We start from the raw sequence: 56,192 nt of genomic DNA on the forward strand, positions 1-56,192 counted from the left end.
GGCAACGGCCCGGCCGGCGTGCGCATCGACTCCGGCGTGCGCGAGGGCGACACCATCAGCCCGTACTACGACCCCATGATCGCCAAGCTCATCGTGTGGGGCCGCGACCGCGAGGAAGCGCTGGCGCGCATGGCGCAGGCGCTGGCCGAATACCGTGTGGTGGGCCTGTCCACCAATGTGGCTTTCCTGCGGCGGCTGGTGACGTCGCAGGCGTTCCGCACGGCGGACCTCGACACCGGCCTGATCGAGCGCAACCAGGCGGCACTGTTCCCGCCGCCCGCGCCCGTGGGCATGGAAGTGATCGCGCTGGCCGTAGCGGCGCTGCTGGATGCGCAAGCCCGCGTGCGCCGCGTGGACCCGGCCGACGCGCATTCGCCCTGGCAGCATGCAGGCGCATGGCGGTTGAATGGCGGGGAGCGGCGCGCCCTGCGCTTCTCGGTGGGTGGCCTGGCGGGCAGCCACATCGCCGACGTGACGCTCGCCACCGATGCGCGCGGCAGTACGCTGTTCTTCGCCGACCAGGCCGCGCCCTTCCGGGCGCAGTGTGCGGCGGACGATATTCGTGTCGATCTCGGCACGCGGCGCGCCCGTGGGCAGGTCCACGCGGAAGGTGATACCTTCCATGTATTCAGCGGCCACCGCCATGTGGCCCTCACCTGGATCGACCCGCTCGCGCATGCTGCCGAGGGCGAAGGCGAGGGCGGCAAGCTCACCGCGCCCATGCCCGGCAAGGTCATCGCGGTCATGGTCCAGGCCGGCAGCCGGGTTGCGCGCGGCGCGCCGCTGCTGGTGATGGAGGCCATGAAGATGGAGCACACCATCAGTGCGCCGGCCGACGGCGTGGTGGGCGAGGTGCTGTATGGCGTGGGCGAGCAGGTCGGCGAAGGCGCGCAATTGCTGTCCTTCGAAGCCGGCAACGGCTGAGCCGCCCCTTCAGGCGGCGCCCGCTGCAAGAAAACCGCAGGCCACGCCTATCCTCTGCGAAAATAGAAGAGAAAGAAGACCAGAGTGGAGATGAGATGAAGTTGCAGTTGTATGTACCGGACGGCCGTTACCAGCCCTGGATCGACGGCTTTGCCGAAGCCCTGCCCGAAGCGCAATGCCTGACCTGGGAAGACAGCAGGAACGAGCAGGTTGACTACGCCGTAGTGTGGCGCCCGCCGCTCGAGATGCTGCGCGGGCGTACCGACCTGAAAGCCGTGTTCAACCTGGGCGCCGGCGTGGACGGCATCCTGAGCCTGCGCGACACCGACCCGGACGCGCTGCCGGCCGGCGTGCCCATCGTGCGCCTGGACGATGCCGGCATGGCCGCGCAGATGATCGATTACGTGACACACGCGGTACTGCGCTATTTCCGCCGCCTGGACGAGTACGCGCTGGCCCAGCAGGCCGGCACCTGGCGCTTTCTCAAGCCGCATCGCCGCGCCGATTTCACCGTGGGCGTGATGGGCGTGGGCACGCTCGGCGCGCAGATCGCGCAGGCGCTGGCCGGCTTCGGCTTCCCGGTGCGTGGCTGGAGCCGCACGGCGCGCGATATCGAAGGGGTGCAGGGCTTCGCCGGCGAGGCTGGCCAGGCGCCGTTCCTGGATGGCCTGCGCGTGCTGGTCAACGTGCTGCCGCTCACGCCGGAAACCGAGAACATCCTGGACGCCGGCCTGCTGGGCAAGCTCGCCAAGGGGGCCTACCTGGTCAACGTGGCGCGCGGCCCGCACCTGGTCGAGCAAGACCTGCTGGCCGCCGTGCAGTCGGGCCAGGTCGCCGGCGCCACGCTCGACGTGTTCCGCACCGAGCCGCTGCCCGCCGAGCATCCGTTCTGGGCCGAGCCGCGCATCACCATCACGCCGCATATCGCGGCACTGACGCTGCGCGAAGACAGCGTCGCCCAGATCGCGGCCAAGATCCGCGCGCTGGGCGCGGGCCAGCCGATCGCCGGCGTGGTCGACCTGCAACGCGGCTATTGAGCAAGCCGGGCGCCGGGGCGGAGCGTTTGCGCCGGGAGCCCGAACCCAATGTCCGCACATTAGTTGAATGGCGCGCGCGGCAAGACGTGCGCGCCGCTACCAGACAGCGAGGAGACATCATGACCCTGCCCCACTATGTAAAAGTCGTAGAAGTCGGCCCGCGCGATGGCCTGCAAAATGAGAAGGCCATGGTGCCGACCGAGGTCAAGGTCGAGCTGATCAACCGCCTCAGCGACGCCGGCTTCGTCAATATCGAAGCCGCTTCCTTCGTCTCGCCCAAATGGGTGCCGCAGATGGCCGATGGCGCCGACGTGATGGCGCGCATCCAGCGCCGGCCRGGCACGCTGTACTCCGTGCTCACGCCCAATATGAAGGGCTTCGAAGGCGCGGTGGCCGCGTCCGCGGACGAGGTCGTGATCTTCGGCGCCGCCAGCGAGGCGTTCTCGCAAAAGAACATCAACTGCTCCATCGCCGAATCCATCGAGCGCTTCGCGCCTGTCGCCGCCGCCGCCAAGGAAAAAGGCCTGCGCCTGCGCGCCAGCATCTCCTGCGCGCTGGGCTGCCCCTACCAGGGCGAGGTGCCGGTGCACGCGGTGGTGGACGTGGTGCGCCGCATGCGCGATCTCGGCTGCGACGAGATCGACATCGCCGACACCATCGGCGTGGGTACGCCGGGCCGGGTGCAGGAGGTGATGCACGCGGTGGCCGCCGAATTCCCCATCGACCGGCTCTCCGGCCATTTCCACGATACCTACGGCCAGGCGCTGTCCAATATCCTGGCCAGCCTGCAGGTCGGCATCTCGATCTTCCACGCCTCGGTGGCAGGCCTCGGCGGCTGTCCTTACGCCAAGGGCGCCACCGGCAACGTGGCCACCGAAGACGTGCTGTACATGCTGCACGGCATGGGCATCCACACCGGGGTGGACCTGGAGCAGGTGGTACGCGCGGGTGACTTCATCTCGCAGTCGATCGGCCGCGCCAACAGCTCACGCGTGGGACGCGCGCTGCTGACCAAGTGGGGCGCCGCCGCGGACGCTGCGCCTGCCTGCGTATAAGGCCTTTCATCCCAACGCTATCGACATGAACGCTCACTCTCCCGCCAACGCCAACGACACCGCCGCGCTGCCCGAAGCGGCGCTGCGCGTGGCCGGCCTGCTGGCCGGCCTTGGCCACGACAAGCCCGTGGTCATGCTGCCCGCCACCGGCAAGACCTCGGCCGAGGCAGCGGCCGGCCTAGGCTGTTCGGTGGCCGAGATCGCCAAGTCCATCATCTTTCGCCGCGTCGCCGACGACGCGCCGGTGCTGGTGATCGCCAGCGGCAGCAACCGCGTCGACGAAGCCAAGGTCGCCGCCGTGGTGGGCCCGCTCGGCAAGGCCGACGCCAGGTTCGTGCGCGAGAAAACCGGCTACGCCATCGGCGGCGTCTGCCCGATCGGCCACGCGGTGGCACCCGTCATGCTGCTCGACAGCGACCTGTTCCGCTACGACAGCCTGTGGGCCGCCGCCGGCCAYCCGCACGCCGTGTTCAACCTCACGCCCCAGGAGCTGCAGCGCATGACCGGAGCCGAGGTGGCAGACGTGGCGCAGCGCCAGTCCGCATGAAGCCGCTGCTTGTCCGCGTCATGTGCGGCATCCCGGGCGAGGGCTGAGGCGATGTCGCAAGCCACCCGCCTCGCCGCCGAGCTCACGCGCGGCGCGCAAGCCGCCCAGCGCGCGCAGCCCGTGCCGTCGCCGTGCCGCAACGTGTGCCGCATGGACGCCGCGAGCGGCTATTGCGAAGGCTGCCTGCGCACCATCGACGAGATCGCCGCATGGTCCGGCAGCGACGAGGCCGGGCGGCGCAGGATCTGGCTGCTGCTGCCGCAGCGCGCCGCGGCGTTGGCCGCAAGGTCGGCGCCATGATGCATCCCACCCACAACACAGCGTGACCCGGCCATGACAACCGACATCGACTGGTATTTCGACCCGATCTCGCCGTTCGCCTACCTGGCGTTCGAGCGCTTGCCCCGGGCCTTGCCAGCCGATGTCTCGGTGCGCTACGTGCCGCTGCTGTTTGCCGGGCTGCTGCGCCATTGGGGCAACGTCGGCCCGGCCGAGATCGCGCCCAAGCGCCGCTTTACCTTCGAGCACGTTGCCTGGATCGCGCACCGCGACGGCACGCCGCTCGCCATGCCCGCCGTGCACCCGTTCAATCCGCTGCCCTTGCTGCGCCTGGCGGTCGCGCTGGAGCTCGAAGGCCGGCTCTCGCACGCCACGCTGGCGCCGGTTTTCCGCTTCGTCTGGCAGCAAGGCCACGTGCCCCAGCAGCAGGCCGAGTTCGACGCGCTATGCGGTGCGCTGGGCGTACCCACCGCTGCGCTGGCGCAAGATGCGGTCAAGACGCGCCTGCGGGAAAACGGGGACGAAGCGCTGGCGCGCGGCGTGTTCGGCGTACCTACCGCTGCGCTGCAAGGGGATGCCGAGGGGCAGTTGTTCTGGGGCCTGGATGCGCTCGACATGCTATGCGCGCGGCTTGCCCAGGATCCTTTCTTTGCCTCGGACGCATTCCGTGCCGCCGCCGCATTGCCGGTTGGCGCGGGGCGAGCCGATGCACCGCCACCTCCCACGCCGCGCGCTGACTAGCTGATTTGCCGACACCCCAATGCCAACCACTTTCACGCCTCCCACCCTGCCCGGCACCATGCGCGTTTTCGAGCGCGGCTGGCTATCCGCCAACAACATCCTGTTTGTCGATGGCGATGACACCGCGCTGGTCGATTCCGGCTACGTCACGCATGCGCCACAGACGCTGGCGCTGGTCGAGGCCGGCCTTGGCGGGCGGGCGCTGCGGCGCCTGGTGAACACGCACCTGCACTCCGACCACTGCGGCGGCAACGCCACGCTGCAGCGCCGCTGGCAGCCACGCACGCTGATCCCCGCCGCGGAGGCCGAGGCGGTGCGCGCGTGGGACGTGGACGCCCTCAGCTACCGCGCCACCGGCCAGCAGTGCGACCGCTTCACTTTCGATGACGTGGTGCAGGACGGCGACACCCTGCGCCTGGGCGGGCTCGACTGGCAGGTGGTAGGCGCGCCCGGCCACGATCCCCATGCCGTGATGCTGTTCGCGCCTCAGGAGGGCATCCTGATATCGGGCGATGCCCTGTGGGAAAACGGCTTTGGCGTGATCTTCCCGGAACTCGACGGTGAGAGCGGCTTCGCCGAGCAGGCGGCCGTGCTGGCGCGCATCGCCACGCTGGATGTGCGCGTGGTGATTCCCGGCCACGGGCGGCCCTTCACCAACGTGGCGGCCGCGCTTGACGTTGCTGTTGGGCGGCTGGCTTACCTCAGCGCCGATGCCGGGCGCAACGCCACGCATGCCATCAAGGTGCTGGTGAAGTTCAAGCTGCTGGAGCAGCAGCACATGCGGCGCGATGCGCTGCTGGCGTGGATGGCGCAGGCGCCGCTGATGCAGCGCATCCATGCGCGCTTCATGCCCGCGCAGGACTTGTCGGCCCTCCTTGACCGGATCCTGGCGTCGCTGGCCGCCGCCGGCGCGCTGGCGCTGGAAGGCGGCGAGGTGTACAACCGGGATTGAGCGGTAACACCGGTAACGCGGGCGCCACCATGCCCTGGCGCCAGTCCCTGACCCTTTGCGAGGAAACCGTCGATGCCTGCCTTTCCCGTCGCACTGCTTCACCCCCTGGTCGCGCATCTCTCTCCTTCCACGATCCACGCGCATGGCGCAGACCTCGAGATCGAGCTGGCGCCGTTCGTGCTCGGTGGCGAGCCGGTGCGCACGGCGATCCGGCTCGACGGCATGAACCTGCCTACCTACAGCCTGGAACAACTGGCCGGCAGGCGCCTCGTGTTCCCGCTCAACCCGGAGCCCGGCTACATCGACGGCTCGCTCTACTTCGACGGCCGCCACCACGCGGTCGACATCCGCGAGTTGTGCTTCGGCAAGCTCGACCCGCACGGCTTGCCGGTGAGGATCGAGGGCCGCATTCATTTCGACGACGGCGCCCGCTTCGACGACACGGCACTGAGCCTGGCCGCCCGCATCGCCCGACCCCTATCCGACGCGGAGATCGACGCGCTGATCGACCGCGCCGCCGCCGAGGCCGGCGCTGGCTCGATCCAGCAGTCCGGCAAGGTGATGGCCGCGCTGAGCCGCCACCCGAGCCTGCGCCATGCCGACATGGCGCTGCTGCATGCGCGCGTGCAGGCCAGGCTGCTGATCGGCGAAGCCATGAGGCCGAGATGAGGCTGAGAGATGAGGCTGAGAGAGGAGGCCGACAGATGAAGCGGGCGTGCGCGCCTGCGGCCGACAAGCGGGTCATTTGCCGCGATCTCCCGGACCGCTACACATAGATGCAGACTGAGCTGGTTACGTTGCTAGAAGGCCGCGCCGGCAAGTTCCCGCGCTGACCGAGTCCCAAGGATGCACCATGCAAGCCCTTCACGGCCAAGGCTTCCTCCTTCGCCCCTTCCGCTATCCCGACGTGCCCCAGTTCGTGGCGGCCGTGCACGAATCGCTCGAGACCGTGGGCAAATGGCTGCCGTGGTGCCACGCGGGCTATAGCGTGCGCGATGCCGAGAACTGGGTCGACCTGTGCACGGAGAGCATGGCCATCGGCGAGGCCTACGACATCGGCGTATTCGCCCCGGACGGCAGGGAGTTGTATGGCGGCGTCTCCATCAACCAGATCAACCGCGATTACAACTTCGGCAACCTCGGCTACTGGATCCGCCAGAGCCGGCAGCGGCAGGGACTGGGCGCGCGCGCGGCAGAGCTGATGGCATGCTATGCCTTTCACCGCCTCGGGCTGACGCGCCTGGAAGTGGTCGCCGCCGAGCACAATATGGTCAGCCGCGCCGTCGCGCAGAAGATCGGCGCGCAGTTCGAATGCATCGCCCGCAACCGGCTGGTGCTGCACGGCGTGCCGTGCTCGGCGGCGATGTACTCGCTGGTGCCGCCGTGGTACGGCAATGCCGGCCCGTCCAGGGACAAGGATAAGGACAAGGGCAAGGATCAAGACAAGGGGGAGGCGAGATGAATGGAGCCACTCACGCCGGCACCCGCACGCCCCCCGCGCTATTGAGCGCGAACTCATACCGCTCCGACCGTATGGAAAACAGCGTGTGCTCGCAAACCGCGCCATCCGCTGTGAACGACGTGCGTTCCAGTTCCAGCAGTGGATGCGTGCGCGAGGTCTGCAGCACGGCCGCCAGGTGCTGGCCCGCCGAGCGGGCGCGGATGACGAGGTCGGCCCGGTCGACCGGCATGCCCAGCAACTGGCCGATCAAGGTGTAGGACGGATTGCGCTCGGCATCTTCCCAGCCGGGCGTGGCATCGCAGGCAATGTGGGTCTCGGCGAGCGCAATCGGCTCGCCATCGAGACGATGCAGCCGCTGCAAGGCGATGCAGTGGCCGAGCGCGGCGGGAAAGATACCGCGCAGCCGGGCCGGCACCACGATCCGCTCCAGCGCGACCAGTTGCATCTCTGGCGCGTGTCCCTGCAGCACCAGCGAATCGTAGAAGCCGCGCAGCGTATCCAGGCCATGGCGCAGCCGCTTGTCGACCACGAAGGTGCCTTTGCCTTGCTTGCGCTCGACCAGGCCAGCATCAACCAGCCGCGTGATCGCGAGGCGCACCGTGACCCGGCTCACCCCGAAACGCTCGCCCAGCTCGGCCTCGGAAGGTAGCTTTCCGGACGGGTCGAAGCGCCGCTTCTGGATTTCTTCGCGCAACAAATCTGCGATCTGCTCGTACAGTGAAATGGCGTTCTCACGCGCAACACTCATGTAAAACCCTGTTGTATCAAAGGCTTGCGAAAAACAGCATAACAATATGCCAATGCCTTCGTTGGACATCTTGTATTAAAACGTATTATTGCCTTCCAAGGCCGGACTGACCAGTGCGGCGTCTGACGTGCGTATCGGGAAACCGCCAAGGAGCCGCAGTGAACTCTCCCCTCAACCCGCCATCGGCGCATTCGCGCGCCGGTTGGCAAGCATACCTGCACAAGCCGCCGGCCTGGTTCCGGCCGGGTCCCTTGCGCAAGGCGCAGCTGGGCTTCGTGGCCGCGTGGATCGCCTTCTTCGCCATCCTGTTCGTGCTCCCGCAGCCGGAGGGCTTGCCGCCCGCGGGCCGCGCCACGCTGGCGGTGGTGGCCTGGGCGAGCCTGGTCTGGATGAGCGAGGCCGTGCCGGTCGGCGTAAGCGGCATGCTGATCCCCGCCTTGCTGGTGCTGGCGCATGCGGTGACGCCGTTCTCCAAGGCGGCCAGCGGCTTTGCCACGCCCGTGGTGTTCCTGTGCCTGGCGGCGTTCATCTTCTCGGCCATCATGCAGGCGGCCGGGCTGGACCGGCGGATCGCCTTGTTCCTGCTCGACAAGCTGAAGACGCGTACCGCCAATGGCGTGATCTGGGTGATGTTCGTGGTCAACTTCGTGCTGGGCTTTCTCGTGCCGGCGGCCAACGCCCGCGCGGCTACGTTGCTGCCGGTCGTCAACGGCATCGTGGGCCTGTTCGGCGACTCGCCGCGTGAGCGCAGCGCGAAGAAGGCCATCGTGATTCAGTCGCTGGTGTATGGCTCGATGATCAGCGGCATGTGCATACTCACCGCGCACCTGCCCAATATGGTGATCGTCGGCCTGCTGCAGAAGAACCTCGGCCTGCACATCTCCTATCTCGACTGGTTCAAGCTGCAATGGCCGTACCTGGGCATGTTCGTGCTGACCCAGCTGTGGGTGCAGTCCTACTTCAAGTCGCGCGCGGTCCGGCTGCCTGGCGGCCAGGCGGCGATTGCCACCGAGCGTGCCGCGTTGCCGCCGGCAGGTGTGCAATCCAAAACGATCCTGGCTGTGTTTGCCGTGGTGGCCGTGCTGTGGGCGACCGAGTCGTGGCATGGCCTGCCTTCCGAGATCGTGGCCTTGCTCGGGCTGGCGGCGCTGTTTGTGCCCGGGGTGACGGGACTGGGCTGGAGGGACATCCAGGCTCGCACGATCTGGGGCACGTTCTTCCTGCTGGCCGGCGCGCTGAGCCTGTCCTCCGCGATTGGCGAGACCGGCCTGGCGCCGTGGGTGGCCGACTGGCTGTACCGCTTCGCGGCGGGCCATCCGTGGTGGCTGGCGTTGCTGATCGTCATGCTTGGCACGCACGTGGCGCGCCTGGCCATGCTGTCCAACGTGGCCGCCGTGACGATGATCGCGCCGATCATGCTGGCGCTGGCACCCAAGCTCGGGCTGCATCCCGCCGCGTTCACCTTGCTGGTGTGCGACAGCGACAGCTTCGCCTACATCTTGCCCACGCAGATCACCGCGGCCGTGGTGGCCTATAGCAGCGGCACCTTCACCACGGCGGACTATGCCCGCGTGGGCGTGGTGTCGGTGCTGATCGGCATTGCCTACGGCCTGCTGGTCATGGCGCCCTGGTACGCCTACCTGGGCATCCCGGTGTGGGATGCCAGCGCGCCGTGGCCATTTCATTGACATCGGAGTTCCCCCCAATGACCGACAAGACAACACTGGCCGCGCGTTACGCCGCGCTGCGCGAGCGCCTGGGCACGCATCACGCGCCCGCCGGCCTGTACGAGCAGAACAAGGCGCTGCCGTTCGCCGGCCGGGTGAGYTGCTCCGTGAGCCGGCTGGAAGCGGGCGAATGGGCCGAGATCATCCTCGACTACGAGGTCGGTGCCTCTGGCGTGGCGGATGGCGCGTGGCTCAAGGCGACATTCAAGTTCTACTCCGACTGGGCGCTGTTCCAGACCACCAACCCGGGCGGCGCCAATTACATCAGCGCCGAATACCAGGCCGCGCCGCTTGTGCCTGGCCAGAGCCCCGCGAGCGTGCAATCGCTCAACGTGCGCTTCGAGCAGAAGGGGCATGAGCGCCCGTTCCAGAAAGCGATCATCGTCGATGTGGTCGATGGTTACCTGAATGCCGGCGATCACATCCTGATCCGCCTTGGCGACCGGCGCCGCGGCGGGCCCGGCACGCGCGTGCAGACCTTTATCGAAGACAGCTTTCGCTTCCGGCTCTATGTGGATCCGCTAGGCACTTCGCGCTTCGTGGCGGTGCCGGGCGATGCGGTGATCGATATCCACGCCGGGCAGCCGGCACAGGTCCTGCTGCAGGCGCCGCGCTTTGCCCGGCCGGGCACGCCGTTGCCGCTCAGGGCTTCGCTGATGGACAGGTGGGGCAATATCTGCGCTGCGGCAGGCGGCTCGATACGCCTTGCCGCGTGGCAAGGCTTTGAGCTTGTCCACCAGCGCGATTATCCCGTGCCCCAGGCGGGCTGGGCATCGGTGGGCATCGACGACCTGCCCGCCAGCGCTGGCACGCTGCGCCTGGAAGCTTCCCTGACGGATGTGCCCCGCGTTGCCAAGGGCTCGGCGTGGCTGACGGTCTTCGACGCAGCCGATGCGCCGCGCGCCTTTTACGCCGACTTGCATGTGCATGCGCACGACACGGTCGGCACCAATAGCCCGGCCTACAACGTGGCCTATGCGCGCGACGTGGGCGGCATCGATGTGTTCGGCTACACCGTCAACGATTTCCAGATCACCGATGCCAACTGGCAGCTTGGGCTGGAAGCCGTGGAAACCTTCAACGAGCCCGGCCGCTTTGTCGCTTACCCGGTGCAGGAGTGGTGCGGCAGCTCCACGGCCGGCGGGGATCACAACGTCGTGTTCCTCGGCGACGACGCGCCGGATTTTCCCTACAACGCCCGCGGCGAGCACAATCGCACGCTGGTCTGGAACGAGGACATGAAGGGCACGGCGGCCGAGCTGGGGCGCTGGCCGGTCGAGGAGCTATGGGACGCCTACGTCGGCGCGCCCGAGCAGCACCTGATCATGCCGCACGTGGGCGGGCGGCGCTACATCCCGGACTGGCATCATCCCGAGCTGGAGCGGCTGGTGGAGATCGCTTCCAGCTGGGGGCATTTCGACTGGCTGTACCGCGATGTGATGGCACGCGGCTACCAGCTGGGCGTGGCAGCCAGCGGCGACGAGCACCGTGGCCGCCCCGGCGGCGGGCCGCCCGGCGTGCAGGTGTTCGGCGTGCGCGGCGGGCTGACCGGCGTGCTGGCCGAGCGGCTGGACCGGCAGGCGATTGGCCGTGCCCTGCGCGCGCGCCACACCTGGGCCAGCACCGGCGAGCACACGGCGCTGCTGGTGCGCTGCGGCGACTTCGTGCAGGGCGATGCGTTCTCGCTGCCGGCCTCGCATCGCGGCCCGGCCCGGCTCGACTATCGCTTCCTAGGCCAGACCGGCTGGGAGTACCTGGCGGCCTATGATCACAATGGCTTGATCTGGGAGCGCAACCTGCATCGGGAGGCGGGCTTCTCCGAGCGCCTGATCCGCGTGCGCTGGGGCGGCGCGCGGATCCGCGACCGCTATCGCTGGGCCGCCTGGCAAGGCCGCATCCGCATTCTCAATGGCACGATCAACCGCTTCGGCGGGCACGGCTTCGAGCATCAGGAAGAAGCCTGCTGGCGCGAAGACGCGACCGACATCGGTTTTCGCAGCGATACCTATGGCGATGCGGACAGCGTGGAAATCGACGTGAGCAACCTCGCTGCCGCGCGCATCGTGATCGAAGGGCATATCGACAGCTTCATCAAGGTGGGAGATCCGCTGCAGCGCAACCCCTTCGCCCATGCGCCGGATTTTCGCTGGGAGGTCAGCGGCGCCGAACTGCTCGCCAACGACGGCCTGCGGCTGGAGCTGGGCGGCACGGAACTGTTTATCGCGCTGGAGCGGCTCACCGACAAGGCATTGCCGGTGGACGTGAGCGGCGTGGTCGAAGTCGAGCCGGTGAACGGGCCCCATGGCCACCGCCCGGTGTACTTCCATGGCCGGGAAAGAGACGACGGCAAGGTGTGGTCGTCGGCTCAGTTCATCACCTTCGCGTGAGGCATGGCGCGCGGCGATGGCGTGACCGGCGCGCTGGCGCGCCGGTCATCGGGGTGACGGGCTAACGCTCAGGAGCCTTTGGTGATGGCGAATGCGTAGGTGCGCTCATCCTGGCGCGGCACCACCTTGTACCCCTTCTTCGCCGCCCATACGTTGATCTGGAAATACAGCGGGATCACACCGTAATCCTTGATCCCGATCTCGGTCGCGTCCTGCAGCAGCTTCTCGCGCGCGTGATCGTCGATGGTGGTCAGCGCCGTGGCCAGCTTGGCATCCAGCGCCGGATTGCTATAGCGGCCGCGATTGGATGCGCCCCAGCCCTTGGCCGGATCGTAGGTGGCCAGCAGGGACTTCAGCGACGAGCCAGCCTCGCCCGTGTCCGCGCCCCAGCCGGCGAGCATGAAGGAGAACTCCAGCTTGTTGGCGCGCGTGAAGAAGGTGGCGGACGGCATGGCTTCAACCCGGGTCTGGATGCCGACGCGCGCGAGCATGGAGGCAATCGCCTGCGCGACTTGTTCGTCGTTGACGTAGCGGTTGTTGGGCGCGTGCAGCGTGAGCGCGAAGCCGTCGGGATAGCCCGCGTCCGCCAGCAGCTTCTTGGCGCCTGCGGCGTCGAAGGTGTCAGGCTTGAGGCTCGGCACATGGCCGAACAACGTGGAGTTCACGAGCTGCCCGGTGGGCTCGGCAGCACCTTCCATCACGCGGTCGACGATGGCCTGGCGCGAGATGGCGTGCGAGATGGCGGCGCGCACGCGCGCATCCTTGAGCGGGTTCCTGGCGAGCGGCTTGCCGGCCTTGTCGGTGACGAAGGGCGTGACGTCGCGGTTGCTGTCCAGGTGCAGGTACATCATGCGGAAGGTCGGCACCTTGAACACGCTCACGCCGGGATCGGCGGAGAGCTTGCGGATATCCGAGGTGGGCACGTTCTCGATGACCTGCACGTCGCCGGCGAGCAGCGCGGCCACGCGCGGCGCGTCGTTGGTGAGGATGCGCAGCGATACGGTGTCCCACTCCGGCTTGTTGCCCCAGTAGCTGTCGTTGCGCGTCAGCTCGATGCGGTCGCCCTTGCGGAAGCTGACGAACTTGTACGGGCCCGTGCCGACCATCGCGCGGCCGCTGTTGAAGTCGTCGCCGCTGGCGTTCTCCGCGACCTTCTTCGACAGCATGTAGATGGTGGAGAGGTCATTGGGCACCAGCGGATAAGGGCCGTGGGTGGTGATGCGCACGGTCAGCTTGTCGATCGCGGTGATGTCCTTGAAGCCCTTGGTGTAGATGGTGTACGGCGACGGGCTGTTCTTGACCGTGGCGGGGCGGTTCAGCGAGTAGACCACGTCGGCCGAGGTGAACTCGCTGCCGTCGTGGAACTTCACGCCGGGGCGCAGCTTGATTTCCCAGGTGGTGTCGTCGACCGGCTTCCACGAGAGCGCCAGCGCGGGCTTGAAGCGCATCTTCTCGTCCTTGGCGATCAGGGCCTCGAACATATGCTCGGCCACGTTTGCGTTGGGCGTGACGTTGTGATAGTGCGGGTCCAGCGAGGTGATGTCCCCCGACATGCCGATGGTGAGGCTGGCGGCAACAGCGGCTGGGGAGAGTGCGGCGCAGGCGAGGCTTGTGGCAAGTGCTGCGGCGCCAAGGGCGCGGCGGATGATCGTCATCGATGGGTCCCTGGTAGGCAAGATGCTGTGCAGGCATTGTCAGGAGATGCAGACATCCATGTCAAGGCGGGCAGACCCGCAGCGCCGGATGCACCGGCGCGAGGCGGCCGTGCACAGCGGGCGTGCGGTTTTGCGGAGTGCTTGCCCTGCCGCGTGGCACAAACTTCCGATTGTCCAACTGTCAAATGTCAACTGTCAGGCCGCAAACCGGCGCAACTGTGCCTGTGCGGCCTGACAGCCCGGCTTTATATTGGAAGCCATTCTCTTTGCGCCACGCGCGCCTCCCCGCCCATGCTGAAGATCCTCGGAAAGGCCTCCTCCATCAATGTCCGCAAGGTGCTCTGGTGCTGCGACGAACTCGGCTTGCCGTTCGTGCGCGAGGACTGGGGCTCGGGCTACCGCGCCACCGATACGGCGGAATTCCTCGCGTTGAATCCGAACGCGATGGTGCCGGTGCTCGATGACGACGGCTTTGTGCTTTGGGAATCGAACACCATCATTCGCTATCTGGCGTCGCAGTATGGCAATGGCAATGACGATGGCGCCATCTACCCGGTTGCGGCGCGCGAGCGCGCGCGGGTGGACCAATGGATGGACTGGCAGGCGACGGAGCTGAACAACGCGTGGCGCTACGCGTTCATGGCGCTGGTCAGGCAATCGCCTTTGCATCAGGATGCCGCGGTGCTCGCTGCGTCCATCGGCAACTGGTCTCGGCATATCGGTATCCTGGAGCGGCAACTGTCAGGTACCGGTGGCTATGTGGCTGGCGATCGTTTCACGCTGGCGGATATCCCGATCGGCCTGTCGGTGAACCGCTGGTACGCCACGCCGCTGGCGCATCCGGACTATCCCGCGGTAGCCGCCTATTTTGAGCGGCTCGGCGGCCGGGAGGGTTTCGTGCGCCACGGCCGCAACGGCATTCCCTGATGAGTAGCTACGCGCGTGGCAGCGTGCGCTGCAGCGGCGCAGCCGCCGCGGCGGCAGCCTGCGCGGGATCGTTCTCCAGCGTCGCGACCCGCAATGGCGCGGCGCCTATCGGCAGCGCGCGCTCGATCTCGATGCCTGCGCCACGCTGCGCCACCAGTGCCTGCAAACGGGTGAATTCGCCGCACCAGATGGTCTCGATATCGCGGTCGCGGCTGGTGTCGCGTGCCTCGGAGAAGGCCACGGCGCGCACTTGCAGCCGCGCGCTGTCGCCGGCGCCGCCGAGTTCCACGCCATAGCCCGGCGTGGCAGTCTTGCGCAGCGCCACCTTGCCTTGCTCGGCCCATGCGGTCGCCATGCCTTCGCGCACCTCGTAGCCAAGGCTGGCAAGGCCTCCCAGCACGGCCTCGCGGCGGGCGAGCGCGGCTTGGCGCTGGAGCAGGGTTTCGAGCATCGCTTCGCCGTGCTCGCATTGCACGCCGATGGTGGCTGCGTCCGCCGCCTGGCGCGCAATGTCGATGATTTTGCGCAGGGCGAGAGCGTCCTGATCCGGGGCGCCGGATCCCAACGCGCCAAGGCTGTCCAGGCGCGCCGCCAGCGTGTCCAGGCGCAGCAGGCAGGCGGCACGCGCCTGGCGCTCCCGCGCTGCCGCGGCAAGATCCAGCAACAGGCTGTCCAGCAGCATGCTGCGCCGTGCCGATGCCGTTTCCGCCTGGGCGGTGGCTGCGCGCGCGGCGAAGCTGGCGGCGGCGTCGTGGTCATCCAGCGCTTCCAGCATGCCGACGTGATGATCGATCTGGCGCAGGCGCGCATCGGTGGCGCCAGGCTGGCGCGCCTGCCATTGCGACAGCGTTTCGGTGGGAACGCCAGCCGACAGGGCGCTGGCGAGCGCGCGCTGCGCATCGCTCAGCGCGGCTTGCTCTTCCGGTGGCGCCATCAGGGCGAAGCCGCGTGCAAGCGCAGCCTGCGCTTGCGGGCCATGCAGGGTGCCGTCTTCGATGGCTCGCAGCGCCGTCAGCAAATCCGCTGGCAAAGCGCGTTGGGGATCCCGCTGCTGATTGGCGCGGCGCAATGTGGCGGCGTTCTGCATCCACTGCCGCTGCTGCTGGCGAGCCTGTCCGGCTTGCTCCGCGCAACGCTGCCGGCATGCATCGAGATCGCCCTCGAGGAAGGCAAGCTCAGCCGCGGCGCCGCGCTGCAGCGCCTCGAACCGATCGGCTTCCAGCAGCGCCTGCAGGCCGGCCCGGCGCTCGCGCGTGGCCGCCAGCGTGGCTTGGTCGAGCTGTCCCAGGCGCTGTCCTTCGTGGCTCCAGTTGGCGATGGCGTGGTCGAGTCGCGCGAGCTGGTCGCGCCCGCGTGCGATGCGCTCTTCCCGGGTGACTACCCGGACTACCTTGGGTCCGCTCATGGCGTCGCTCCTGTCGATGCCGCTTCGGCGGCGGCATGCGTGGCGGTTTCGCCCGGCGCTTCGTCCAGCTGCACCGCCGGGCGTGTGGCGGCTTCGATCGCTGCCTTCAGGCGCGCACGCTCGCTCTCGCCATCGTGGTACCAGCCGTGCGAGGAGACGCGGTGCACACGCGCGATGGCGCGCGCCAGGACGGAAGGGCGCCAGATCTCGCGGGCACGGGCGCGGGCCAGCAGCGCGTGGCGCGGCGCATCGCATTCGATGCCCAGCGCATACAGGCCGGTGCGCGCGTCCTCGATGGCATAGTCCAGCCCGAAGGCGTCGCCTTCGCTGGCCGGCGCGAGCTCCCATCCGAGGCTGCGGACATAGCTGGCTACCGCGGCCTTGAAACCGTCCTGGGGTGCATCGTCGACTTCGCTGCCGGCGCTGCGCGGGCTTTCCGCCCGTTCGCCTTGGAGCCTGCCGAGCAGGCCTTCGCAGGCGGGGAATTCGCCGGCGGACAGCGTGCGTGCATACTCAAGATAGCTTTGCAGGAAGTCGCGCGGGATGGCCGGCGCGCGGCGCGTGGACAGCATGTCGGAAATATCGGAGATGGGCATCGAGGTCACCATCACCACCTTGCGGCGCGCCCGCGTGACGGCCACATTCAGGCGGCGCTCGCCGCCCTTCTGGCCGAGCACGCCGAAGTTGCGGCGAAAGCTCCCCTGGCCATTGCGGCCAAAGGTGGTGGAGAACACGATGATGTCGCGCTCGTCGCCCTGCACGTTTTCCACGTTCTTGACGAATACCGCCATGTCTTCGCCGCCTTCGCTGCGTTCGCGTTCCTCGCGGTACGCGGCGCGGAAATCACCGTCGCGCGAGGCGCGTGCTTCCAGCACTTCTTCGATCAGGTCGGCCTGCTTGCGGTTGAAGGTGACCACGCCCACCGAGGGCCGCTCCGCGAACGGCGCCTGCCATAGCGTGGCGAGCAGGTCTGCCACCTTCTCGGCTTCGGCGGGGTTGGTCTGGTTCTGGTAGAGGCCGTCCACGCGGATCAGCTCCACGGGCTTGTCCTGCAGGATGCGCGTGCGCGGATGGCGCACCGGCACGCTGAGCCGGCTGCCATAGAACGCGGCGTTGGAAAAGCCGATGAGTTCGCGGTAGGCCGAGCGGTAGTGGATCTGCAGCGTGGCGCTGGGCAAGGTGGTGCGGGCCAGTTGCAGCAGGTCAGGGCAATCCTTGATCTCGCGCCGGTTCCACTCCTCGTCGAAGGCGTCCTGCACGGCCTCGTCGGCGTTTTCGTCAGGGGCCTCGCCGTCGAACAGCTCGGCCTCGTCGCTCTCGATGCGGCTGGAGAAGAAACTGGTCGGCGGCATCTGCTTCTCATCGCCGCTGACCACCGCGACACGGCCGCGGAACAGGGTTGGCAACGCGTACTCGATGGGCATCTGCGAGGCTTCGTCGTAGATCACGGTGTCGAAGAGCCCGGCCTTGAGCGGCAGCACGCGGCTAGCCACGTCAGGGTTCATCAGCCACACCGGGCGCAGCGCCATGAGCCCCAGCGGCGCACCCAGCTCGATGAACTCGCGTAGCCTGCGCGCGCGCCGTCCGGTGAGGCGGGTGATGTCCTCCCATTCCTTGAGCGGGCGCACGCGGCTGCGCTCGATGCCTTGAACCAGCAGCGCGCGGTTGAGCCGCCGCATCTCGACGTCGGCGGCGGCCAGCGCGCTCACGCGCGCCTCGGTTTCGCCGCGTTCGAGTTGCAGCGCCGGGTGATGCAGCTCAAGTTGCCGCTTCCAGGCGAGGCGCGCCTCCCGGTTGAGCAGGCGCCGGACCTCGGCCTCGAGCGTGTCGGCCGGTATCGCTTCGAGCGCTTGCTGCTTGTCGCGCAGCGTGGCGAACACGGCCAGCTCGTCAGGGCCGAGCTGGCTGGCGCGGCTGCGGAACCGCTGATAGGCCGGCAGCGTGGGCAATGCCGCCGCAAGCGGCGCCGTCAATGGCGCGCTGTCCTTGTTGCCGGCAATGGCTTCGTCACAGGCGGCAATCCAGTCCGGCTCGCACCAGCCGGCCAGGCGTTGCAGCGCAGCGTGGCTGAGGCGGCGTGCTTCGCAGCGCGCGAAAGCCGCGTCGAATCCGGCCAGCAAGGCGACCACCGTCTCGCGCCGTCCGCTGACGAGCGCGGCTTCGACCTGCTCGGCGCGAGGGGCTTGCGCGAGGCGATCGCACATTGCCGCTGCATCGTGCAGGCGGGCCTGCGCGTCGGCGCATAGCGCAGGGAGTGCCGGGCCGGCGTCGGTGGCGGGCGCGGGCAGCGAGAGGTGTTGCAGGATGTCGCGCAGGGCCTGGCGTGGCGCGCGCCATTGCTGTTCCAGCCGCGCAGCCATGGCCAGCGCCGTCAGCCGGCTGGAATCCGTCCCGGCCGCGGCGTTGCCGCTGCAGCGTTGCAGCAAGGCCAGTTGCTTGCGCTGGCGCAGCCAGCGCGCCGGGCTAAGGCGGCCAAGCAGGCCGGCGGGCGTCGCCAGTTGCTCGGCGCGTGCGACCGCTGCGCCGAGTTCGCCTGCGTCGAGTGCGGCCAGCGCGGGCGACAGCACGGCATCATGCGCGTCTTGCGGGCAGTCGGCGAGCTGCTGTTGCACCTGCGCGAGCTGCGCCAGCAGTGCGGCGCCGCGCGTGGTCGCGCCAGAGGCCGTGTTGGCCGGCGCTGCGCCCAGCGCACGGAACAGTGGCAGCCAGCGTGCCAGGTCGGCGCGGCGCCCGTCATCGAGCGCGAGCAACGCGTCGCCGTGGCTGGCGAGCCATGCGCGATGCGGGCCGGGATCTTCGACTTCGAATGCCGCGGGACGGTGCGCGAGCACATCGGCGCGCGCTTGTTCAGTTTGCACCAGGCGCTCGAAGTTCTCGCTGAAATCGGCGAGCGTGGCGCTGTCGGTGGCGAAGGGGCGCAGGCGCGCCAGCGGGCTGCCTTCGAAACGCGCGGGCAGCCAGTACCGGGCCAGCGGCGCGCAGGCTTCTTCCAGCGCAGCAAGGCTGGCGGTGTCGAGCGGCTCCAGCCTGGCACGCAGCGCCGGTACGTCCAGCGGCGGCCCGCCTTGTTCCAGCGCCACCAGTTCGCCCAGCAAGGCGCGGTAGCTCAGCCCGATGCGCGCATCGACCTGGTGCAGTGCTTGCTGGTGGCGGTCCAGTTCTCCCTCCAGCGCTTCGATGCGCGCGGCGACGCGCTCGCGTTGCGCGCGCCATGCGGGCGGACCGGCGTCGGGCGTCTTCAACAGCGCCTCGAGCTGCTCGCGCACGCCACGGATCACCGGCTCGCGGTCGCGGTTCACGTCGCTCAACATGACGATGCGCTGCTCCAGTCCTTCGGCAACCAGCCGCTTTCGCACCACGTCGAGCGCGGCCTGCTTCTGGCACACGATCAGCAGGCTGCGCTGGCGGCCGAGCGCATCGGCCACCATATTGACGATGGTCTGGCTCTTGCCGGTACCGGGCGGGCCTTCGACCAGCAGGCCCGGCGCCCGCCGCGCCTGCAACACTGCCTCTTCCTGCGAGGGATCGCTCGCCACGGTGAAGTAGCGCTCGCGCTCTGGCGGCTGCGTGGCGTCGGTGGCTTCGGTGGCGTCGGCCGCTTCAGTTGCAGCGTCGGCATCCGGCGCGGCAGCATGGCCTGCGCCCAGCCGCAACGCGGTCTCCAGCCCTGTGCCGCCGCCAGGCAGGGTCTTGAGCTGCCGCAGGTCCTCGCCGACCGCCTGGCCCATGAAGGTGACATGGAACAGCACTGCCGCGCACGACAGGGCGTCCTGATAAGGCTGCACCTCCGTGTCGAGTCCGGGCAGGCGACCCAGCACACGCTCGCTCGCGCTGGCCAGCGTGCCGAAGGCGTCCATCACCTCGCCGGCCTTGAGCGCGGAGCGCCCCAGCAGCTCGTCGGCGGCGTCGCGCCAGCGGCGGCTGGCTTCCATGCCCAGCAGCGCTTCCAGCGCCGGGTTCAGGCGCACCTCCTCGCGCTCGCCGTCGAAGGCCAGCGCTGCCTGGCCCCGGCTGCCGACTTCCAGCAGCAGCCGGACCGGCCACAACAGCACTGGCGCGATGCGGGTCTTGGTGTTGCCGCGCGCGTCGCGCGTGAGCAGGAAGGGAAAGCCGAGGTAGAGGCCGTCGATGCCGGTATCGCGACGGTACAGCGTGCTGTGCCGGTACAGGCTCTGCAGGCGCAGCTCCAGCTCGGGGCGCTCGCCGAAGAGGGCGGGGTCCAGCGAGATCGGCTGCGCATTGCGCTGGAGCAAGTGGTCGAGCAACGCGCCGGCGGGACGGCGCGCGCTGTCGAGCTCGCGCAGGTCGATGCGCGCGGTAGTCTTGCCGATGCTCATGCGCACCAGCGGCCCGCGCAGCACGGCGGTGGCCACCTTCTTCTGGAAGAAGTCGAGGATGTCGGCCACGTATTGCTGCTTTTGCGGCGCGAGCCATTGCTCTGGCGGCACCGCCAGCAGCACCAGCGCCTGCGCCAGCGGCAGCCGCCGCTCCAGGCGGAACTGCGCGGCCCAGCCATCGACCGCGGCCACGCTGCTGCGCGCGAAGCCTTCCAGGCGCGCGTCCACCGCCTGCCAGATCACCTGCCGGCCCTGTTCGAGCCAGCCGCGCGCGATGTCGTCGCTGAACGCGAGCACGTCCTCGCGCCGGGCCAGCGCCGCGGCTTGCTCGACGATCGCATCGATCGAGCGGAACTGGCCGGGCGCGGCGGACAGCAGCACGATCAGGTCTTCCTCGCCAATCAGCCGGCGCTCGGCCAGCGACAGCACGCCGGCGTGGCTGCTGTCCGGCAGCCGCCGCCGGCGCGCCTCCCACAGCGCGGCGAGGCGCGCACGCGAGCTCGACAACAAGTGGATGCGCAGGCTGTCTTCGTCAAGCTCGATCTCCAGGCTGCGCGCGCGCTGGCGCACCTGGGCCGCGCGGATCTTGAGGCGGACCAGCCAGTGCTCGTTGTCGAAGCGGGACAGCAGGTCGGGCGCCAGGCCTGCGAGCAGCGCGTAGCCCTGCTGTGGATGCTGCAGCAGCCAGCCCGGCGTGACAATGTCGCCGCGCAGGATCAGCGGCATCTCCGGGTTGAGCAGCTTGAGGGCGAGCATCAGGCGGAAATCGTCTTCCAGGCCCTCGTTGCGCGCCACTTCGCGCAGGCCGGACAGGCGCTGCGCGGGCAGCGCGGCATCCTGCGCCCAGGTCACGATGACGCCGCGCCGCAGGTGGTCGCCGGCCTGGTCCCAATTGCCGGCTTCCGCGGCGGCGAGTGCAAGCTGCGCCGGGCTGCGGTAGCGCCGGCCGCCCAGTTCGATGGCGCTGGCGGCGCTGCTGTCGTGCTCGGTGGCCTGCTCGCTGCTATCGGCGGGGGCATCGACTGCCTCGCCATGCAGCCATGCCTGCACCTGCTGCCATTGCCAGCGCTGATTGCGGTCTCGCGCCAGCAGGCCGCGCAGCAGCAGGCGCAATTCGGGATCGAGGTCATCGGGCAGCGCCACACCGTTGGCCAGCACGTGGATCAGGAAGGCCTGCGGATGGATGTCCGCGAAGCAGGCGCCGCCGGTGACCTGCTCCAGCAGGATCATGCCCAGGCTCCACCAGTCGGAGGCGGCCGCGACGCCGCCGGCGATGGCTTCGGGCGCCATATAGCGCGAGGTCTCCAGCGGCGAGACGATGTCGAGGTCGAAGTCCGACAGCCGCGCCGAGCCGAAGCCGCTGACCACCAGGTCGAGCGGCTCGCGCTGGCGCACCAGCAGCGTGCCGGGGCGCAGGTCACGGTGGCGCAGCCCGGCTTCGGAGAATACATGCAGCGCCTCGCCAAGCTCGCGCACGATATGGCGAATCCGCTCGAGGTCGCCGGCGACGATGCCAAGGTCGGCCAGCGTGCCGCCGCTGAGTTCCTCGGCCACTTCATAGGCACGCTCCTGCCAGCGCCCGGTGGCAAGGATCTCTGGCACGTGGGCACGCGGCAGGCGTTGCAGCAGCGCGTAGACGGCCGGGTCGGGCTCGGCGCCGGCGCGGTAGAGCGTCAGCACGGCGTGGCGTTGCGTATCGACCTGCTGCGCGGCATATCGCTCGCGCACGCCGTCGGTGCTGGCGATGCGGCGCAGCAGGCGCCAGCCGGCGATGACGTTCGCTTCGGCGTTGGCTTCGGCTTCGGCGTTGGCGTTGGCGTTGGCTTCGGCGTTCGGCACATCGCCTGCCGGATCGGCACCACATTGCAGGCAGATCAGGTCGTCGGCGGCCATCGGGTGGCCATTGAGGCAGTGGCCTGGCGCTACGCCGGACGCCTGCTGCGCGGCGGCAGGCGTAGCGGCGGTTGCCGTTGCCGCGGGGCGCCAGCCCGGCGCATGGATCGCTTCGCCAGACAGGTCCCAGCCGCAGGGCGCCTGGCCGAACAAGCCTTCACAGAAGATCTCCGCCAGTGAACGTTCGGTCTGGCAGTTGGGGCAAAAACGCATCATGGCTGGGAGTTTCCGTTGGGTTCGGGCCGCCTGGCGGCGCGGTCCTCGGTGATGGTGATGGTGTGGCCCTGGGCCTGCAGCAGCGCGCGCAGCCGCCCGAGGTCGCCGCGCCGGGGGATGCCGGCCAGCCACACGGTACCGTCGTCGTCGAACATCAGGTCGAGCGCGCGATCGTGCGCGGCCAGCGGGCGCTCGAAGGCGCCGAAGCGCGCGCGGCCAAGCGGGGTGAGCAGGTGCAGGCGCTGGTTGTCGCTGCCGCGCAGCGCCAGCGTCTGCGGCGAGTGCAGCGCGAACGGGTCGGATATCAGCGCGTCGATCAGGCCGTCGGCACGCGTCAGCACGGGTGCCAGCGCTTCGATGGGATGGCCGCTGTAGACCAGGATGTCGAGCGGGCAGGCTGCGCGCAGCGCATGCAGCAGCGCCAGCAGGCCCTCGGGCTGCTCGAACGGCTCGCCGCCCGAGATGGTGACGCCCTCGGCCTGTGCCAGCCAGGGTGCCAGCTTCGCCATCAACGTTGTCACGCTCACGCTGCGCCCGTTGCCGGCCTGCCAGGTGTCTGCCGAGATGCAGCCGGGGCAGCGGATCGAGCAGCCTTGCAGCCAGATGCCGACGCGCTGCCCTGGGCCGAGCGTCGTGACGGGGAAATGCAGGCGCGACAAATCCAGCGCCGCCTCGGCGCCGCTCACAGCCGTTGCAGGCTGAGCTGCGTGAAGGCGCCGGTTGTCAGGCCGGCGATCTCGAAGCGCTCGCCCGGCTGCGCGTCCTGGTCGAACAGCGCGCGCGCCAGCGGGTTCAGCAGGTGGGCTTCGACCTGGTTGCGGATGCCGCGCCCGCCGTTGGTGAGATCGGCCAGGCAGAGCTCGCGCAGCGCTTGCAATGCACCGGCGGCCAGCGTCAGGTGCAGGTCCTGGCGCGCCAGGTCGGCCAGCACGTTATCCACCATCTGCGTGAAGATCTGCGCGGCGATATCGGCGCGGATGAAATCGAACACGATTACGTTCTCGCCGATGCGGTTGAGGATCTCCGGGCGATTCAGCTCCAGCTTGAAGTAGCGCTCGATCTCGCTGCGCACCTTGGCCTGTACCGCCTCGAAGGGCTCGGCCGGGTTGACGTTGGCCACCCGCTGGCCATCTGCGCCGGTGCGGTAGATGCCCAGGTTGGAGGTAAACACGATCAGCGCCTCGGAGAAATACACGCGGTCGCCGCGCCCCGAGGTCAGCACGCCGTCGTCCAGGATCTGCAGGAACTTGTCGAGGATGCGCGGATGGGCCTTCTCGATCTCGTCGAACAGCACCACCGCAAAGGGCTTTTCGCGGATCGCGTTGGTCAGCTCGCCGCCCACGTCATAGCCGACGTAGCCGGGCGGCGCGCCGATCAGGCGCTGGTCGGCGTGCTCGGCGCTGAACTCGGACATGTCGAAGCGGATGTAGGCGCTCTCGTCGCCGAACAGCAGGCTGGTGATGGTCTTGGCCAGCTCGGTCTTGCCCACGCCGGTGGGCCCGGCCAGGAAGGCCACGCCGCGCGGCCGTCCGCCGCGCCGCCCGCCGCCCACGCCGGTCATGGCGCGCTTGACGATATCGAGCATGTGCGTGGCCGCGTGGCCCTGGCCCTTGACCCGGCGGCTAATGAATTCGCTCGCGCCGCGGATGCGGTTGCGATCGATCTTCAGCCAGGGGTCCTCGGTGACGCCCACCTTGTAGCGGCGCACCGCGTCGGCGACCTGGGCCAGCGGCACGCCTTCTACGCGCGCCAGTTGCGCGATGGCGTTCAGATCGAGCAGCAGCATGCCCTCGGTGTCATCGACGAAAGCCTGCTGCGCCTGCTGGATGGCCTGCGCATCGGCGTCCTGCGCGCCTGCCAGGCCGCGCAGCAGCGCCGGCGCCAGCGCGCGGCGGGCATGGTGATCGGGCTTGGCCACCGGGATATGGCGCAGGCGCGGGTTGCCCACCAGCAGCCAGTCGGGCAGGTCGCCTTCCTTGTCGACCACCCACAGGATGCTGTTGAAGAAGGGCTTGCGCGCCGTGCCGGCCGGGCGCGAGCGGACCTGGTGCGACAGCACCAGCGCGCGGGTGAACAACTGGTGTTCGGCGGGGCTGGGGTTGTCTGCGCGCGTGAGCAGCCGCGAAGCGAAATCCACAATCAGCGCCAGCGGCTCGCCGGGGTGCGCGGCGAAGCGCTCCAGCGTGGCGCCGAGCAGGTCGATGCCGGCATTGGCGCGGCCTTCGCTCACGGTCAGGCCGAACTGCTGCAGGATGGCCTCGGCCGGTTTGCTGTCTTCGCCGGGCGCGCACAGCGCCTGGAAGCCTGCTATCGGGTCGTAGAGAAAGACGTGGGCGTAGCCCGCTTCGCGCAGGGCGCCATGCATGGCTAACGCGAAGGACTGCGGCGCGATGACGCCGGGCGCCACCTCGCAGGCCTGCAGGTCGCGTACGCTGCCCGACAGCACGAACTGGCTCTTGAGCGGCAGGAAGCGCAGCAGGTCGCGCAGCCAGCGCGGGCGGGTGAAGGCGGGAGCAGCGGCGGCTGCAGCCGCTGAAGCGTTTGCGGGTTCGGTACCGGACATGGGCGGGCTCGGGAAGATCCAGTAGCGCGCGGCCGTGTGCCGCGCGCGCACCATGCGGATTCTATCCCCCGTGCGCCATCATGCCGGCACCGGTACCAGATTGTTACCACGCGGGGCGGGCAAGACCCGCCGCCGCGGTGCTGCTTAGAACGTCGTGCGCACGCCCAGCTTGACGCTGCGCCCTGCCAGCGGCGCAATGTCGCGCAGGATCGAGGTGGCGCTGCGGGCGTCCTGGTTGGTCAGGTTGTCGCCGCGCAGGTAGACCAGCGTCTGGGTGCCCGCCATCTTGAACTTGTACGTGATGGACACGCCAAGCAAGGTGTATGCATCGGTGGGCGTGTCGTTGGACGGCACGCGCGTCTGGCGGGCGGCGTAGGTCACGTCCGCGCGCGCGCCCCACGGGCCGGCGCCGTATACCACCGCGCCGCCCAGGCGCAGCGGGGACAGGCGCGGCAGCGGCTGGCCGGTGTTGCGGTTCTCGCCGTGCACGTAGTCCGCGCGAGCCTCCAGGTCCACTGTGTCGCTGCCGGTCAGCAGCTTCTGCCACACACGTGCGCGGCCCTCGGCCTCGAAGCCGTACAGCGTGGCAGGCACGCCCATGTATTGCATCACGGGCAATGCGCCGGCGCTGCCGGGCGTGACAAAGTCGCCTTCCGCGTCGCGCGCGGTGCCGGTGTTGGTGAGCGCCAGGTAGTTCGCGAAGCGGCTGTAATAGCCCGACAGGCCGGCGCTGTGCGGGCCCGACTTGAAGCGTACGCCCAGGTCCAGCGAGGTTGCGCGTTCCTTGTTGGCGTTGGGGTCGCCTTGCTCCCACGAACCGGTAGCCACGTGGGGGCCATTGGCGTACAGCTCGTAGAAGGTCGGGGCGCGCTCCGTGTAGGCCAGATTGGTGGTCAGCGACCAGGCCGGCGCCAGCTTGTAGAGCAGACCAGCGGAGGCGCTGCCGGCGTTGAAGCTGCGGCTGGCGTCGGAGAAGCGGTCGTTGCCGTTGGCCTGCGCCTTCACGCTGGTGTGGTCCATGCGGCCGCCCAGGTTGAGCTTGAGGTCGCCGCTGGCGGTCAGCGGCATTTCCTCGAAGATGAACAGCGCGGCGTTGTCGGTGTCGGTGCTCGGCACGAAGGCCTCCTCGCCAAGCGCCGAGAAGCGGGTCGAGCCGAACTGGGTGCCGATCACGCCAGTCATGTTGCCGATGCGCGCGTGCTTGGCCTCGAAGCGTGCGTCCCAGCCGTTGTTCTTGAAGATGGTGCCGGTCTGCCCCGCGTCGATTTCCTTGTGCTCGTAGTCGGTGTAGCTGAACTTGCCTTTGACCGACTCGATGAAGCCGCCGGTGTTGCCGGCCAGGTTGCGCGCCTCGCCTTCGAGCGCGAAGCGTTGCTGGCGCATCTGCAGCCGCACGGTGTCTTCGGCGGGGGTGCCGTATTCGTTGTGGTACTCGCTGTAGTTGGCGCCGACGAAGCCGTCGGCCCAGGTGTAGGCGCCGCCCAGCGAGCCGCCCGACTGCTGCGCGTTGCTGTTGGGCAGGCGGCCGTAGGCCTCGCTTTCGCCCTCCGGCAGCGGCTGGCTGTTGCGCACGCTGGCGCTGCGCGCGTAGCCGGGGATGCGCAGGTTGCTGGTCTTGCGGGCGAAGGCGTCGGCATGGATGGCGATCTGGCCATTGCCGGCCTCGAGCAGGCCGCTGGCGTTGCGCGCGCTGTCGCCGCCGGCGGTGGCGCTGGCGTCCACCGCGCCGCCGATGCCCTGGATTGGCTCCTTCGGGATGCGGTTGTCGATCACGTTGACCACGCCGCCGATGGCGTTACCACCGTACATCAGCGCGGCGGGGCCGCGCACCACTTCAATGCGCTCGGCCACCAGCGGATCGATTGGCACGGCGTGGTCGTTGGACAGGGTGGAGGCGTCGACCGTGGTGCCGCCGTTCTGCAGCACCTTGATGCGGTCGCCGTCCAGGCCTCGGATGATCGGGCGGCTGGCGTTCGGGCCGAAGTAGCTTGAGGACACACCCGGCAGCTTGTCCAGGGTGTCGCCCAGCGTGCTGCCCTGGCGCACGGCAAGGGCATCGCCGCTGAGGGTGGAGACTGGCGCCACCAGGTCGGTGAGCTCGCTGCCCAGCGGGTTGGCCGTGATGACCACCTCGCGCAGCGTGGTCGGGGCGGCGGGTGCTGCCGGAGCCGTCGATGCAGCCGGGGCGCTTTGTGCGAAGACGCCTGTGGAAACGGAGGCAGAGGCGATCAGGGCCGCTACGGCGGCGAGCGGCGTGCGCCGCAGGATATGGGTTTGTTGGAGGCGGAAAGACATGGCTCGCATTGTTCTTGGATGCTTTCGAGCGCGTGGCACCAGCGTCCGGATGCCGGCCGCGCGCCGTCCGGCGCTAAATGTGCGGGACGGCGGCGGGCGGCAACGTTCAGGAGCGCGGCGCGATGCGACAGGCGGCGGGCGGCGGCTTGGCAACCGCGGCCCGGGGTTCAGGCGAGAGCGTGAACGGCCGGAGGGGCGCGCGAGCGGAAAGGCTGGGGATGTTGCAGGTCGGGCCGGCGCCAGCCCACGCTGAACGGCACCGGCGATTGCAGGTGCGTGAGCGCCGGCATGACCGGCGTGCCGCAATGGCTGGCGGCCACCGTGGCGCCGTCGAACAAGACGCAGAAGTGCCCCGCCAGCTTGAGCGAGAGCGGCAGGTCGGGATCGGCCCGGGCGCTATCGGTGACCTGGATTTCGTTGTCGTCGGCGCTGGTAACCGGCAGGGCAGCCTCGCCGTTGCTGGCGGCAGCCTGCAGCGTCGGGCCGAGCAGCCCGCCGTGATGAATACGGTGTGTCAGCCCGGCATGCTGGGCCAGCAGCAGGCACAGCGCCAGCCAGAGCGCCGGCCACAGGCCGAGGCCGCGCTCGCGCCGGCGCTGCAGGCGCTGCCAGGGCCGAACGGCGTCAGTGGCCATGCCCGCCGTGATCGTGGCCGTCGTGGTCATCGCAACCACAGTCGTCGCCATGCTCGTGGCCGTCATCGCCCAGGCCGTCGTCCCAGCTCGGGAACGGGTCGGTGTACTGCGCCCAGGCGTGCGGGCCAGCAGCCATTTCCGCGTCGGTCAGCAGGCAGGCGTCCAGCAGCGCTTCGAGCGCGGGGCGGTCAAGGTCCTGGCCGATCAGCACCAGCTCCTGGCGCCGGTCGCCAAAGGGCGCGGGTTTGCCATCCACCGTCATATCGGCTTCGAGCTCGGCGCGGCCTGCTTCGTCTTCCGGCCATTCGGACGAATCCAGCGCGGCCCACCAGGCGCCGGCGCCGCCGTGGCGGCATACGCCGCCTGCCTGGCCCCAGGTGCCGGCCGCATGCATGCGCGTGGCCAGCCAGAAGAAGCCCTTGGAGCGCAGCACGTTGCCATGCTCGCGCAGCCACTCGGTATGGATCAGGTCGGCGAAGCGCTGCGGATGGAAGGGGCGGCGGCGGCGGTAGACGAAGCTGCCGATGCCGTAGGCTTCGCTCTCCGGCACGTGTTCGCCGCGCAGTTCCGCCAGCCAGCCCGGGGCGGCGGCGGCGGCGTCGAAGTCAAAGCGGCCGGTGTCGAGGATGCTCTCCAGCGGTACCTTGCCAAAGCTGGCCGGCACGATGGCCGCGCGCGGGTTGAGCGAATGCAGGATGCCGGCGAGGCGTTCGCGCTCGGCCTCGCTGACTAGGTCGAGCTTGTTGAGCACGATCACGTCGCAGAACTCGACCTGCTCGATCAGCAAGTCGACCACCGTGCGGTCGTCGTCCTCGTCGCGCGCCTGGCCACGGTCCTGGAGGAAGTCGGCTTCGTTGAAGTCTTGCAGGAAGTGCGCGGCATCGACGACCGTCACCATGGTATCCAGGCGGGCGACGGTGTCCAGCGCCACGCCTTGCTCATCCTCGAAGGTGAAGGTCTCCGCGATGGGCAGCGGCTCGGCGACCCCGGTCGACTCGACCAGCAGGTAATCGAAGCGGCCCTCGCGCGCCAGCTTGCCGATCTCGGTCAGCAGGTCCTCGCGCAGCGTGCAGCAGATGCAGCCATTGGTCAGCTCGATCAGGCGCTCGCCAGCTTGCGCCAGCATGCCGTCGCCAAGCAGGCGGGCGTCGATGTTGACGTCGGCCAGGTCGTTGACGATCACGGCCACCCGCTTGCCTTCGCGATTGGCCAGAACATGATTGAGCAGGGTTGTCTTGCCGGCACCGAGGAATCCGGACAGCACGGTGACGGGCAGGCGATCGGCCATGGCATCGAGTCGCGCCGGGGTTGGGGCGCGCGTTATTGCAACAAAGTTGCGACTGTATCAGAAAGCAGGGGGGAAAGCAGGCAATTCGGGGCGCACGATGGCCGCACGAATCCCGGCGTTCCTAATGATAGGCCCGTGCCTGTGACACCACAAAGGCGAAAGATGCATGGCGGCGATGCCTGGCGGTGTCGTGCCGCTCAAACAAAACGGCCCGGAGAACCGGGCCGTCTGGCGCGCGGGGCGACAAGCCCCGGGCAGTCGCGGAATCAGTCGCCGAACAGCTTCTGGCGCAGTTCGCGGCGTTGCTGGGCTTCCAGCGACAGCGTGGCGGTGGGCCGGGCCAGCAGGCGCGGCACGCCGATCGGCTCGCCGGTTTCCTCGCACCAGCCGTAGTCGCCGGACTCGATGCGGGCCAGCGATTGCTCGACCTTCTTGAGCAGCTTGCGCTCGCGGTCGCGCGTGCGCAGTTCCAGCGCGTGCTCTTCCTCGATGGTGGCGCGGTCGGCGGGATCCGGCACGATGACCGTTTCGCGCAGGTGCTCGGTGGTCTGGTCGGCGTTTTTCAGGATATCGTCGCGCAGCTGCTCAAGGCGATGTTTGAAGAAGCCGAGCTGCGCTTCGTTCATGTAATCCTTGTCGCCCATCTTCAGGATTTCAGCTTCAGTCAGAAGTTTATTGCTGCTCATGGTTGCTGCTGATTCTCTTGTTGGTGCGACCGGCGGCGTCTTGGTCCGCTCGGGTGCAGTGTCCGGCCGCTTGCGCGGCGCGGAGGTTTCGCTCTGGCTGGCTGCAGACTGGCTGCTGTGCGTGCCTCCCTTGGCCTCGCCCGCACCGGCGTGCGCCGTACTGCCGCGGGGAGCAGGCGCAGCCTCCATGGACTGCGCCTTCAGCGTCTCGGCCGCAGCGCTGCTGCTTTTGCTGCGGCTTTGTTTCGTTTTCGTTGCGGCTACCATGGGACACCTCTCTCTCGCGTCGATCGATGACGGCGCGTGACGGGTGCCCCAAGCGGAGGGCGGTCTCCGCATGAAGCACTGCGACCGCACCTGCCGGCAGCCCGCCTCATGCTGACGACGACCGCCGCCCTGCATTGCGGGCGCCATCGCCAATCGCCCATTGCCAAAAGACAAAAGGCTACGTTACCCGCACTAAATCCAGCCTATTGTACTTGAACAAAAAATTTGGAGATATGGGAGAAAAGCGGGGAGTTTTCCCTGATATCCCGGCCCCCCTCCGACGAGGGGGGCGGCAGGGCGGGCGGCGCTGCCCGTCGGCTTCAGGCCAGGCAGGTGGCCAGGCCCTTCAGGATGGCGTCCTTGGGGAGGTCCACGCCAATGAAGACCATCTTGGTGCCGGGGGTTTCATCGCCCCATTTTGCGCCGATATCGCTGCCCATCAGCTGATGCACGCCCTGGAAGACCACTTTCCGGTCCACCGCGTCCATATAGAGTACACCTTTGTAGCGCAGCAGGCTTTCTCCGTAGACCGACAGGATGCCAGACAGGAATTCCTCCAGCTTGGCGTAATTGAAGGGTTTTTCGCTGCGGAAGACGAACGAGCCGATGCGGTCGGTGTGGTGGTGGTGATGGTGGTGGTCGTGCTTGTGATCATGGCCGTGATCATGGTGGTCATGATGGTCATGGCCGCAGTCATCGGCGCAGTGGTCGCCATGAGCGTGCTCGTGCGCATGGTCGTGATCGTGCTCTTCGGCCTCGGCACGCAGGAAATCCGGGTCGATTTCCAGCTTTTCGTTCAGGTTGAAGCCCCGAAGGTCAAAGATTGTGTCGATCGGCGCTTCGCCGAAATGCGCTGTGCGCACGGGCGCGCGCGGGTTCATGTGCAGCAGGCGGTGGCGCAGGTCGGCGATCTCGCCTTCCGGCACCAGGTCGGCCTTGGTGATGAAGATGGCGTCGGCAAAGCCAACCTGGCGCTGCGCTTCTTCCTGCTTGTCGAGCTGCTGGTTGGCGTGCTTTGCGTCCACCAGGGTGATCACGGCGTCCAGCAGGTAGCGCTGGGCGATCTCGTCGTCCATGAAGAAGGTCTGGGCCACCGGACCCGGATTGGCCACGCCCGTGGTTTCGATCACGACGCGGTCAAAATCGATCTCGCCGGCGTCGCGGCGGGTCATCAGCTGGGACAGCGCTGCCACCAGGTCGCCGCGGATGGTGCAGCAGATGCAGCCGTTGCTCATCTGCACGATCTGCTCGCGGCCATCCTGCACCAGGATCTCGTTGTCGATGTTCTCTTCGCCGAACTCGTTTTCGATCACGGCGATCTTCATGCCGTGCTGCTCGSTSAGGATGCGCTTGAGCAGGGTGGTCTTGCCGCTGCCGAGGAAGCCGGTCAGGATCGTGACCGGGATCAGTTTGGACATTGTTTTCTCCGGGAAGGGATGCCGCTTTGGCCTGTCGTGCGCGGGATAAGTCGGGTTTGGGTAACTTGTTCGTTCATCTGGCGAGCGGGCGGTGACGCCGCTCAGCCATGCTTGCCAGGGGTGCGTGCGCCGCATTCGGCGCAAACGCCATTCACGGTCAGCTCCACATGCTCCACGGCAAAGCCGCTCGGCACCTTGGGCGCGGCTTGCGCCGGGGCGCTGACGCCGTCCAGGCAGAAGGTGCGGTCGCAGCGGTTGCAATGGAAGTGGCTGTGCTGCCGGTGCACCTGCGCGCGCGCGGCCTCATGCTCGACCAGGCTGAAGCGGAAGACCCGGTCGTGGCCGGCCCGTTTCTGGGCCAGCCCTTGCTCGACCAGCCAGTCGAGCACGCGGTACACGGTCACGCGGTCGATCGCTTCGCCATCGGCCGGCATGCGGTCGATCACGGCCTGGTGGGTCAGAGGCTCATGGCTTTCCATCAGGCAGGCCAGGATGCCAAGGCGCGGCTGGGTCACACGGGCGCCCAGCTCGCGCAGGCGTTCGTGGGCCGCGTCCAGGATGGCCGGCGTGGGGGGCATGGCGGATCCAGGCATGGCCTGGGTGGGGGAGGGGCTGCTGCTCATGGACCGATTTAACCATAGCGCCCCGGGTGATGCAATTCAGTTGCGTCAACTCGGTGCCCTGGCGGCCATCCTCGGCCCGCGCCCCGTCGCGCCAGCGGTTTGCGTCTATTATCGCCAGCAGGCCCCCGAGACCCGAGGAGACACTACATGCAGAACGACGCCAGCGCCCTGCTGTTCCCCAACTTCGAGCCCTTTCGCCTGCATATCGGCGACGTGGGGATCGCCGGCGTGCGCGGTGGCTCAGGGCCGCCGCTGTTGCTGCTGCATGGCCATCCCCAGAGCCACCTGATCTGGCACAAGGTGGCACCCGCGCTGGCCGACCGCTTCACCGTGATCGCCACCGACCTGCGCGGCTATGGGAGCAGCAGCGCGCCGCCGGGCAAGGCCGGTTTTGAGACCTACAGCAAGCGCGCGATGGCGCAGGACCAGGTGGCGGTGATGGCGCAGCTGGGTTTCGACCGCTTCGCACTATGTGCCCATGACCGCGGCGCGCGCGTGGCGCACCGGCTGATCGCGGAYCATCCAGGCCGGGTCACGCGCGCCATGCTGCTGGACATCGCTCCCACGCTGGCCATGTACGAGCGCATCAGCATGGCATTTGCCGCCGCCTACTGGCACTGGTTCTTCCTGATCCAGCCGGCGCCGTTCCCGGAAACGCTGATCAACGCGGAGCCCGAGTTCTACCTCAACAAGCTGATGGGCTTGCGCCAAGCCGGATTGAGCCCGTTCGCGCCCGAGGCGATGGCCGCCTACACCGCCGCCATGCGCGATCCGGCCCACGTGCACGCCATGTGCGAGGACTACCGCGCGGCAGCCACCATCGACCTGGACCATGACCGGGCGGACCGCGCCGATGGCCGCCGGCTGGACTGCCCGCTGCGCGTGCTGTGGGGCGAGCATGGCGTGGTGGCGCGTTGTTTCGAGCCGTTGTCGCTGTGGCAGGAGGTGGCGAGCGAGGTCAGCGGCCGCGCGGTGCCCTGCGGGCATTACATCCCCGAGGAGGCGCCCGGGGTGCTGCAGGAGGAAATGCTCGGCTTCTTCTGCTGATCTTTCGTTGGTCTTTCGTTGGTCTCCTGGGGTTATCGCGTTGAGCACCGATTCCCGAAGGCTGCGTCGAGTTCGATACATTTAGCGTACCTTTGCGAAGAAATGTCTTAGCGGGTTATTCCGGATATTTGCCACTTTTCGACATTGATAGCATTGCGCTCCGGTCGCGCGGCCGAAGCCGCCGCGGCCGTATGCGCTGTGCCCGCGTCATGGTCGGCGCTGCCGCCCGGATCGGGCCGGCAGCGCAGGAATGGCAGCGTCCGACAGGGCGCGCCGCTCCGGCCGGGGCAGTGTCGGGACGGGAATAGAAGGGTATCCAGGAGATAGCATGAAACGAGTTGCACAGTTTGTGGCTGCCGCGCTGACGGTCGGCGTGATGGGAGTGCATGCGGGCGCGCAAGCAGAGGAATTCCCCGGCAGCAAGCCGGTATCGGTGGTGGTGCCTTTTGCCGCAGGCGGCCCTACCGACAAGGTCTCGCGCGAGCTGGTCATGATCATGTCCAAGCACCTGGGTACCACGATGGTGATCGAGAACCTGGGCGGCGCTGGCGGCACCATCGGCGCCAAGAAGGTTGCGCAGGCCAAGGGTGATGGCTACACCATCCTGGTCCACCATATCGGCATGTCCACCGCGCCGGCGCTGTACCGCAACCTTGGCTTCGATCCGCTCAAGGACTTCGAAACCGTGGGCGAGATCGCCGACGTGCCGATGGTGATGGTCGGCAACAAGAACCTGCCGCCCTCCAGCTTCAAGGAACTGCTGCCCTATATCAAAGCCAATGCCAGCAAGCTGTCGCTGGCCAATGCGGGCATCGGCTCGGCCTCGCACCTGTGCGGCCTGCTCTTCCTGAGCGCGATCCAGACCGACCTGACCACGGTGCCCTACAAGGGCACGGCGCCGGCGCTGACCGATATCCTGGGCGGCCAGGTCAACCTGATGTGCGACCAGACCACCAATATCGCCGGCCAGCTCAAGGCGGGCGCGCTCAAGCCGTACGCCGCCATGCAGAGCCGCCGCGTGGAAGCCTTCAAGGACATCCCGACGGCCGCCGAGCAAGGCCTGCCGGGCGTCGAAGTGAAGATCTGGCACGCCATGTACGCGCCCAAGGGCACGCCCAAGCCGGTGGTGGACAAGCTCTCGGCAGCGCTGCAAAAGGCTGTGACGGACCCCAACTTCCGCGCCAAGATGGCTGAGCTGGGCGCCGAAGCCGTGCCCGCGCAGCGCGCCACGCCGGAATCGCTGAAGGTCTTCCTGGCCGGGGAAATCGGCAAGTGGACCCCGGTGATCAAGAAGGCTGGCGTCTACGCAGACTGACCGGACGCAAACTCCGGCTCGTCCGCTGGCACCCGCCTGCGGACGGTGAAAAGGCCACGCGCAATGCGTGGCCTTTTGTCTTTTAGCGGCGTTGGCCGCGCGCAGCCAACGCCGCCTCGTCTATATTGTTCTGGTTGCCTTCGGTGCGGCAACGGATGCGCACGCAGAGCCGCTTGCGGCGGCCCTTGAATTCACAGCAGCCGTCGCCACCTACCTCCCTGACATATTCTCGCGAAGCCATCATGGAACAGTATCACGGCACTACCATCGTCAGCGTCCGGCGCGGCAACCAGGTTGCGGTTGGCGGTGACGGCCAGGTCACACTCGGCAATATTGTGATGAAGGGCACTGCCCGCAAGGTCCGCCGCATCTACAACGGCAAGGTACTGGTTGGCTTCGCCGGCAGCACCGCCGATGCCTTCTCGCTGCTCGACCGCTTCGAGGCCAAGCTGGAGAAGTACCAGGGCAACCTGACCCGCGCCGCCGTCGACCTCGCCAAGGACTGGCGCTCGGACCGCGCGCTGCGCCGGCTCGAGGCCATGCTGATTACCGCCGACCGCGACACCACGCTGGTGATCACCGGCAACGGCGATGTGCTCGACCCCGAAGGCGGCGTGGCCGCGATCGGCTCGGGCGGCGCTTATGCCCAGTCGGCCGCCAAGGCGCTGGTGGAGAACACCGAGCTCTCGCCCAAGGACATCGTCGAGAAGTCGCTGGGCATTGCCGGCGAGCTCTGCATCTACACCAACACCAATTTCGTCATCGAGACGCTGGAATGAGCGTCGGCCGGCCGCGCAATGACCTGACGCGCGGCCGCCTGGGCCCGGATGCCGCACCGCTCCGGTCCGTCGTCTTCCTCTGAACGGATACCATGTCGCATACCATGACCCCGTCGGAAATTGTTTCCGAACTCGACAAGCACATCATCGGCCAGAACAAGGCCAAGAAGGCGGTAGCGGTTGCGCTGCGCAATCGCTGGCGCCGCCAGCAGGTGGAAGAACCCCTGCGCCAGGAAATCACGCCCAAGAACATCCTGATGATCGGGCCGACCGGCGTCGGCAAGACCGAGATCGCCCGTCGCCTGGCCAAGCTGGCCGATGCGCCGTTCATCAAGATCGAGGCCACCAAGTTCACCGAGGTGGGCTATGTCGGCCGCGACGTGGACACCATCGTGCGCGACCTCGCGGAGATGGCGGTCAAGCAGGCGCGCGAATCCGAAATGAAGAAGGTGCGCGCCAAGGCCGAGGAAGCTGCCGAGGACCGCCTGCTCGACGTGCTGCTGCCGCCGCCGCGCGATATCGGCTTCAATCAGCCCGAGGAMAAGGAYTCSAACACGCGCCAGGTSTTCCGCAAGAAGCTGCGCGAAGGCCAGCTCGACGACAAGGAGATCGAGCTTGAGGTCGCCGCCGGCTCGCCGAACATGGACATCATGGGTCCTCCGGGCATGGAAGACATGACCGAGCAGATCCGCACCATGTTTGCCGGCCTGGGCCAGGGCAAGAAGGCACGCCGCAAGATGAAGGTGCACGAAGCCTTCAAGCTGCTGATCGACGAGGAAGCCGCCAAGCTGCTCAATGACGAAGAGGTCAAGCACAAGGCTGTCGCCAACGTCGAGCAGAACGGCATCGTGTTCCTGGACGAGATCGACAAGATCGCCAGCCGCAGCGACGTGGGCGGTGCGGAAGTGTCGCGCCAGGGCGTGCAGCGCGACCTGCTGCCGCTGGTCGAGGGCACCACGGTGAATACCAAGTACGGCATGATCAAGACCGATCACATTCTGTTCATTGCCTCGGGCGCCTTCCACCTGTCCAAGCCGAGCGACCTGATCCCCGAGCTGCAAGGGCGCTTCCCGATCCGCGTCGAGCTGGAATCGCTGTCGGTCTCCGACTTCGAGGCCATCCTGACGCAGACCGACGCCAGCCTGACCAAGCAATACCAGGCGTTGCTGAACACCGAGCAGGTGCAGCTGTTGTTCGCGCCGGATGGCATCCGCCGCCTTGCAGAGATCGCTTTCTCGGTCAACGAGAAGGTCGAGAACATCGGTGCGCGCCGCTTGTACACCGTGATGGAGCGGCTGCTGGAGGACCTGTCCTTCCACGCCACCAAGTCATCGGGCGAGACGGTCACCATCGACGCGGCCTATGTGGATGAGCGCCTGGGCGACCTGGCCGGCAACGAGGACCTGTCGCGCTACGTGCTGTAAGCCTTAACCCGGTTCAGCGGCATCCAGCGGCATCTAACGACAAAGGGCGCACTTCGGTGCGCCCTTTGTCGTTTTGCAATACGCCCACTCAGTGCGCGTGCGCATGCCCCGCCGGCATCGGCGCGGTCAGCTCCAGCTCTGCCGCCGGCGTCTTCAGCTCGCGCAGGCTCTGGCCATCCGCGGGGATCTGCGTCCATTCGGTGCGGCCGTCCTCGCATTCCTGCACCACCGGGAAATACAGCTTGCCGGCCTGCTCGGGCAGCTTCATCAGCATCACGAACTCATCGAAATGTGCGTCGGCCAGCGAGCCGGCAAACCAGCGCAGCGCGCGCACGTCCTCGCTCACGGTTTTGCCATGCGAGGCATAGGGCTTGGCCAGCGGCGCGCGTTTCACTTCCAGTTGCCAGCCTGCCTTGGGCTGCGGATGGGCGCCTTGCACGCCTTCCGGGATGGTCACGGTGATGGCGCGGGTGGCGCTGCCGTTGCAGCCATGGCCCACCATCAGTGCGCCCTTGAAGTAGCTGCCTGCCGTCGCGGCCTTTTGCTCGAACACGATGTGCGCGAACGCGGCGGGCGTCCAGCTTGCGCCAAGCGAGGCCAGCGCGACGGTCACTGCGGGCAGCAGGCGGGATGCGGTCATGTGAATTCTCCTGGGAAGCGCGTCAGTCTAGCGCCGAAGGCCGTCGGCGGCCCTGCGGCGCAGGGCCGCAGGCATTGTGTGCCCCGGAAATCATGTCGGAATTGTCTTACGCGGCTTTCGGAGCGTCACGCCTGATTGTGGGAGCCGCCCATGCGTACTCTGTACATACGGTGTGGGCAAACGCGGATTGCACCCGGCATAGGCCAAGAGCGAGACCGCCCTCCACAATATCCGCCACTGAAAAAGGAGCACGACATGATGAAGAAATGGCTGAGCGCAGCAGTGTGTTCGATGATGTTTGCCGGCCCTGCCGCCTTCACGCTGGCGCATGCGGCACCCGCAGGTTCCAAAGCGGACTACGACGCGGCCGTGAAGACTGCCAGCGCCAACTACAAGGCCGCGCGGGCCCAGTGCAACAGCCTCAAGGACAACGCCAAGGACGTGTGCGTGAAGGAAGCCAAGCGCGACGAGGACGTGGCCAAGGCTAACGCCGAAGCGACCCGCGATGGCACGGCCAAGGCGCGCGCCAAGGCGGACAAGGTCAAGGCCGATGCCGACTACAGCGTGGCCAAGGAAAAATGCGATGACGCTAAGGGCAATGACAAGGATGTGTGCGTGAAGGAAGCCAAGGTTGCCCATGAGCAGGCCTTGGGTTCGGCCAAGGTCGAGAAGGCTGCCGCTACCGGCACCAGCACCGACGTAGCCGAAGCGCGCGCTGACGCCAAGAAGGACACCGTGGACGCCGCCTACAAGGCTGACAAGCAAAAGTGCGATGCACTGTCCGGCGACGCCAAGGACAAGTGCCAGGCTGACGTGAAGGCCAAGTACGCCAAGTAACTGGCCTGCGCGCTGGCTCAGCAGGTTGCGCCAGCGCGCCAAGTCGGCATGTCACCCATCCACGACAGAGGAAACGACCATGAATTGGGATCAGATCGCAGGCAAGTGGGACCAGGCCAAGGGTAAGGTCAAGGAAAAGTGGGGCCAGCTCACCGACGACGACCTTACCGAGATCCAGGGCAAGCGCGACCAGCTTGCCGGCCGGATCCAGGAGCGCTATGGCTACACCAAGGAGCGCGTGGAAGAGGAAATGAAGGCGTGGGAGCGTGATTCACGCTGGTAAAGAGAAGCGTAAGACAGGTAAGCATTCGTAAGCACGCTGGTGCATGTTGCGATGCAATGCCAAAGTGGCGGCCGGCACGATCGAAGGATCGTAGCCGGCCGGTTAGCACCCGCATCCCCAACCACCAACCTGGCAGGAGAAACGAAATGAAACGCGAGCTACTGTCCTCGTTCGGCGTACTGTGCGGCCTTGCCGCGGCCACTGTCTTTCTCTGCGTGCGCCCGGAGGCCGCGCCCGTATATCGCCAGGCGAGCGCGCCAGTGGTGGCGAAGCCCGCCGTATTGGCCGGCACCACGCCGCAAGCCGCGGTGGAACTGGCCGTGCAGGCCGGCGATCTCGGCTCGCGTGCCGACCGCCATGCCAGCGACGCGCTGCGCATTGCCGAGCAAGCCACCGGGCGGGAAGAGGACCTGGACTGGGACTACGTGCAGTTGCGCCTCTGAGCTTGCGGGATTCGGGGCGAACGCCTAGCGCGATACCGGACGCTTGCCCAGTTTGCGCTGCAGCGTGCGCCGATGCATATTGAGCGCGCGCGCGGTGGCCGAGATATTGCCCTCGTGTTCGGACAGCACTCGCTGGATGTGCTCCCACTCCAGCCGGGCCACCGATAGCGGCACCGGCTCTTCCATGGCGGCTTCGGCCGCGTCTTCCGATACCCCGGCCATCAGCGCCGTCAGGATCGAATCCACATTGGCCGGCTTGGCCAGGTACTCATCGGCGCCGTGCTTGACCGCGGCCACCGCGGTGGCAATGCTCGCATAGCCCGTCAGCACCAGGATGCGCGCATCGGGCAACGCCGCGCGCAGCGGCGCGACCAGTTGCAGGCCAGACTCGGCTGGCGCGGTGCTGCCGGCTTCCGGCGGCGCGCTCAGGTGCAGGTCCAGCGTAATGTAGTCAAACGGCGTTTGTGCGGCCAGCGCCAGCGCCAGCTGGCGGTTATGGGCGATCTGCACGGCGTAGCCGCGGCGCGTCAGCGCGCGGGCCAGGGCGCCCGCGAACACGGCATCGTCGTCGACGACCAGGAAAGGAGCGGCATCGCTGGCGCCGGGCTGTGCGCCATCGGCGGCGGGATCGTGTAGTGCGTCGGTCATCGCGGGCTCGTTGTCAGGGGTGAGGCAAACGGTGAGGCGGCCGGTAAGGCTGCCAGGGAGGGCGCGGGCAGGCGCAGCTCGGCCACGGTGCCGCCCTCATGGTGGTCATGCCAGGCCAGCCGGCCACCCATCTGCTGGGCCGCGCTTTGTGCCAGGTACACGCCAATGCCCTGGCCGCCATGCATGCTGGTCATCGGCGCTTCGCCCAGGCGCGCGCGCTGGGATTTTGGGATGCCCAGGCCGCGGTCGGTGACGCGGAAGATCAGCGTCGGCAGCGCGCGGTTGTCCTCCAGCGCGATGGCCAGGCGCAGCGGAATCTGCTCGTGCCCCGCGGCCAGCTGGCTGCGCGCGGCGTTGTCCAGCAGGATCGTCAGGATCTGCCCCACGCGCGCGGCCTCTACCGGCAGGGCCGCGGCTTCGCCAATGGCATTGGCTTCCAGCCGGGCATGGGGGTGGCGCAATTGCCAGCGTTCCACGTAACCGTCCAGCCACGCATCGATGCGCTGCGGCGCCGCGGTCTCGTGGTCGTCGCGCAGGCGGGCCAGGATCGATTTGCACAGCTCGAGCTGTTGTTCCATGGTCTGCAGGTCCGGCAGGTAGGCGGACACTTGCGTGGTGGCCAGGCGCGGGTCCGCCGCGTCGGCGCGCAGCTCGCCGGCGATGACCGCCAGCGTGGCCAGCGGCGTGCCGATCTCGTGGGCGACCGCCGCGGCCTGGTCGTTCAGCGCTTCGATGCGCGCGTCGCGCAGCAACTGTTCGCGCGCCAGGTTGAGCTCCGCGTCGCGCTGGCGCAGCACGCCGGACAGACGCGCCACGAAGACCGCGATCATGGTCGCGCTGGCGACAAAGTTGAGCCACATGCCGGCCAGGTGATAGTTGATGGCGTTGTCCGGGTTGTGCAGGTTCAGCGGCACATACTCGATCAGCATCAGGCTGTAGCAGGCCATCGCGTAGGCGGCGAGCGCGATCACGTTGCGCCACGGCAGGATGGCGGCGGCGATCGCCAGGCCCGGCAGGTAGAACGAGACAAAGGGGTTGGTCGCGCCGCCGGTGAAGAACAGGTTGGCGGACAGCGCCGTCAGGTCGACCATCAGCTGGCCCATCAGCTCGGCATCGCTCGGCATGCCGCCGCGGCTGGTGTGCATGCGCAGGCGCAGGCCGGTGAGCAGGTTGAACACCGCTTGCAGGGACAGGATCGCCAGCAGGGGGCTGTATGGCAGGATCACGCCGGCCACGGCCTCGCACGAAACCAGCAGCACCGCTTGCCCGCCCATCAGCGCCCAGCGCAGCCAGAACAGGCGGCGCAGGCTCATCAGGTTGTGGCGGACCGGGATGATGCTCGTGGCGGAGGCGGGGCGGGAGGGGGCCGTGTCTGGCGGCACGGCTGCGATGGTATCCATGCCGCGAGTTTAACAACGACCGGCGCCCGGCCTGCCGCGTGCGACACCGTGCCGCATTGGTTGGCGCCGGGGCCGCTGCCAGACTGAACGGTTCGCTGCCGGGTAGCCAACCGGCCGGTTCCTCGATTTGCGCCGCCTGGCTCACGTCGCCAGGGACGCCATGGTCTAATGTTCTCTTTGTGCAGTCTTTTGAATCTCAGTGGAGATAGTCCAGATGCAAGCCAGATTCCTCGCCGCGGTGCCCGCCGCCCTGCTCGCCGCGCTGTGCTCGAACGCGGCTTTTGCCCAGGTCGATGTCAGCAACGCCTGGGCGCGCGGCACCGTGCCGGCGCAGACCGCCACCGGCGTGTTCATGACCCTGCATGCGCACGAGCCCGCCAAGCTGATCGGCGTCAGCACGCCGGCGGCAGCCACAGCCGAAGTGCATGAGATGAAGATGGATGGCAACGTGATGCGCATGCGCGCCATCGGCGCGCTCGACCTGCCCCGCATGCAGGACGTCGAGCTCAAGCCGGGTGGCTATCACGTGATGCTGATGGGCCTCAAGGCGCCGCTGAAGAAGGGTGACACCGTGCCGCTGACGCTCAAGATCGAGCAGGGCGGCAAGGTGACCGAGCAGAAGGTCGACGCCGAAGTGCGCGATCTCACCGCAACGGCGCCGGCCGCCGGCGCGCACGGTGACCACAAGCACTGAAGCACTGAAGCCGTACAGGCAGCTAGCCGGGCTGCCTAGCTGCGCAGGCTGATCGCGTCGTCCGGCTCGTCGCCGGCAGCCACCGCGATCACGCGGTCGCGCAGCCAGCTATGGCCGGGATCGGCGCCAGTACGGTCGTGCCAGATCAGGCTGAAGCCAAAGCCCGGCAGGGGGAAGGGCGGATCGAACACCGCGAAGCGCGGGTCCTCCTCGAACGCGGCCAGGCTGCGTCGCGCCGTGGTCAGGACCAGGTTGGTGCCGGCAATCAGCGCTGGCGCCACGCTCCAGTGGGGCAGGACGCAGGCAATCTTGCGCCGCCCGCCCACCTTGGCCACGGCGGCGTCGATGGCATCCACGCGCTCGCTGTGGGCCGCCACCAGCACATGCGAGCGGGCCAGGTACGCAACCTGGTCAAGCTTGCCCAGGCCACGCACCGTGGCCGCATCCACCATGCAGGCATAGGTTTCCTCGAACAGCTCCGTGCAGTGCACGCCTTCCGGGGGCTGCCCGAACACGCCCAGCGCCAGGTCGATCTCGCCGTCTGCGACCTTGGCAGTCATGGCTTCGCGGCTGGCCTGGCTGACCACCAGGTCGATGCCCGGGGCGATCTTGCGCACCGCGCGCAGCAGGCCGGGCAGCAGCGCCATGGCGCCGTAGTCGGACATGGCCAGGCGGAAGCTGCGGCGCGCCGTGGCGGGCTGGAAGCCGGAAGGCCCCAGCAGGATGCGCACCTGCGCCAGCGCCTCGGCCAGCGGGCCCGCCAGTTCGTGGGCGCGCGCGCTCGGCACCAGGCCGCCCTGGCCGCGCACCAGCAGCGGGTCGTCCAGCAACTGGCGCAGGCGGCCCAGCGCGTGGCTCACCGCAGGCTGGCTGAGGTGCAGGCGCAGCGCGGCGCGCGAAATATGTCGTTCGGCCAGCAGGGCTTCCAGCACCACCAGCAGGTTCAGGTCGATACCGCGGAGATCATTCATGCGGCGCATATTAACGCTATGAAACGAGAATTGGTAATTCGCGGCGCAATATTTCACACTGAGGCATCCAATTTTTGGCGAAGGAGATGCCAAGATGCATGGCATAAATCACTTTTCGCCGGCGCTTGCCGGCCTGGTTCCCGTCCTGGTGGCCATTGTTTCCGGGGCGGTGATCCCCTTTCAGGCCGGCGCTAACGCCGCGCTCGGGCGCAGCCTGGGCCATCCGCTATGGGCCACTGTGGTGTCGCTGCTGGTCAGCCTGGTGGTGGTGGTGCCGCTGCTGTGGCTGCTGAAGATTCCGCTGCCCTCGCTGGCGGTGGGCGGGCCGGGCTGGATGTGGGTCGGTGGCGTGGCGGGCGTGTTCTACATTACCGTGGCGCTGGTGCTGGCCCCGCGCCTGGGCGCCGGCGGCTTTATTGCGGCGGTGGTGGCGGGGCAGATGGTGGGCGCGCTGCTGCTGGACCAGTTTGGCCTGGCGGGCTTCGCGGCGCGTGCCGTGACGCCGGGGCGCATGGCCGGCGCCGCGCTGGTGGTGCTGGGGGTGGTGGTGATGCAGTTCGCCGCGGCGGGCGCGGCCAGCACAACGCCAGCGCAGGCGGCGAACTGATCAGCCCTTGGCTTGCGCCTGGCCGGCATCCTCGCGGCGGCGTGCCAGGCAGGCGGGGCAGAGGCAGTGCTGGCCCGGCACGATCTGGCGGGCGGGCAGCAGCGGCTGGGTGGCGCACCAGCAGTGGGGCAGGCCGGCGGCATAGCCGCAGACAAAGCCGGCGCCGCAGGCGCTGCAATGCTCGATGGGGCGCAACTGCCCCGTCAGCACCGTGGCCGGATCGCTCACGGCTTGTCCCCGGGCAGCTCGTCTTCCTGGCCCAGCCGGGACATGGCGGAGCGCATCAGCCGCATCTGGCCCGAAAAATTGGTGCACGCATCGCAAATGGCCATGTGCCCGCGCATGCGCACGCGCTCGAACCAGCTCAGCGGCCGGTCCATGCTTTCCATGGTCAGGTGGTGGATCTCGCGGCAGTTTGGCAGCAGCCGGCGGCGGGAGGGCGTATCAGGCATGGCTTCCTTCGGTCGGAGAGGCGGTTTCGGGCCGGGGCAGCTTGCCTGGCTGCCCCGGCCTGCTTACAAGCTCGGGCGAGCGTCAGGCGCTCACGCCTTCTGCCCAAACCAGTTCAGTTCCAGGCACTCGCGCAGGCGCATGCGGGCTCGGTACAGCATGACCCAGGCATTAGTCGTCGTGATCTCGAGTTCCTGACAGATTTCTTCGGTTTCCAGCTCTAGCCATTCCCGCATCATGAAAATCCGGCCGATCTTGGCGGGCAGCTTGTCCACGCACAGCTGGAGGATCTCGAAGAACTCGCGGCGCTCCAGCGCGCGGTCCGGGTTGCCCCAGTCGGAAGGTGGCGTATGGTAGTGGCCGTTCTTGGCAAACAGGGCGTCGAAGGCGTCGATATCCGACTGCGCCTCGCCGTCCTCGTCGCCGCCGCTCAGGGTCAGGCGTATTTCGCGCCGGCCGCTGCGCAGCGTATCGATGATCTTGTGCTTGAGGATGCCGATGAGGTAGGTCTTCAGCGCGGACTGGCCGCTGAAGCGCTCCGGGTGTTCCAGCGCGGCCACCAGGGTGTCGGAGACGGTATCCTCGGCCAGCGCCTGGTCGCGCAGTTGCAGGCGGGCGAAGCGCAGCAAATGGGGGCGCAGGGCGCTAAGATCGTCGGGGTGCAGGCTCATTGTGTTGCCGCTATTCGGTGGCGATGCGACTGTTGGACAACCGTTGGACAACTGTTGCGTGGATAGAACGCCATGGTGCGCCGCAGTACGCATGCACCGGTTTTGAACCCCCGCTGCACCACCGTCTGCACGCGTGCGCCGCGGTTTCTTGTAAAATCGGCGCCTGCCGCGGCCGGAGGTGGCCTATTCGGGGTAAAAAGCCCCTTAACCAATGGCTCACCGCCGGTCAGAATTGCCATGATACCTGTTGAATCTCACGGATGTCCCTTGCCATGAACGCCGACACCCCTGGGCCTGCCGCTACCGCGGTGGCCGCAATTGCCCCAGCCCTCAAGGCCGAAATCCTTGCCGAGGCGCTGCCCTATATCCGCAAGTTCCACGGCAAGACCATTGTGGTCAAGTACGGCGGAAACGCGATGACCGAGGAAAAGCTCAAGCACGGCTTCGCGCGCGACGTGATCCTGCTCAAGCTGGTCGGCATGAACCCGGTCGTGGTTCACGGCGGTGGCCCGCAGATCGACGAAGCCCTGAAGAAGGTCGGCAAGGTCGGCACGTTCATCCAGGGCATGCGTGTCACCGATGAAGAGACCATGGAAGTGGTCGAATGGGTGCTTGGCGGCGAAGTGCAGCAGGACATCGTCATGCTGATCAACCAATATGGCGGCCAGGCCGTGGGCCTGACTGGCAAGGACGGCGGCCTGATCCGCGCCAAGCGCCTCAAGATGCCGGACCGCGAAAGCCCCGGCGCCTTCATCGACATCGGCTTCGTGGGCGATATCGAGGCCATCAACCCGGCGGTGGTCAAGGCCCTGCAGGACGACGCCTTCATCCCGGTGATCTCGCCGATCGGCTTTTCCGACGACGGCCAGGCCTACAACATCAACGCCGATGTGGTGGCGGGCAAGATGGCCGAGATCCTCAAGGCCGAGAAGCTGGTCATGATGACCAACATCCCGGGCGTGATGGACAAGGCCGGCAACCTGCTGACCGACCTGTCGGCGCGCGAGATCGAGGAACTGTTCGCGGATGGCACCATCTCCGGCGGCATGCTGCCCAAGATCTCGTCGGCGCTGGACGCGGCCAAGAGCGGCGTGAATTCGGTGCACATCATCGACGGCCGCATCGAACACTCGCTGCTGCTTGAAATCCTGACCGAACAAGCGTTCGGTACCATGATCCGTTCGCACTAGAACGCATCTACGGCAGCGCGCGCCGCGCGCTGCCGCTTCACTTCTTTTTCTTCCCGCGTGCCCTCTATTTCCCCGCCCTTGCGCCGCAGCCCGCGCGGTGCGCGCCGACGCCGCCCCGCGGGCGACAATTCCGGCCGCACGGTCTGGCTGTTCGACCTCGACAACACGCTGCACGACGCGTCGCATGCGATCTTTCCCGCCATCAACCAGTTGATGACGGCGTATGTCGCGCGCGTGCTGGGCAGTGACGAGGCCACCGCCAGCGAGGTTCGGGTGAAGTACTGGCAGCGCTATGGCGCGACGCTGCTGGGCATGATCCGCCACCACAACGTGGACCCGGCCGACTTCCTGCGCGCCGCGCATGATTTCCCCGAACTGGCGGAGATGGTGCGGGTGCAGCGCGGCCTGGTCGGCCACCTGCGCCGCCTGCCCGGGCGCAAGATCCTGGTGACCAACGCACCGGAGCAATACGCGCGCGCGGTCATRAAGGTGGCCGGCATCCAGCGGTGTTTCGAGCGGGTGGTCGCCATTGAGGACATGTGGGTGCACGGCCATCTGCGGCCCAAGCCGGACCGGCGCATGTTGCGCCGGTTGCTGGTGCAGCAGCGGGTGGCGCCGCACCGCGCGGTGCTGGTGGAAGACACGTTGTCTCACCTCAAGCGCTACGCGGGCACGGGCATTCGCACGGCCTGGGTGACGGGCTACCTGCGCACGCTGGCGCCATCGCGTCCGCACGACGTGCCGATGCCCGCGGGCTCCGCCGTGGCGGGCGCCAGCGGCGACGCCGTGCTGCGCAGCACGCTGGATGCGGAGGACCGCCAGCACACCGGCCATGCTGCGCAAGAACATTCAGTGACGCTGGTGGCGGCCGAGACGCAGGATCCGCCCGCGCTGGCGACTGGCACGACAGCGCCGCAGGCGCTGCCAGCATCGGCGCCGCGCGTGCGGGCGCGGATCGTAAATCGCCCCGGCTATGTGGACGTAAAAGTACAATCCATGCATCAACTCCAACGACGAATGCGGAGAATCGGGTCATGATGCACAGTAACGGGCACCCATCGGGTGCGGCTGAGGCCGCCGCCGGGCAGGGCGCAGGCGCGGACGGGGCGCCGGCACGCAAACGCCCGCGTCCTGGCGAGCGGCGTGTGCAGATCCTGCAGACGCTGGCCGGGATGCTGGAAGTGCCGCGCGGGGAAAAGGTCACCACCGCGGCGCTGGCTGCCAAGCTCAGCGTATCGGAGGCGGCGCTGTACCGCCATTTCGCCAGCAAGGCGCAGATGTTCGAAGGCCTGATTGGCTTTATCGAGCAGACCGTCTTCGGACTGATCAACCAGATCACCACCCAGGAAGAGCATGGCTTGCGCCAGGCGCACGCCGTGGTGCGCATGCTGCTGTCCTTTGCCGAGAAAAATCCCGGCATGACGCGCGTGCTGACCGGCGAAGCGCTGGTGGGCGAGCACGATCGCCTGCAGGAGCGCATCAACCAGGTAGTGGACCGGATCGAGGCCTCGCTGCGGCAGTGCCTGAAGATCGCCATCAGCCAGGGTGCGTTTCCGCCCGACGCCGATGTGCCGGTGCGCGCCGCGCTGATCGTGGCGACCGTGCAGGGGCAGTGGCATCGCTATGCCAAGAGCGGCTTTCGCAAACTGCCCAGCGAGAACGCGGACGCGCAGTTGCGCGTGTTGCTCGGCTAGGCTGCGCCAGCGGTCATGAACAAGGGCAGGCTTGCGCCTGCCCTTTCTTGTTTTCAGGCCGCCGGCACATGGATGCTGGCCTTGATGTGCTTCAGGTTGGCCACGATGGTAAACGTCATCACGATCAGCAGGGACCAGGAACTCCACTTGCCCACATGCACCGCCGACCACGCGCCAAGCTGGTTGGGGTAGTGCCATACCGCGAAGAACGTGCTGATGTTCTCCGCGATCCAGACGAACAGCCCGATCAGCACGAAGGCCAGCAACAGCGGCATCTCGCGCTCGCGGTCCAGCGGGCGGAAGCGTACTGTGGTGCGCGCGTACAGGCCTGCGATGCCACAAGCCAGGTACCAGCGGTAGTCACCGATAAAGTGATGGGTGAAGAAGTTCGCGTAGACCAGCGCCGCCATCAGGCCCGCCATCCAGTACGGCGGGTGATGGCGCACATTCACGTCCAGCATGCGCCAGGCCTGGATGATGTAGCTGCCTACCGCCGCGTACATGAAACCCGAGAACAGCGGCACGCCCAGCATCTTGGTGTAGGCGAAGTCAGGATAGCTCCATGACTGGATGCCGCCCGAGACCTTGAACACCTCCAGCGCGAAGCCCACGATGTGGAACAGGCTGATGGCCTTGAGTTCGTCCAGCGTTTCCAGGCGCGCCCACACCATCGCCGCCTGAATGCCTAGCGCCGCCCCCAGCAGGAGATCGTAGCGCGGGATGCCGAGCAAGCCGCTGCGCGGGACAGCGAACACGCAGAGGAAGAACAGCCCCGCGAACAGGCAGGAGCGCGCCTCCTTGACGCCGAACGCCAGGAACTCGCACAGCCCGCGCCGCGCGCCGGTCAGCGCAAGGCCAGGGCGTGGCGCGGTCAGGATACGGTCGAGCCGGTGATGCGCGGGGCCATGGCCGTAGTGCAGCTCAGGGTGCGAGCCGAGCGAATCGCGCATGCGTGCAGCGGTGGTTGTCATGCTGGCGTCAGTCCGCACAGGCGCGTACCGGCACGCGGCGATTGACTGGCCGGATGTGATCGAACCAGCGGCGCAGCGCAGCACCGAACGCGGCAAATGCCAGCAGCGGCAGGCCGATCCACGCACACTCCAGCCAGAAGCGCGCAGCGCCAAACAGGCCCGCGCCGGCCAGCGGCAGCGGCCGCCATGGCAAGGTCACGCGCTGCGCCGTCAGCGGGTAGAAGAGCGCCGTGCCGATGCCGCGGTCGGTCAGCAGGTCCAGCAAGGGATGCGACACGGTGCTTAGCGTGATGAACAGGAACGCGATGCCGCGCTGCCAGCCGCAGCGCCGCGCCGCCAGCGCGGCCAGCAGGCCCAGCGCCACCGCGAAGCCGATCGAGTGGGTCAGGCCGCGGTGGCCCAGCAAGGTGTTGTAGCGCACCCCGGCGTACCAGACGTTGAGCATGTCGACATCCGGCACGATGCTCGCCGCGACGCCAGCCAGCAGCAGGCCGGCCGGCACCCGCCGCCGTCCCAGCACGGCCGCCAGCGCGAGTGGCGGGGCGCAATGAAGGTAGGTTGGCATGGCGTTGCGCCTTCGTTCAGGCTGATGCCGGGGCCGCGGCGGCGTCTTCTTCGCCGGACGGGGCAGCAGGCTTGTCGCGCAGCGGCTGCCATGCGGCGCCCGCGGCGTACCAGTCGATGCGCCGGGTCATGACCATGATGGCGGCCAGGATCACGAACATCAGCAGCGAGCCCAGCATCAGCGCGTTGTCCTCCGACAGCAGCAGGCCATAGAGCGCGCCGTACAGCACCGTCAGCAGCGTGGCAAAGGCCAGCCCGCGCCGCCAGCTCTGCAGCACGAACGACAGGTAGAAGCCCAGCAGCCCGATGCAGGCACCGCTGGCCGCCAGGTAGGCCAGCGCGAACGAGATATGCTCGGACAGGCTCAGCAGCAACAGGAAGAACACCGCGAGCGCCAGGCCGACCAGCAGGTACTGGATCGGGTGGATGCGCAGGCGCTTGATGAGTTCGAACATGAAGAAGCCGGCGAAGGTCAGCAGCACGAACATGGCGCCGTACTTCACCGCGCGCTCCGCCTGCAGGTAGATGTTGACCGGATCGATCAGCGTCACCGACACCGTTTCCAGCGTGCCGTCGCCCGAGCCAGCGAGCTGGCCGCGGGCCTTGGTGTTGTACGAGGTCACGCTCCAGTTGCTGCGAAAGCCCTGCGCGGTCACGCTGCGGGTGCGCGGCAGGAAGTCACCGTCGAAACTCGGATGCGGCCAGGCGGAATCGAGCGAGATATCGTTCTGGTCGCCCACCGGGGTGAAGGCCAGCGACTGCGCGCCCAGCAGCGGCAAGGTCAGCGAGAACGGCACCACGCGCTGTGCCTGCGCGGACCTGCCATCCAGGCCGGGCTTGGCGGCCTTGGCGGGCGGCAGGTCGATCTCGGCGTGCAGGCCTTGGGACAGGCTCTTGAGCAGTGCGCCTTGCTCCAGCTTCAGCGCCTTGCCGTCCAGCTCGAACGCAGGCGCCGCCATCAGGCCGCGCGTGTCGCTGATGCCGATCGTGATGTACGGCTGGCCCACCTCAAAGCCGACGTGGCCGGCCGAGCGCGGCAGCTCGGCCGGATCGGGCAGCGCGATGGTGCCCTGCCAGCGGCTTTGCATCTCGTACACCAGCACCTTGTGAATGCCGCGGTAGCGCTCGCTCGGCGTGACCTCGCCCTTGACCCGCAGCGTGGTGGGGAAGACCAGCAACTGCCCGGCCTCCGCCTGCAGCACGGTGGCATTCGGCCGCTTGGGGTCGCTGCTGTCCGTCACGCGCAGGATCTCCTTGTACGGCAGCACCAGCACCGGGCCGGTCAGGGTTTGCGGGCCGGCGTAGCTCTGCCAGACGCTGCGCACCGCTTCCTCGCGGTAGTGCTTGCGGTCCTGCACGGCGTTGCCCACGAGGTGCAGCGGGATCAGGATCAGCAGGATCAGGAACGCCGTGATGGCGGACTTGAAAAACAGGATTCGGTTCATGGCGGCAGGCGCGCGGGAGTGACGATGCCGCTAGCTTAGGCTTGCCATGTGAGCCGCCGCGGAAGCCTGCGTGAAGCGATTCGCGCGATTGTGTGTTGAATGTGAAGCCGCTACGCCGCAGGCAGCGTCAGCGTCGCGCACGCGCCACCCTCGGCGCGGTTGGCCAGCGTGACGTCACCGTGATGCAGCGTGGCGATCTCGCGTACGAAGCACAGGCCCAGCCCGGTGCTCTTGTCTTGCCCGCCGGGGCGCGGCAGCGAATAGAAACGCTCGAACAGGCGCGGCAGCGCATAGTCGGGAACGCCGGGGCCGTGATCGGTGACGCGCACGGCGATCCTGTGCGCGGGCTCATTGCCGTGCGCCACGGACACGTCGACCGTGCTGGCCGCGGGCGCAAAGTCGATGGCATTCTCCAGCAGGTTGCCCAGCGCCTGGTGCAGCAGGAATGGATCGCCCCTCACCACCGCTGCGGGCGGGCCCGGCGGCAGCAAGCGCAGCGTCAGGTCGCGCTGGCGCGCACGCGGCTCCAGCTCATGCAGCAACTGCTCGATCAGCGGCTCCAGTGCAACCGGCGCGTGGGTCTCCAGGCTCTGGCGTTGCTCCAGCGCCGCGAGCGCCAGCAGCTTGCGGATCATTTCCTCAAGCCGCTGCGCCTGCCGGTGGATATTGGCGACGAAGCGGTTGCGGTCGGTGGCCGGCATGTCCTCCTGCAGCAGCTCGGCGGCGCCGCTGATGGCCGCCAGCGGGCTCTTCATCTCGTGCGTCAGCGTGTGGATATAGTGCTCGACGTACTGTTTGTCCTCCAGCCGCAGGCGCATGCTCTCCACCGAGCGCCCCAGCTCTGCCAGCTCGCTGGCGCCGCGCAGCGGCATCTCGGCACGCTCGCCCGACGCCACCGCACGCGCGTAGCGCTGCAGGCGGCGCAGGCCGTGCACCAGCCACAGCGTGCAGGCCAGGCCGATCACGAACGCACCGCCCATCAGCAGCAGGCCGTTGAGCAGGATCTTGCGCTGGCTGCGCTCGATGAACGGCGCCATGGTCACATTGGGCTTGGCCACGGTCAGCACGCCGATGGTCTTGTYGCCGTCGCGGATGGGTGCTGCCACGTGCATCACCGTGCTGGCGTCGTCGTCGGGGTTGGCGCGGGTGCTGCGCGCGCCGTACTCGCCGCGCAGCGTGCGGTAGACGTCGTTCCAGCGCGAGTAATCCGCGCCCACGGCGGCCTCGCCGGAATCGAAGCGCACGATGCCGCGCTCGTCCGTGATGTAGATGCGGTAGCCCACCGCATCCTTGTGCATGCCCCACACATTGGCGTCGACCTTGTCCTCGCGCAGCCGCGCCAGGCGGCGCGCGAAGGCGCCGTTGGCAATGCGGCCGCTCTTCATGTCGTCGGCGGCCAGCACCGCCAGCACGTGGGCGGTGTCGACCAGCGTGTCTTCCATGGCCTGCCGCACGCCGGGCTTGACTTCCTGCACGAACACCCGCAGCGTGAGGAAAGCCGCCAGCCCGACGATCAGGAAGAAGCCGAGGAAGATGCGAAGCCCGATATGCATGCGTAGCCGTGGGTGCGTTGTGAGTGAAGTGAAGGAGGGGCTCAGCCTTCGAGCGAATACCCCATGCCGCGATGGGTGCGGATCGAATCGCACTCGGGATCGAGCGCGCGCAGCTTGGCGCGCACCGTCTTGATATGCGTGTCGACGGTGCGGTCGATGGTGTCGACCGCGTCGTGCCAGACCAGGTCCATCAGCTGCGCGCGCGAATAGATGCGCCCGGGGTGCTGCAGCAGCAAGGCCAGCAGCCGGTACTCGTAGCGGGTCAGGTCGAGCCACTGGCCACGCCAGGCCAGGCGCGCGCCGTCGGCATCGAGCGTGAAGCCTTCGGGCGGCGCCGGGGCTTGCACCGGCGCCTGCGGTGCTGCGCGCTTGCCGGCACGCCGCAGGATCACGCGCACCCGCGCCGCCAGCTCGCGCGGCGAGAAGGGCTTCACCACATAGTCGTCGGCGCCGATTTCCAGGCCGACGATGCGGTCGATTTCCTCGTTGCGCGCGGTGAGGAAGATCACCGGCACATCGGAGAAGGTGCGCAGCGTGCGGCAGACTTCGAAGCCATTGATGTCGGGCAGGCCCACGTCCAGGATCACCAGGTCCGGCGCCTGCGCGCGCAGGCGCGCCAGCGCGGCGCTGCCAAGCGCGCAGTGCTCGACCGTCATGCCTTCGGTGGATAGCGCATAGAGGATGGTGTCCGCGATCGCGGATTCGTCTTCGATGACCAGGATGCTGGGTGGTTTCGTCAAGGCTGGATTGGCGTTGGGTTAGCGTCTGGCGGCGCGCCGCCGCCGGCGCGTTTGTTTGCTCTATAATAAGCGGGTCGCGCCGATTTGAAGACTGGCTTGCGGGCGCGCGGCGGCATGGTAACCCCTGGAGGATTGGTTTTGGGGGTTCCGGCAGCCAATATAAATGCGGCTAAAGAGGTGGGTCGGTTCCCTGCCACGCAAGGCACCGGCACGCGGGACGCAAGACCCGTGCAAAACCCGATTTGGCTGCGCCGTCGTTGATGCTGTGCTTGATGTCAGGTTTGATGTCATCCGCAGGCAACGTCCACGCAAGGCCGGTCGGGTTTTTTTACGCCTGTTTGCCAACGGGCTTATTCCATGACAGACGTAGCTCCGCCTCCTGCCGCGCTTGCCCTGCCGACCGACTCGGTCGGCATCGTCGCGCCGCAGTGCATGCATTTCACCGAGCCGCTGAAGCTGCGCAACGGCACCTCGCTCGCCGACTACGACCTGATGGTCGAGACCTACGGCACGCTCAACGCCGCCCGCTCCAACGCCGTGCTGGTGTGCCACGCGCTTAACGCCTCGCACCACGTGGCCGGCGTGTACGAGCACGACCTGCGCGATGTCGGCTGGTGGGACAACATGGTCGGCCCGGGCAAGCCGCTCGACACCGACCGCTTCTTCGTCATCGGCGTCAACAACCTTGGCTCCTGCTTCGGCTCGACTGGCCCCATGAGTGCCAACCCCGCCACCGGCCAGCCCTACGGCGCCACCTTCCCGGTGGTCACCGTGGAAGACTGGGTCAATGCCCAGGCGCGCGTGGCGGACCGGTTCGGCATCACCCAGTTCGCGGCGGTGATGGGCGGCAGCCTGGGCGGCATGCAGGCGCTGGCCTGGAGCCTGATGTACCCCGATCGGCTGCGCCACTGCATCGTGGTGGCCTCCACGCCCAAGCTGTCGGCGCAGAACATCGCCTTCAACGAGGTAGCGCGCAGCGCCATCCTGTCGGACCCCGATTTCCATGGCGGCAACTACTACGCGCACGGCGTCAAGCCCAAGCGCGGCTTGCGCGTGGCGCGCATGATCGGCCATATCACCTACCTGTCCGACGAGGACATGGCGGAGAAATTCGGCCGCGAGCTCAAGACCGATGACATCCGCTTCTCCTTCGATGTCGAGTTCCAGGTGGAGAGCTACCTGCGCTACCAGGGTGACAAGTTTGCCGAGTACTTCGACGCCAACACCTACCTGCTGATCACGCGCGCGCTCGACTACTTCGATCCGGCGCTGGCCTTCGGCGGCGATCTCACGCGCGCGGTGTCGCAGACGCAGGCCAGCTTCCTGGTGGCCAGCTTCACCACCGACTGGCGCTTCGCGCCCAATCGCAGCCGCGAGCTGGTCAAGGCCCTGCTCGACAACAAGCGCCCGGTCAGCTATGCGGAGATCGATGCGCCGCACGGGCACGATGCCTTCCTGCTGGACGACCCGCGCTATCACAACCTGATGCGCGCCTACTACGAACGCATCGCCGAGGAGATAGGCGCATGAACGCCGCGGCCAACCCCAATATCCTGGCGCTGCGCCCTGACTTCCGCGCCATCGCGCGCTGGATCGAGCCCAATTCCACCGTGCTCGACCTGGGCTGCGGCGATGGCAGCCTGCTGCGCGTGCTGCAGGACGAGCTCGACGTGCAGGCCTACGGCATCGAGATCCAGGACGAAGGCGTGCTGGCATGCGCGCAGAAGGGCGTGCATGTGATCCAGCAGAACCTGGAAGGCGGCCTGGCGCTGTTCGAGGACAAGAGCTTCGATACGGTGATCCTGTCGCAGACGCTGCAGACCATCCACAACACCGCGCAGGTCCTGCGCGAGACGCTGCGGGTGGGGCGCGAATGCATCGTGTCCTTCCCCAACTTCGGCTACTGGCCGCATCGGCTGTCGGTGTTCCGCGGGCGCATGCCGGTGTCGGAGGCGCTGCCGTACCAGTGGTACAACACGCCGAACGTGCGGGTGCTGACCATCAGCGACTTTGAATCGCTGGCGTCCAAGGTCGGCCTGCGCATCCTCGACCGCGTGGTGATGCACGAGGGCGTGACGGTCAACTGGGGCTCGAACTGGCGCGGCAGCCTGGCGGTGTACCGGGTTTGCGCCACCTGAACCGGCGAGGGCGGGGGGCTGCGCTTAGCTGCCCGCAACGCTAGCCGCTGGTCTCCAGCGCGGCCTGCGCCACCAGGTAGTCAATCAAGGCGCGCACCTTGGGGGCCAGGTGGCGGGTTGGCGTGTAGACCGCGAAGGCCGTGCCCACGTAGGGTTCGAGGATTTCCCAGTCGTCCAGCACCGGTACCAGGCTGCCCGACGCCAGCGCCGCGGCGGCCGAGAAGTCCGGCACCAGCCCAATGCCCCCGCCGGCCTGCGCCATGGCGACAATGGCCGCGCTGTTGTTGAGCGTGACCTTGGGCGGGATGCGCAGCGCCACGGTCTGCCCGTCGCGCCTGCGCCGCAGGCTCCAGCGCTCGCCGAAGGCGCCATAGCCCAGGTAGAGGCAGCGATGCCCGGCCAACGCCGCCGGCTCGGCTGGCGTGCCATGCCGCGCCAGCCAGCCGGGTGCTGCCACCAGCCGGTAACGCACCGCGCGGATTGGCCGCGCCGCCAGCCCCGGCGCCAGTTCGCGCGCAATGCGGATGGCCACGTCCACGCCTTCTTCCACCAGGTCCACCAGGCGGTCCGCCAGCGTCAGTTGCAGGTCCAGCGCGGGAAAGCGGTCCAGCAGGGCCGGCAGCCGCGGCGCCAGCCAGGCCTGCCCGAACACCACTGGTGCGCTGACCCGCAGCACGCCGTGCGGCGCGCCGCCGTGGTCGCTGGCCAGCGTGCTGACTTCCTGCGCCGCGGCCACCATCCGGGCGCACGCGGCGTGCACGGCCTGTCCGAGCTCAGTCAGGGTGAAGGCGCGCGTGGTCCGTTGCAGCAGGCTCGCGCCGATGGCCGCTTCCAGCCGCGTCACATGGCGGCTGACGGCGGAGGGTGTCATGCCAAGCTCGCGGGCGGCGGCGGAGAAGCTACCGCATTCCACCACCCGGGCGAATACGGCCATGGCGTTGAGTTGCGCGACCGGCATGGGCTGGCTCTCGCATTTGTGATCACAGGTCAAATAGTAATTGCTTATCGGATGGATTGTTGACCTGAATGCACGATGGAACAATGACGTCCAAGCGTACGAAGCTCCGTAGGAGACATCCATGAATATCGATCGATCTGGCGCCGCCGTGGCTTCCCCGGCCGCCACCCCGGCCCCGCAGGCCACGGAACCCGCCCGGCGTGGCGGTGCCTGGCGCATGGTGGCCGCCATGGCCCTGTCGGGCACCATCGGCTGGTTCGTGGTGACCAGCGGGCAGTCGCCGCCGGACGTCGTGTTTTTTCGCTGCATCTTCGGCGGCGCCGCGCTGCTGGGCACGCTCGCCCTGCGGCGCGGCTGGCAGCCCATGCGCGCCCGCGACTGGGGCTGGCTGGCGCTGGGCGGCGTTACGCTGATCCTCAACTGGCTGGCCTTGTTCTCTGCCTATTCGTACAGCGGCATTTCGGTGTCCACGGTCGTCTATCACACCCAGCCCTTCTTCCTGCTGCTGCTGGCGGCGCTGTTCCAGCGCGAGGCCATCGCGCCCGGGCGGCTTGCCTGGCTGGTGCTGGCCTTTGGCGGCGTGGTGCTGATTACCGGGCTGGAGCACGGCGGTGCCACCGGCGGCATGCTGGCCGGGGTCGGGCTGGCGATGCTGGCGGCGCT

52 protein-coding genes (1 of these 52 running past the window's edge) are annotated in these 56,192 nt (G+C 67.9%); 27 read left to right on the top strand and 25 right to left on the bottom strand.

All coding sequences use genetic code 11. From position 1 onward, the window contains the following. The 9 genes from AC1DQR_RS04030 to AC1DQR_RS04070 form a co-directional block, all read left to right on the top strand. The coding region (locus tag AC1DQR_RS04030; protein WP_477132565.1) for an acyl-CoA carboxylase biotin carboxyl carrier protein subunit at positions 1–924 on the top strand (924 nt) is incomplete at its 5' end. A 95-nt stretch (positions 925–1,019) separates the two neighbouring features. After that, positions 1,020–1,961 (top strand): 2-hydroxyacid dehydrogenase, encoded by a 942-nt coding sequence (locus tag AC1DQR_RS04035; protein WP_416050210.1) that lies wholly within the window; start codon positions 1,020–1,022, stop codon positions 1,959–1,961. A 119-nt stretch (positions 1,962–2,080) separates the two neighbouring features. After that, positions 2,081–3,016, top strand: coding sequence for a hydroxymethylglutaryl-CoA lyase (locus AC1DQR_RS04040; RefSeq protein ID WP_174426026.1), 936 nt, complete (start codon positions 2,081–2,083; stop codon positions 3,014–3,016). 25 nt (positions 3,017–3,041) lie between these two features. Then, positions 3,042–3,563 carry a YbaK/EbsC family protein gene (locus AC1DQR_RS04045; protein WP_416050211.1) on the top strand — a complete coding sequence of 174 codons (522 nt, stop codon included), beginning with the start codon at positions 3,042–3,044 and terminating at the stop codon, positions 3,561–3,563. A 51-nt stretch (positions 3,564–3,614) separates the two neighbouring features. Continuing rightward, positions 3,615–3,863 (top strand): DUF1289 domain-containing protein, encoded by a 249-nt coding sequence (locus tag AC1DQR_RS04050; protein WP_416050212.1) that lies wholly within the window; start codon positions 3,615–3,617, stop codon positions 3,861–3,863. Between the two features lie 33 nt (positions 3,864–3,896). Continuing rightward, positions 3,897–4,583, top strand: coding sequence for a 2-hydroxychromene-2-carboxylate isomerase (locus tag AC1DQR_RS04055; RefSeq protein ID WP_416050213.1), 687 nt, complete (start codon positions 3,897–3,899; stop codon positions 4,581–4,583). A gap of 19 nt (positions 4,584–4,602) precedes the next feature. Then, the gene (locus AC1DQR_RS04060) at positions 4,603–5,535 is read left to right on the top strand and encodes an MBL fold metallo-hydrolase (protein ID WP_416050214.1); all 933 of its coding nucleotides are present in this window, start codon (positions 4,603–4,605) and stop codon (positions 5,533–5,535) included. 72 nt (positions 5,536–5,607) lie between these two features. Beyond that, positions 5,608–6,204 carry a GatB/YqeY domain-containing protein gene (locus AC1DQR_RS04065; protein WP_416050215.1) on the top strand — a complete coding sequence of 199 codons (597 nt, stop codon included), beginning with the start codon at positions 5,608–5,610 and terminating at the stop codon, positions 6,202–6,204. 184 nt (positions 6,205–6,388) lie between these two features. After that, positions 6,389–6,997 (top strand): GNAT family N-acetyltransferase, encoded by a 609-nt coding sequence (locus AC1DQR_RS04070; RefSeq protein ID WP_416050216.1) that lies wholly within the window; start codon positions 6,389–6,391, stop codon positions 6,995–6,997. A 10-nt stretch (positions 6,998–7,007) separates the two neighbouring features. Here AC1DQR_RS04070 and AC1DQR_RS04075 read toward each other — a convergent pair whose 3' ends face one another. Further along, complete coding sequence (locus AC1DQR_RS04075) at positions 7,008–7,745, bottom strand: GntR family transcriptional regulator (RefSeq protein WP_416050217.1); 738 nt, start codon at positions 7,743–7,745, stop codon at positions 7,008–7,010. Positions 7,746–7,903: 158 nt separating this feature from the next. Here AC1DQR_RS04075 and AC1DQR_RS04080 point away from each other — a divergent pair, with 158 nt between their 5' ends. Together AC1DQR_RS04080 and AC1DQR_RS04085 are read left to right on the top strand one after the other, a co-directional pair. After that, a complete protein-coding gene (locus AC1DQR_RS04080; RefSeq protein ID WP_477132566.1) occupies positions 7,904–9,433 on the top strand; it encodes an SLC13 family permease in 1,530 nt (509 codons plus the stop codon). Between the two features lie 17 nt (positions 9,434–9,450). Further along, complete coding sequence (locus AC1DQR_RS04085; protein WP_477132567.1) at positions 9,451–11,859, top strand: hypothetical protein; 2,409 nt, start codon at positions 9,451–9,453, stop codon at positions 11,857–11,859. A 68-nt stretch (positions 11,860–11,927) separates the two neighbouring features. Here the strand turns inward: AC1DQR_RS04085 and AC1DQR_RS04090 are convergent, their stop codons facing one another. Next, entirely contained in the window at positions 11,928–13,514 is a 1,587-nt protein-coding gene (locus AC1DQR_RS04090; protein ID WP_416050220.1) for an ABC transporter substrate-binding protein, read from the bottom strand. 291 nt (positions 13,515–13,805) lie between these two features. On the opposite strand from AC1DQR_RS04090, the gene AC1DQR_RS04095 reads away from it, so the two are divergent. Next, positions 13,806–14,441: a glutathione S-transferase family protein gene (locus AC1DQR_RS04095; protein WP_416050221.1), complete on the top strand. Its 636-nt coding sequence runs from the start codon at positions 13,806–13,808 to the stop codon at positions 14,439–14,441. Between the two features lie 7 nt (positions 14,442–14,448). Here AC1DQR_RS04095 and AC1DQR_RS04100 read toward each other — a convergent pair whose 3' ends face one another. From AC1DQR_RS04100 to AC1DQR_RS04145, 10 genes are all read right to left on the bottom strand, one after another. Further along, positions 14,449–15,846 carry a hypothetical protein gene (locus AC1DQR_RS04100; protein ID WP_477132568.1) on the bottom strand — a complete coding sequence of 466 codons (1,398 nt, stop codon included), beginning with the start codon at positions 15,844–15,846 and terminating at the stop codon, positions 14,449–14,451. Beyond that, the gene (locus AC1DQR_RS04105) at positions 15,843–22,292 is read right to left on the bottom strand and encodes an AAA domain-containing protein (RefSeq protein ID WP_477132569.1); all 6,450 of its coding nucleotides are present in this window, start codon (positions 22,290–22,292) and stop codon (positions 15,843–15,845) included. The genes AC1DQR_RS04100 and AC1DQR_RS04105 overlap by 4 nt, the downstream gene beginning before the upstream one ends. Beyond that, entirely contained in the window at positions 22,289–22,978 is a 690-nt protein-coding gene (locus AC1DQR_RS04110; RefSeq protein WP_477132570.1) for a 4Fe-4S cluster-binding domain-containing protein, read from the bottom strand. The genes AC1DQR_RS04105 and AC1DQR_RS04110 overlap by 4 nt, the downstream gene beginning before the upstream one ends. Next, the gene (locus tag AC1DQR_RS04115) at positions 22,975–24,855 is read right to left on the bottom strand and encodes an AAA family ATPase (protein WP_477132571.1); all 1,881 of its coding nucleotides are present in this window, start codon (positions 24,853–24,855) and stop codon (positions 22,975–22,977) included. The genes AC1DQR_RS04110 and AC1DQR_RS04115 overlap by 4 nt, the downstream gene beginning before the upstream one ends. Positions 24,856–24,999: 144 nt before the next feature. Then, positions 25,000–27,150 carry a TonB-dependent receptor gene (locus tag AC1DQR_RS04120; RefSeq protein WP_477132572.1) on the bottom strand — a complete coding sequence of 717 codons (2,151 nt, stop codon included), beginning with the start codon at positions 27,148–27,150 and terminating at the stop codon, positions 25,000–25,002. A 167-nt stretch (positions 27,151–27,317) separates the two neighbouring features. Continuing rightward, positions 27,318–27,785, bottom strand: coding sequence for a hypothetical protein (locus tag AC1DQR_RS04125; RefSeq protein WP_477132573.1), 468 nt, complete (start codon positions 27,783–27,785; stop codon positions 27,318–27,320). Then, positions 27,775–29,073 (bottom strand): zinc metallochaperone GTPase ZigA, encoded by a 1,299-nt coding sequence (gene zigA / locus AC1DQR_RS04130; RefSeq protein WP_416050228.1) that lies wholly within the window; start codon positions 29,071–29,073, stop codon positions 27,775–27,777. Before zigA ends, AC1DQR_RS04125 begins: the two co-directional genes overlap by 11 nt. Positions 29,074–29,339: 266 nt before the next feature. Further along, entirely contained in the window at positions 29,340–29,759 is a 420-nt protein-coding gene (dksA, locus tag AC1DQR_RS04135) for an RNA polymerase-binding protein DksA (RefSeq protein WP_006164034.1), read from the bottom strand. A 587-nt stretch (positions 29,760–30,346) separates the two neighbouring features. Continuing rightward, positions 30,347–31,444, bottom strand: a complete 1,098-nt coding sequence (locus AC1DQR_RS04140) for a CobW family GTP-binding protein (protein WP_477132574.1) — start codon at positions 31,442–31,444, stop codon at positions 30,347–30,349. A gap of 101 nt (positions 31,445–31,545) precedes the next feature. Beyond that, a complete protein-coding gene (locus tag AC1DQR_RS04145) occupies positions 31,546–32,067 on the bottom strand; it encodes a Fur family transcriptional regulator (RefSeq protein ID WP_477132575.1) in 522 nt (173 codons plus the stop codon). Positions 32,068–32,214: 147 nt separating this feature from the next. Between AC1DQR_RS04145 and AC1DQR_RS04150 the strand changes: the two genes are divergently transcribed. The 4 genes from AC1DQR_RS04150 (at position 32,215) to hslU (ending at position 36,632) form a co-directional block, all read left to right on the top strand. Further along, positions 32,215–33,114, top strand: a complete 900-nt coding sequence (locus AC1DQR_RS04150; protein ID WP_416050230.1) for an alpha/beta fold hydrolase — start codon at positions 32,215–32,217, stop codon at positions 33,112–33,114. Between the two features lie 328 nt (positions 33,115–33,442). Then, entirely contained in the window at positions 33,443–34,429 is a 987-nt protein-coding gene (locus AC1DQR_RS04155) for a tripartite tricarboxylate transporter substrate-binding protein (RefSeq protein WP_174426043.1), read from the top strand. Between the two features lie 242 nt (positions 34,430–34,671). Continuing rightward, entirely contained in the window at positions 34,672–35,208 is a 537-nt protein-coding gene (hslV, locus tag AC1DQR_RS04160) for an ATP-dependent protease subunit HslV (RefSeq protein ID WP_006162714.1), read from the top strand. A gap of 92 nt (positions 35,209–35,300) precedes the next feature. After that, positions 35,301–36,632, top strand: coding sequence for an ATP-dependent protease ATPase subunit HslU (hslU, locus tag AC1DQR_RS04165; protein WP_477132576.1), 1,332 nt, complete (start codon positions 35,301–35,303; stop codon positions 36,630–36,632). A gap of 88 nt (positions 36,633–36,720) precedes the next feature. Here the strand turns inward: hslU and AC1DQR_RS04170 are convergent, their stop codons facing one another. After that, positions 36,721–37,272, bottom strand: a complete 552-nt coding sequence (locus AC1DQR_RS04170) for a YcnI family copper-binding membrane protein (RefSeq protein ID WP_477132577.1) — start codon at positions 37,270–37,272, stop codon at positions 36,721–36,723. Positions 37,273–37,527: 255 nt separating this feature from the next. Here AC1DQR_RS04170 and AC1DQR_RS04175 point away from each other — a divergent pair, with 255 nt between their 5' ends. The 3 genes from AC1DQR_RS04175 to AC1DQR_RS04185 all read left to right on the top strand — a co-directional run bounded on the left by AC1DQR_RS04175 (position 37,528) and on the right by AC1DQR_RS04185 (position 38,835). Then, complete coding sequence (locus AC1DQR_RS04175) at positions 37,528–38,109, top strand: hypothetical protein (protein ID WP_416050233.1); 582 nt, start codon at positions 37,528–37,530, stop codon at positions 38,107–38,109. Positions 38,110–38,188: 79 nt separating this feature from the next. Next, on the top strand, positions 38,189–38,392 hold the full coding sequence (locus tag AC1DQR_RS04180) for a CsbD family protein (RefSeq protein ID WP_416050234.1): 204 nt from the start codon (positions 38,189–38,191) through the stop codon (positions 38,390–38,392). Between the two features lie 146 nt (positions 38,393–38,538). After that, positions 38,539–38,835 carry a hypothetical protein gene (locus tag AC1DQR_RS04185; RefSeq protein ID WP_416050235.1) on the top strand — a complete coding sequence of 99 codons (297 nt, stop codon included), beginning with the start codon at positions 38,539–38,541 and terminating at the stop codon, positions 38,833–38,835. Between the two features lie 24 nt (positions 38,836–38,859). Here AC1DQR_RS04185 and AC1DQR_RS04190 read toward each other — a convergent pair whose 3' ends face one another. After that, positions 38,860–39,483, bottom strand: coding sequence for a response regulator transcription factor (locus tag AC1DQR_RS04190; RefSeq protein WP_477132578.1), 624 nt, complete (start codon positions 39,481–39,483; stop codon positions 38,860–38,862). Then, positions 39,480–40,883 (bottom strand): ATP-binding protein, encoded by a 1,404-nt coding sequence (locus AC1DQR_RS04195; protein WP_416050236.1) that lies wholly within the window; start codon positions 40,881–40,883, stop codon positions 39,480–39,482. The genes AC1DQR_RS04190 and AC1DQR_RS04195 overlap by 4 nt, the downstream gene beginning before the upstream one ends. Before the next feature lie 214 nt (positions 40,884–41,097). Here AC1DQR_RS04195 and AC1DQR_RS04200 point away from each other — a divergent pair, with 214 nt between their 5' ends. Beyond that, positions 41,098–41,577 carry a copper chaperone PCu(A)C gene (locus AC1DQR_RS04200; RefSeq protein ID WP_416050237.1) on the top strand — a complete coding sequence of 160 codons (480 nt, stop codon included), beginning with the start codon at positions 41,098–41,100 and terminating at the stop codon, positions 41,575–41,577. Positions 41,578–41,612: 35 nt separating this feature from the next. Here AC1DQR_RS04200 and AC1DQR_RS04205 read toward each other — a convergent pair whose 3' ends face one another. After that, positions 41,613–42,548, bottom strand: coding sequence for a LysR family transcriptional regulator (locus AC1DQR_RS04205; protein ID WP_416050238.1), 936 nt, complete (start codon positions 42,546–42,548; stop codon positions 41,613–41,615). A gap of 94 nt (positions 42,549–42,642) precedes the next feature. On the opposite strand from AC1DQR_RS04205, the gene AC1DQR_RS04210 reads away from it, so the two are divergent. Beyond that, the gene (locus tag AC1DQR_RS04210; RefSeq protein ID WP_416050239.1) at positions 42,643–43,155 is read left to right on the top strand and encodes a DMT family transporter; all 513 of its coding nucleotides are present in this window, start codon (positions 42,643–42,645) and stop codon (positions 43,153–43,155) included. Here the strand turns inward: AC1DQR_RS04210 and AC1DQR_RS04215 are convergent, their stop codons facing one another. The 3 genes from AC1DQR_RS04215 to AC1DQR_RS04225 all read right to left on the bottom strand — a co-directional run bounded on the left by AC1DQR_RS04215 (position 43,156) and on the right by AC1DQR_RS04225 (position 44,276). Beyond that, positions 43,156–43,383, bottom strand: a complete 228-nt coding sequence (locus AC1DQR_RS04215) for a cysteine-rich CWC family protein (protein WP_253930223.1) — start codon at positions 43,381–43,383, stop codon at positions 43,156–43,158. Beyond that, positions 43,380–43,607 (bottom strand): zf-HC2 domain-containing protein, encoded by a 228-nt coding sequence (locus AC1DQR_RS04220; RefSeq protein ID WP_174426052.1) that lies wholly within the window; start codon positions 43,605–43,607, stop codon positions 43,380–43,382. The genes AC1DQR_RS04215 and AC1DQR_RS04220 overlap by 4 nt, the downstream gene beginning before the upstream one ends. Positions 43,608–43,697: 90 nt before the next feature. Then, entirely contained in the window at positions 43,698–44,276 is a 579-nt protein-coding gene (locus tag AC1DQR_RS04225) for a sigma-70 family RNA polymerase sigma factor (RefSeq protein ID WP_416050240.1), read from the bottom strand. Positions 44,277–44,536: 260 nt separating this feature from the next. On the opposite strand from AC1DQR_RS04225, the gene argB reads away from it, so the two are divergent. The 3 genes from argB to slmA are packed head-to-tail and all read left to right on the top strand — an operon-like array spanning position 44,537 to position 47,160. Continuing rightward, complete coding sequence (gene argB / locus AC1DQR_RS04230) at positions 44,537–45,466, top strand: acetylglutamate kinase (RefSeq protein ID WP_006162725.1); 930 nt, start codon at positions 44,537–44,539, stop codon at positions 45,464–45,466. 57 nt (positions 45,467–45,523) lie between these two features. Next, positions 45,524–46,504 carry an HAD-IA family hydrolase gene (locus AC1DQR_RS04235; protein ID WP_477132579.1) on the top strand — a complete coding sequence of 327 codons (981 nt, stop codon included), beginning with the start codon at positions 45,524–45,526 and terminating at the stop codon, positions 46,502–46,504. Further along, on the top strand, positions 46,501–47,160 hold the full coding sequence (gene slmA, locus AC1DQR_RS04240) for a nucleoid occlusion factor SlmA (RefSeq protein ID WP_477132580.1): 660 nt from the start codon (positions 46,501–46,503) through the stop codon (positions 47,158–47,160). Before AC1DQR_RS04235 ends, slmA begins: the two co-directional genes overlap by 4 nt. A 53-nt stretch (positions 47,161–47,213) precedes the next feature. Here slmA and AC1DQR_RS04245 read toward each other — a convergent pair whose 3' ends face one another. The 5 genes from AC1DQR_RS04245 to creB all read right to left on the bottom strand — a co-directional run bounded on the left by AC1DQR_RS04245 (position 47,214) and on the right by creB (position 52,433). Continuing rightward, positions 47,214–48,035 (bottom strand): DUF817 domain-containing protein, encoded by an 822-nt coding sequence (locus AC1DQR_RS04245; protein WP_416050423.1) that lies wholly within the window; start codon positions 48,033–48,035, stop codon positions 47,214–47,216. 103 nt (positions 48,036–48,138) lie between these two features. After that, entirely contained in the window at positions 48,139–48,696 is a 558-nt protein-coding gene (locus AC1DQR_RS04250) for a metal-dependent hydrolase (protein WP_416050242.1), read from the bottom strand. Positions 48,697–48,712: 16 nt separating this feature from the next. Then, positions 48,713–50,140 carry a cell envelope integrity protein CreD gene (gene creD / locus AC1DQR_RS04255; protein WP_416050243.1) on the bottom strand — a complete coding sequence of 476 codons (1,428 nt, stop codon included), beginning with the start codon at positions 50,138–50,140 and terminating at the stop codon, positions 48,713–48,715. Positions 50,141–50,250: 110 nt separating this feature from the next. Further along, entirely contained in the window at positions 50,251–51,693 is a 1,443-nt protein-coding gene (creC, locus tag AC1DQR_RS04260; RefSeq protein WP_477132581.1) for a two-component system sensor histidine kinase CreC, read from the bottom strand. Between the two features lie 41 nt (positions 51,694–51,734). Then, on the bottom strand, positions 51,735–52,433 hold the full coding sequence (gene creB / locus AC1DQR_RS04265) for a two-component system response regulator CreB (protein WP_416050245.1): 699 nt from the start codon (positions 52,431–52,433) through the stop codon (positions 51,735–51,737). Positions 52,434–52,790: 357 nt separating this feature from the next. Between creB and metX the strand changes: the two genes are divergently transcribed. Continuing rightward, complete coding sequence (gene metX, locus AC1DQR_RS04270) at positions 52,791–53,963, top strand: homoserine O-succinyltransferase MetX (protein ID WP_416050246.1); 1,173 nt, start codon at positions 52,791–52,793, stop codon at positions 53,961–53,963. Next, positions 53,960–54,571, top strand: a complete 612-nt coding sequence (gene metW / locus AC1DQR_RS04275) for a methionine biosynthesis protein MetW (protein WP_416050247.1) — start codon at positions 53,960–53,962, stop codon at positions 54,569–54,571. Before metX ends, metW begins: the two co-directional genes overlap by 4 nt. A 40-nt stretch (positions 54,572–54,611) precedes the next feature. Here metW and AC1DQR_RS04280 read toward each other — a convergent pair whose 3' ends face one another. Further along, entirely contained in the window at positions 54,612–55,529 is a 918-nt protein-coding gene (locus AC1DQR_RS04280; RefSeq protein WP_416050248.1) for a LysR family transcriptional regulator, read from the bottom strand. A 121-nt stretch (positions 55,530–55,650) separates the two neighbouring features. Between AC1DQR_RS04280 and AC1DQR_RS04285 the strand changes: the two genes are divergently transcribed. Further along, positions 55,651–56,192, top strand: partial view of a DMT family transporter gene (locus AC1DQR_RS04285; RefSeq protein ID WP_416050249.1) — the 5' portion only. Its footprint extends 403 nt past the window's final position; only the first 542 of its 945 coding nucleotides appear in the window; it begins with the start codon at positions 55,651–55,653; its stop codon lies beyond the right edge, outside the window.

Source organism: Cupriavidus sp. 05L411 (assembly GCF_056398045.1).

Bases quoted from the DNA above. Each gene is read 5' to 3' on its own strand.
- AC1DQR_RS04035 (WP_416050210.1), top strand. From the start codon at position 1,020: ATGAAGTTGCAGTTGTATGTACCGGACGGCCGTTACCAGCCCTGGATC.
- AC1DQR_RS04050 (WP_416050212.1), top strand. From the start codon at position 3,615: ATGTCGCAAGCCACCCGCCTCGCCGCCGAGCTCACGCGCGGCGCGCAA.
- AC1DQR_RS04055 (WP_416050213.1), top strand. From the start codon at position 3,897: ATGACAACCGACATCGACTGGTATTTCGACCCGATCTCGCCGTTCGCC.
- AC1DQR_RS04060 (WP_416050214.1), top strand. From the start codon at position 4,603: ATGCCAACCACTTTCACGCCTCCCACCCTGCCCGGCACCATGCGCGTT.
- AC1DQR_RS04065 (WP_416050215.1), top strand. From the start codon at position 5,608: ATGCCTGCCTTTCCCGTCGCACTGCTTCACCCCCTGGTCGCGCATCTC.
- AC1DQR_RS04070 (WP_416050216.1), top strand. From the start codon at position 6,389: ATGCAAGCCCTTCACGGCCAAGGCTTCCTCCTTCGCCCCTTCCGCTAT.
- AC1DQR_RS04075 (WP_416050217.1), bottom strand. From the start codon at position 7,745: ATGAGTGTTGCGCGTGAGAACGCCATTTCACTGTACGAGCAGATCGCA.
- AC1DQR_RS04090 (WP_416050220.1), bottom strand. From the start codon at position 13,514: ATGACGATCATCCGCCGCGCCCTTGGCGCCGCAGCACTTGCCACAAGC.
- AC1DQR_RS04095 (WP_416050221.1), top strand. From the start codon at position 13,806: ATGCTGAAGATCCTCGGAAAGGCCTCCTCCATCAATGTCCGCAAGGTG.
- AC1DQR_RS04100 (WP_477132568.1), bottom strand. From the start codon at position 15,846: ATGAGCGGACCCAAGGTAGTCCGGGTAGTCACCCGGGAAGAGCGCATC.
- AC1DQR_RS04105 (WP_477132569.1), bottom strand. From the start codon at position 22,292: ATGATGCGTTTTTGCCCCAACTGCCAGACCGAACGTTCACTGGCGGAG.
- AC1DQR_RS04115 (WP_477132571.1), bottom strand. From the start codon at position 24,855: ATGTCCGGTACCGAACCCGCAAACGCTTCAGCGGCTGCAGCCGCCGCT.
- AC1DQR_RS04120 (WP_477132572.1), bottom strand. From the start codon at position 27,150: ATGTCTTTCCGCCTCCAACAAACCCATATCCTGCGGCGCACGCCGCTC.
- AC1DQR_RS04125 (WP_477132573.1), bottom strand. From the start codon at position 27,785: ATGGCCACTGACGCCGTTCGGCCCTGGCAGCGCCTGCAGCGCCGGCGC.
- zigA (WP_416050228.1), bottom strand. From the start codon at position 29,073: ATGGCCGATCGCCTGCCCGTCACCGTGCTGTCCGGATTCCTCGGTGCC.
- dksA (WP_006164034.1), bottom strand. From the start codon at position 29,759: ATGAGCAGCAATAAACTTCTGACTGAAGCTGAAATCCTGAAGATGGGC.
- AC1DQR_RS04145 (WP_477132575.1), bottom strand. From the start codon at position 32,067: ATGAGCAGCAGCCCCTCCCCCACCCAGGCCATGCCTGGATCCGCCATG.
- AC1DQR_RS04155 (WP_174426043.1), top strand. From the start codon at position 33,443: ATGAAACGAGTTGCACAGTTTGTGGCTGCCGCGCTGACGGTCGGCGTG.
- hslV (WP_006162714.1), top strand. From the start codon at position 34,672: ATGGAACAGTATCACGGCACTACCATCGTCAGCGTCCGGCGCGGCAAC.
- AC1DQR_RS04170 (WP_477132577.1), bottom strand. From the start codon at position 37,272: ATGACCGCATCCCGCCTGCTGCCCGCAGTGACCGTCGCGCTGGCCTCG.
- AC1DQR_RS04175 (WP_416050233.1), top strand. From the start codon at position 37,528: ATGATGAAGAAATGGCTGAGCGCAGCAGTGTGTTCGATGATGTTTGCC.
- AC1DQR_RS04180 (WP_416050234.1), top strand. From the start codon at position 38,189: ATGAATTGGGATCAGATCGCAGGCAAGTGGGACCAGGCCAAGGGTAAG.
- AC1DQR_RS04185 (WP_416050235.1), top strand. From the start codon at position 38,539: ATGAAACGCGAGCTACTGTCCTCGTTCGGCGTACTGTGCGGCCTTGCC.
- AC1DQR_RS04190 (WP_477132578.1), bottom strand. From the start codon at position 39,483: ATGACCGACGCACTACACGATCCCGCCGCCGATGGCGCACAGCCCGGC.
- AC1DQR_RS04195 (WP_416050236.1), bottom strand. From the start codon at position 40,883: ATGGATACCATCGCAGCCGTGCCGCCAGACACGGCCCCCTCCCGCCCC.
- AC1DQR_RS04200 (WP_416050237.1), top strand. From the start codon at position 41,098: ATGCAAGCCAGATTCCTCGCCGCGGTGCCCGCCGCCCTGCTCGCCGCG.
- AC1DQR_RS04205 (WP_416050238.1), bottom strand. From the start codon at position 42,548: ATGAATGATCTCCGCGGTATCGACCTGAACCTGCTGGTGGTGCTGGAA.
- AC1DQR_RS04210 (WP_416050239.1), top strand. From the start codon at position 42,643: ATGCATGGCATAAATCACTTTTCGCCGGCGCTTGCCGGCCTGGTTCCC.
- AC1DQR_RS04220 (WP_174426052.1), bottom strand. From the start codon at position 43,607: ATGCCTGATACGCCCTCCCGCCGCCGGCTGCTGCCAAACTGCCGCGAG.
- AC1DQR_RS04225 (WP_416050240.1), bottom strand. From the start codon at position 44,276: ATGAGCCTGCACCCCGACGATCTTAGCGCCCTGCGCCCCCATTTGCTG.
- argB (WP_006162725.1), top strand. From the start codon at position 44,537: ATGTCCCTTGCCATGAACGCCGACACCCCTGGGCCTGCCGCTACCGCG.
- slmA (WP_477132580.1), top strand. From the start codon at position 46,501: ATGATGCACAGTAACGGGCACCCATCGGGTGCGGCTGAGGCCGCCGCC.
- AC1DQR_RS04250 (WP_416050242.1), bottom strand. From the start codon at position 48,696: ATGCCAACCTACCTTCATTGCGCCCCGCCACTCGCGCTGGCGGCCGTG.
- creD (WP_416050243.1), bottom strand. From the start codon at position 50,140: ATGAACCGAATCCTGTTTTTCAAGTCCGCCATCACGGCGTTCCTGATC.
- metX (WP_416050246.1), top strand. From the start codon at position 52,791: ATGACAGACGTAGCTCCGCCTCCTGCCGCGCTTGCCCTGCCGACCGAC.
- metW (WP_416050247.1), top strand. From the start codon at position 53,960: ATGAACGCCGCGGCCAACCCCAATATCCTGGCGCTGCGCCCTGACTTC.
- AC1DQR_RS04280 (WP_416050248.1), bottom strand. From the start codon at position 55,529: ATGCCGGTCGCGCAACTCAACGCCATGGCCGTATTCGCCCGGGTGGTG.